Below are 57,295 nucleotides of genomic sequence, written 5' to 3'. Positions count from 1 at the left end.
CAGCCTGCTGGGACTCAGCCAGCCCGCCAGTCAGCTGCGCGGTCAGTCGATTGACAGCGTGATTTCCCCGCAGCCCTTTTTCGCCAGCGGCGACATGCTTGAGCGCGACACCCACGATGAGCTGTGCCGCTTCAACCAGTTGACCGTGCTCGCCAGTCGGGTACGCATTATGCTGGAGAATACCCTGCAGGGCTGGGTGATCACATTCCGTGACCGCAATGAAATCAATGCCCTCACCGCCCAGCTGAGCCAGGTGAAGCGCTATGTCGACAATCTGCGCATCATGCGCCACGAGCAGCTCAACCGGATGACTACCCTCTCCGGCCTGCTGCATATGGGCCATTATGACGAAGCGATCCGCTATATTCAGGCCCAGTCGGAACATGCTCAGGAGCTATTGGACTTTATCTCCTCGCACTTCCACTCGCCGACGCTGTGCGGTCTGCTGCTCGGCAAAGCCACCCGCGCCCGCGAAAAAGGCGTGGCGCTGAGCTTCGACCCGGCCTGCCGCATCGACCGTCCCCTGCCGTCGCTGATGGAATCCGAGCTGATCTCCATCATCGGCAACCTGCTGGATAACGCCATCGAAGCCACGCAGCGCGCCGAGCTTCCGCATGAGCCGGTGGAAGTCCTGATCCAGCTCAACGCCCGGGAGCTGATTATCGAAGTGGCCGACCGCGGCGTCGGCATCCGCCCCGATATCCGCGAGCGCATTTTTGAACGCGGCGTCACCACCAAAACCCGTGGCGATCACGGCATTGGTCTGTATCTTATTGAACATTATGTCACTCAGGCGGGCGGCACCATCGAAGTCGCCGATAATGCGCCGCGGGGAACGATCTTCACCCTGTTTATCCCGGCCGACGCACCTGCCCGTCCGCACCCGGAGGCCCACGATGCATCATGACCTGGTCGATGTGCTAATCATTGAAGATGAGAGCGAGCTGGCGCGCCTGCACGCCGAGCTTGTGCAGAAACACCCGCGTCTGCGGCTGGCGGGCATGGCGGCCTCCCTCGCCCAGGCCCGCCAGTTGCTCCACGCCACCCCGCCGCAGCTGGTACTGCTGGATAACTATTTGCCGGACGGCAAAGGGGTGACGCTGATGACCGATCCGGCGCTGGCGACCAGCCAATGCTCGGTGATCTTTATCACCGCCGCCAGCGATATGGAAACCTGCAGCCAGGCTATCCGCAACGGCGCCTTCGACTATATTCTTAAGCCGGTATCATGGAAGCGGCTGAGTCAGTCGCTGGAGCGTTTTATCCAGTTCTACGATCAGCAGCGGGAGTGGAAAATCGTCGATCAGCAGAACGTCGATTCCCTCTATCAACTGCAGGCGAAGAACTATCGCGTAGATAGTGGCAGCAAGGGGATTGAAGAGAAGACGCTGGCGCTGGTGCAGGGTCTGTTTAGCGGCCGGGAAGCGCACTGCTTTTCCGTTGATGAGGTGGTCAGCGCCGCCGGACTCAGCAAAACCACCGCCCGCCGCTATCTTGAACACGGCGTTGAGACCGGGTTTCTGGAGGTGGAGATGCTGTATGGAAAAATCGGCCATCCGCGGCGGCTGTATCGCCGCGCACAGGCCAAACGCTAACCCCTCTCGCCGGGCGAGGGGCTGAAAAACTCAGAAGCCGCGCTGTTCTTTGATCAGCTCCCAGGCCTTCTGGATCTCCTGGGCTTTCTGTTTGGCCATCTCCATCATCTCCGGCGGCAGCCCTTTCGCCACCAGCTTGTCCGGATGGTGCTCGTTCATCAGCTTACGATAGGCGCGCTTCACCGTCGCCGCGTCGTCAGTCGGTTTCACCCCCAGCACGTTGCAGGCGTCCTCCAGCGTTGGCCCGCGCTGCGCCTGCTGCCAGCCGGCGTTGCCGCCGTGCTGACCATAAGATTGCTGCTGCGAACCGCCGCCAAACTGGGCGCCGCCCTGCATCATTCGCAGGAATTGATCGAACTGGGCGCGAGAGATGCCAAGCTCATCGGCGATGACGAACAGCACTTCACGTTCGTTAGGGTGCAGTTCGCCGTCAGCGAACGCCGCCTGCAGCTGAATTTCCAGAAACATCCGAATCAGATCGAAGCGGCCAAAGCAGACGCTGCGCAGCTGGCGCATCTTCTCGCGCAGCGGATAATTGTCGGCTTTGCCGTCGCGAAACGCCTGCTGCGCCGCGGTACGCGAAGCGCCGTGCAGATTCATGCGATCCATCAGCACATTGGCGACGTGAATATCCGCCTCGGTAACGCGACCCTTGGATTTGGTCAGATGCCCCATCACTTCAAAGGTGGTGGAAAAGAAGAGCGACTGACGCTCCTGCTGATTGGCGAAGAGATTCAACCGGCGGCTGCGCGCCCGGTCAAACATATGGCCGACCAGGAAGCCGAGCACCACGCCCCAGAACCCACCGCCCATCAGCAAAGCTACTGCCACGCCAATCACTTTACCCAAATACTGCATAGACTCCCCAACTGTTTGTCGCCGTTAAGCACGAATATGACCGCACGTTACCCGGCACTCGCGCCTCGGTCAATTGTGGGACATAGCCTATAATTTGCTTTATCATACTCGTCATTCAACAGGGTGCCTAACGCTCGGGCTCGAAACGGGCAGGATTAACACTAGCGTGATAAAGTTGAGTAAGTTAGGCTCTGACCGTTTGCAAGCCGCTGCCACAAGATGATGGAACAATAAATACAACGTATGAAAAAACGTATTCCCAGCCTCCTGGCTACGATGATTGCCAGCGCCTTGTATAGCCAACAAGGCCTCGCTGCCGATCTCGCAACGCAATGTATGCTTGGCGTGCCAAGCTTTGATCGTCCGCTCGTGGAAGGGCGGCCTGGCGATCTGCCGGTGACGATTAACGCCGATCATGCGAAGGGCAATTACCCGGACAACGCCGTCTTTACCGGCAACGTCGATATCAACCAGGGGAATAGCCGCCTCCGCGCCGACGAAGTTCAGCTGCATCAGCAGCAGGCCGCGGGCCAGGCGCAGCCGGTGCGCACAGTGGACGCGCTGGGCAACGTGCATTACGACGATAACCAGGTGATCCTCAAAGGACCAAAAGCCTGGTCGAATCTGAATACCAAAGATACCAACGTCTGGCAGGGCGATTATCAGATGGTCGGACGCCAGGGACGCGGTACTGCTGACCTGATGAAACAGCGCGGTGAAAACCGCTATACCATTCTGGAAAACGGCAGCTTTACCTCCTGTCTGCCGGGCTCCGACACCTGGAGCGTCGTGGGCAGCGAAGTTATCCACGATCGCGAAGAGCAAGTCGCCGAGATCTGGAACGCCCGCTTCAAGCTTGGCTCCGTGCCGATTTTCTACAGCCCCTACCTGCAGCTGCCGGTGGGCGATAAGCGTCGTTCAGGCTTCCTGATCCCGAACGCGAAATACAGCACCAAAAACGGCGTGGAATTCTCCCTGCCGTACTACTGGAACATCGCGCCAAACTTCGATGCCACCATCACCCCGCACTATATGAACAAGCGCGGCGGCGTGATGTGGGAAAACGAATTCCGCTACCTGACCCAGCTCGGCAGCGGCTTAACGGAGTTCGACTACCTGCCGTCGGATAAAGTCTACGAAGATGACCACTCCAGCGACAGCAACAGCCGCCGCTGGCTGTTCTACTGGAACCACTCCGGGGTTATCGATCAGGTGTGGCGTCTGAACGCTGACTACACCAAGGTCAGCGATCCTGACTACTTCAACGATTTCAGCTCGAAGTATGGTTCCAGTACCGACGGCTATGCGACGCAGAAATTCAGCGCCGGGTATGTCAATCAGAACTTTGACGCCACGGTCTCAACCAAGCAGTTCCAGGTCTTCGATCGGGAGTCGAGCAACTCCTACTCGGCTGAGCCGCAGCTCGACATTAACTACTACCAGAACGATGTCGGTCCGTTCGATACCCATCTGTACGGCCAGGTCGCCCATTTTGTTAACTCGAATAACAACATGCCGGAAGCGACCCGCGTTCACTTCGAACCGACGATCAACCTGCCGCTGTCGAACGGCTGGGGCAGTCTGAATACCGAAGCCAAGCTGCTGGCGACCCACTACCAGCAGAGCAACCTCGATAAGTACAACGCCGCCAACGGCACGGACTACAAAGAGTCCGTTAGCCGCGTGATGCCGCAGTTTAAAGTCGACGGCAAAATGGTCTTCGAGCGCGACCTGCAGGAGGGATTCACCCAAACGCTGGAACCACGCATGCAGTATCTGTATGTGCCGTACCGCGATCAGAGTGAAATCGGCAGCTACGACTCCACGCTGTTGCAGTCGGACTACACCGGCCTGTTCCGCGACCGTACCTATAGCGGTCTCGACCGCATCGCGTCGGCCAATCAGGTCACTACCGGTATCACCTCGCGCGTGTATGACGCCGCCGCGGTGGAACGTTTTAACATTTCCGTTGGTCAAATCTACTATTTCACCGAGTCACGCACCGGTGATGACAACATCAACTGGGAGAACAACGACACCACGGGTTCACTGGTATGGGCCGGCGACACCTACTGGCGCATTGCCGATAACTGGGGTCTGCGCGGCGGGATCCAGTACGATACGCGTCTGGATAACGTCGCAACCGGTAACGGCACCATTGAATACCGTCGCGATGAAAACCGCTTAGTCCAGCTTAACTATCGTTACGCCAGCCCGGAATATATTCAGGCCACACTGCCGTCATATTCCACCGCGGCGCAATATAAAGAGGGTATCTCGCAGGTGGGGATGACCGCCAGCTGGCCGATCGTCGATCACTGGTCCGTGGTCGGTGCCTACTACTACGATACCAATACCCGAAAAGCAGCAAACCAGATGTTGGGTGTCCAGTATAACTCCTGCTGCTACGCCATCCGTCTTGGCTACGAACGTAAAGTCAACGGCTGGGATAGCAACAACAACGGCGGCGAGAGCAAATACGACAACACCTTCGGAATCAATATCGAATTGCGCGGTCTGAGCTCTAACTACGGCCTCGGCACCCAGCAGATGCTGCGTTCGAACATTTTACCGTACCAGAGCTCCCTGTGATGCGGCTGGTTTACAACATCATCCGCATTTGCGGTTAATCGAAATGGAAAAAGTATGAAGAACTGGAAAACGCTGCTTCTCGGTATCGCCATGATCGCGAATACCAGTTTCGCTGCCCCCCAGGTGGTCGATAAAGTAGCGGCCGTCGTCAATAATGGCGTCGTGCTGGAAAGCGACGTCGATGGTTTGATGCAATCGGTTAAGCTCAATGCTGGTCAGGCTGGCCAACAGCTGCCGGATGACGCGACCCTGCGCCATCAGATCCTCGAAAGACTGATCATGGACCAGATCGTGTTACAGATGGGGCAGAAGATGGGCGTGAAGGTCTCTGACGACCAGCTCGATCAGGCCATCGCCAACATCGCTAAACAAAACAACATGACCATGGATCAGATGCGCAGCCGTCTGGCCTATGAAGGCATCAACTACAACACCTACCGTAACCAGATCCGTAAAGAGATGCTGATTTCGGAAGTGCGTAACAATGAAGTGCGTCGTCGCATCACCGTGCTGCCGCAGGAAGTGGAAGCGCTGGCCAAACAGATCGGCGACCAGAACGACGCCAGCACCGAGCTCAACCTGAGCCACATCCTGATCCCGCTGCCGGAGAACCCGACCTCCGATCAAGTCGCCGCGGCCCAGGAGCAAGCGAATGCTATCGTTGAGCAAGCGCGCAACGGCGCCAACTTCGGTAAACTGGCGATCACCTACTCCGCCGACCAGCAGGCGCTGAAGGGCGGCCAGATGGGCTGGGGTCGTATCCAGGAGCTGCCGGGCATTTTCGCCCAGGCGTTAAGCACCGCGAAGAAAGGGGATATCGTCGGTCCGATCCGTTCCGGCGTCGGCTTCCACATTCTGAAAGTGAACGATCTGCGCGGCGGGACCCAGAACATCTCCGTCACTGAAGTGCATGCCCGTCATATTCTGCTGAAGCCATCGCCAATCATGAACGATGCGCAGGCTCAGGCGAAGCTGGAGCAAATTGCCGCCGACATTAAGAGCGGGAAAACCACCTTCGCTAAAGCGGCGAAAGCGTATTCTGAAGATCCGGGCTCGGCGAACCAGGGCGGTGATTTAGGCTGGGCCACGCCGGATATCTTCGACCCTGCGTTCCGCGATGCGCTGATGCGTCTGAACAAAGGGCAGACCAGCGGACCGGTGCACTCCTCCTTCGGCTGGCACCTGATCGAACTGCTGGATAGCCGTCAGGTCGACAGAACCGACGCCGCGCAGAAAGATCGTGCTTACCGTATGCTGATGAACCGCAAATTCTCTGAAGAAGCGGCAACCTGGATGCAGGAACAGCGCGCCAGTGCGTATGTTAAAATTCTGAGCAACTAATATCGATGCCTGAAACCCATAAAGTTGTTATCACTCCCGGCGAACCAGCCGGGATTGGCCCTGACCTGGTCGTGCAGCTTGCCCAGCGCGACTGGCCAGTTGAGCTGGTGATCTGCGCCGACGGCGCCCTGTTAACTGACCGAGCCCAAAGGCTCGGTCTTCCTTTATCTCTCCTGCCATACGATCCTGCGCAACCGCCCGTTCCGCAGCGTGCCGGTACGTTGACGCTGCTTAACGTCCCGCTGAGCGTCCCGGCGGAGCCCGGCGTGCTGAACGTACAGAACGGCGCCTACGTGGTCGAGACGCTGGCGCGCGCCTGCGACGGCTGCCTGAGCGGCGAATTCGCGGCGTTAGTGACCGGCCCGGTGCACAAAGGCAACATCAACGACGCCGGCATCGCCTTCACCGGTCATACCGAGTTCTTCGAAGAGCGCGCGCAGGCCAGCAAAGTGGTGATGATGCTGGCGACCGAGGAGCTGCGGGTGGCGCTGGTGACGACCCATCTGCCGTTGAAAGCCATCAGCGAGGCGATAACGCCCGACCTGCTGCGCGAGATCATCACGATTCTCGATCACGACCTGCGCACGAAATTTGGTATTGCCCAGCCGCACGTGCTGGTTTGCGGGCTTAACCCGCATGCTGGCGAAGGCGGTCATATGGGAACGGAAGAGATAGACACCATCATTCCGGTGCTGGAAGAGATGCGCGGGAAGGGGATGAACCTCAGCGGTCCGCTGCCAGCTGACACCCTTTTCCAGCCCAAATACCTTGACCATGCCGATGCGGTACTCGCGATGTACCACGATCAGGGCCTGCCCGTGCTAAAATACCAGGGCTTTGGCCGCGGCGTGAACATTACGCTCGGTTTACCTTTTATTCGTACCTCCGTCGACCACGGCACCGCACTGGAATTAGCGGGCCAGGGAACAGCGGACGTCGGCAGTTTTATCACGGCGCTTAATCTCGCCATCAAAATGATTGTTAATACCCAATGAATAATCGAGTCCATCAGGGCCATTTAGCCCGTAAACGCTTCGGGCAGAACTTCCTCAACGATCAGTTTGTGATCGACAGCATCGTCTCGGCGATTAATCCGCAGAAAGGCCAGGCGATGGTTGAAATCGGCCCCGGTCTCGCCGCGCTGACCGAGCCGGTCGGCGAACGCCTTGACCAGTTGACCGTCATTGAGCTGGACCGCGATCTGGCGGCACGCCTGCAGACGCATCCGTTCCTCGGGCCGAAGCTGACCATCTATCAGCAGGATGCGATGACCATGAACTTCGGCGAACTGGCGGAGAAAATGGGTCAGCCGCTGCGCGTCTTCGGCAACCTGCCGTACAATATTTCGACCCCGCTGATGTTCCATCTGTTCAGCTATACTGATGCCATTGCCGATATGCACTTTATGCTGCAGAAGGAAGTGGTGAATCGTCTGGTTGCCGGACCGAACAGTAAGGCGTATGGTCGGTTAAGCGTGATGGCGCAATATTATTGCCAGGTGATCCCGGTACTCGAAGTGCCGCCGAGCGCGTTCACCCCGCCGCCTAAGGTCGATTCCGCGGTGGTCCGTCTGGTGCCGCACAGCACGATGCCGTATCCGGTCAAAGAGATCCGGGTACTGAGCCGCATCACCACCGAAGCGTTCAACCAGCGCCGCAAGACCATCCGCAACAGTCTCGGCAACCTGTTTAGTGTGGAAGTGCTGACCGAGCTGGGCATTGACCCGGCCATGCGTGCAGAAAATATTTCCGTGGCGCAGTACTGCCAGATGGCCAACTGGCTGTCTGACAATCTGCCATCGAAGGAGAGCTAACCATGATCAATTCGCCTCGTGTTTGCGTCCAGGTGCAAAGCGTCTATATCGAATCGCAATCTTCTCCGGAAGAAGAGCGCTACGTCTTCGCTTATACCGTCACCATTCGCAATCTGGGGCGGAGTCAGGTTCAGCTGCTTGGCCGCTACTGGCTCATCACTAACGGCCACGGTCGTGAGACTGAAGTTCAGGGTGAAGGGGTGGTCGGCGAGCAACCGCATATTCCCGCCGGCGGTGAATATCAATATACCAGCGGCGCGGTCATTGAAACGCCGCTGGGAACCATGCAGGGTCATTATGAGATGATCGATATCGACGGCGCGCCGTTCCGTATCGAGATCCCTGTTTTCCGTCTCGCAGTTCCAACGCTCATTCATTAAAACAATGTCAACATACCTTATTGGCGACGTTCACGGTTGCTACGATGAACTGATCGCATTATTAGCGCAGGTTGAATTCGACCCGCGGAGCGATACGCTGTGGCTGACCGGCGATCTGGTAGCCCGTGGCCCGGGGTCGCTGGAGGTTCTGCGCTATGTCAAATCTCTGGGCGACAGCGTGCGACTGGTGCTGGGCAATCACGATTTACACTTGCTGGCGGTCTTCGCCGGCATCAGCCGCAACAAGCCGAAGGATCGTCTGAAATCACTGCTGGAAGCGCCGGATGCCGATGAGCTGCTTAACTGGCTGCGTCGTCAGCCGCTGCTCCAGGTGGACGAAGAGAAAAAGCTGGTGATGGCCCATGCCGGCATCACGCCGCAGTGGGATCTGGAGACCGCCCAGCAGTGCGCGCGCGATGTTGAAGCGGTGCTCTCCAGCGACTCCTACCCTTTCTTCCTTGATGCCATGTACGGCGACATGCCGAATCACTGGAGCAACGAGCTGAGCGGCCTGGCGCGCCTGCGCTTTATCTCTAACGCTTTTACCCGCATGCGCTACTGCTTCCCGAACGGCCAGCTGGATATGTACTCGAAAGAAGCGCCCGAGGACGCCCCGGCGCCGCTGAAGCCGTGGTTTGCCATTCCTGGTCCGGTCAGCAGTGCCTACAGCATTGCCTTTGGCCACTGGGCGTCGCTGGAGGGACGCGGTACGCCGGAGGGCATTTACGCGCTGGATACCGGCTGCTGCTGGGGCGGTGAACTCACCTGCCTGCGCTGGGAGGATAAGCAGTACTTTACCCAGCCGTCGAACCGGCAGAAAAGCCTCGACGAAGGCGAAGCCGTCGCGTCCTGAGTCTTCCCGGATGGCGGCGCGTTGCGCCTTATCCGGGCTACATTTCCTTGCGATTTGTCGCCCTAGCAGCGCTCCCGAAAGACGAAGCCCGCGACGGGTAACATGGCGCAAAAAAGTAGTGGCAGCGTCATCGGCGCTGAATTCACGCCAAAGAAAACCCCGGTCACGCCAGACGCGACCGGGGTTTTTCATTGCTATCCTTCCCGCTTAACGGCGTTCGAGGATCTCAAAGCAGTAGCTGTGGGAGTTCTGCGCGTCGGCGTCATGAAACTCGCTGAACACCGATTCCCACTGGTCCGGATCGTAATCCGGGAAATGGGTATCGCCTTCCACTTCCGCATCGATATGGGTCAGATAGAGCTTCTGCGCCTTTGGCAGGAACTGCTCATACACCCGACCGCCGCCAATCACCATGATCTCTTCCACATCGCCGCAGGCGGCAATCGCTTCGTCAACGGAGGAGACCCACTGCACGCGATCGTCGCTGCCTGGCTTGCTGCTGATCACGATATTTTTACGCCCCGGCAACGGGCGCCCAATGGATTCCCAGGTCAGACGCCCCATCACTACCGGCTTATTTAATGTGTTGCGTTTGAACCAGGCGAGATCGGCAGGCAGGTTCCATGGCATGGCGTTTTCCATACCAATGACGCGATCTACCGCTAACGCCGCAATCAGACTGATCATTCATTCATTCCTGAGTACAAAAAATTGTCGCCACTATACGGAAAGCGTACAACTTCGTCGACTGGCCGGAGGGTAAAGAATAAGAAAATTTTCTGATTTGCTGGCAAGCCCACGTTCACACCGTGGGCCGCCAGAACAGGATCCAAACGAAAACAGAATGTTACTGATTAGCGTCAGGCGGAGGGCTTATTTCCCGGCTCATCGGCGATATCGCCGGTATGCCTGCCCTCTTCCGTCCCCTGCCAACCGTGCCGCTGCACCAGCGACAGATGATGACGATCTTCGTTGATGATGCCGGTCAGCATATCGCTGGTCCGCTTGAAGACCGCCACCCGCGACGCCGCGTCGTTTTCCGCCATCGCCACCATCTCTTCGACCATCTGCAGGTTGAAACGACGGAACAGATCGGCCCGCTCGCGCGCTTCATACGCGCCGAGCCCCAGCGCCTCCAGGGTCATTCGGCCGGATTTCAGTGCCGCCTCGAAGGTTTCACGCTCCGGGGCATCAACGCCAGCCTGACGCAGCTGGATATAGTGATCGACATCGCGGGCGCGGGAGATAATCTGCAGATGCGGAAAATGCTCTTTTACCCTCGCCACCAGCTCCAGGCTGACGTGCGGATCGTCAATGGCATTGATCAGTACCTCCGCCTTTTCGGCGCCGGCCGACTCCAGCAGATCGACCCGGGTGGCGTCGCCGTAGAACACCTTCATATCAAATTTGCGCAGAGTATCGACATGGTCCGGGTCATGATCGAGGATCACCATCTTCACCCCGCTGGAGAGCAGTAGTCGCCCGGCGATCTGCCCGAAGCGGCCAAAGCCGGCGACAATCACCCGCGGCTGCTCTTCATCAATCTCGTCCGCATCCCGCGCCTGGCCGCTGGACGATTTCTCCAGACGGGTCAACAGCACCAGCAGAATGGGGGTTGCCGCCATCGACAGCGCCACCGCCAGGGTCAGCGCCTTTGCCCATTCGCCGTCCAGCACCTCCGCCATCCGCGCGGCGCCAAAGACCACAAACGCGAACTCACTCCCCTGCCCCAGCAGCACCGCAAACCAGCGGCGCTGAGCGCGAGGCACGCCAAGCGGCCTGGCGATAAGCCACAGCATCAGCATTTTTATCGCCAGGAAACCCACCAGCAAAATCACGATACGCAGCGGATGGGTGACCAGGGTGCCGAAATCAATCGACATCCCGACGCCGATAAAAAACAGCCCCAGCAGCAGGCCTTTAAACGGCTCAATATCGCTTTCCAGCGCATGGCGATACTCGGAGCTGGCCAGCAGCACCCCGGCGAGAAACGCCCCCATCGCCATCGACAGCCCCACCTCCTCCAGCAACAGCCCAAAGCCGAAGACCAGGAACAGGGCCACGGCGCTGAATACTTCGCGCAGACCGGAACGGGCGACAAAACGCAGCAACGGACGGGTCAGATAGCGCCCCAGCACCACCACCAGCGCCAGCGCCGCGGCCACCTTCAGCGCGGAAAGTGCAAAAGCCATCAGCGAAGTGGCGCCGCCGCTGGCCGCCAGCAGCGGGATCATCGCCACCAGCGGGATCGCCGCGATATCCTGGAATAGCAGCACCGCGAAGGCGCTGCGCCCCATCTGCGATACCGTCAGATTGCGCTCATTCATCGCCTGCATGGCGATCGCGGTTGAGGAGAGCGCCAGGGTCATACCGATCAGCTCGGCCACCTGCCAACGCAACCCCAGCAGCATGCAGAAGAGGCCGATCAATACCCCACAGGCCACCATCTGCAGCGCACCGCCGCCAAACACCGAAGCGCGCAGCTTCCACAGACGCTGCGGATCCAGTTCCAGACCAATGACGAACAGCATCAGCACCACGCCAATCTCGGCAAAGTGCAGAATCGCCTCGGCGTCGGTCACCAGCCGCAGCCCCCACGGCCCAATAATACAGCCGGCGATGAGATAGCCCAGCACCGACCCCAGCCCAAGGCGGACGGCGATGGGCACAATCAGCGCCGCGGCGCCCAGGTAAATCAGCGCCTGTATCAGCGTATGGCTATCCATTTTGATGTGCCTCCTGCCAGTCGATTAAGCGTTGACGATAATGGCGGGCCTGCGCCTGCAGCGTTTCGTCATCGCAGATAAAGGTGCAGTGCATGGCGAACGGCGGCAGCCATTTCATCCCGCAGTAGAGCGCCGTGGCCTGCAGCGGCTGCGCCAGCACCGGGAAACCGGGAAACGAACCGATATCAAAGTGGCTTTCACCGCCGCCGGTGGTCACCGCCCACATCAGCGATTTACCGCGCAGCGCAATACCGTTATGGCCATAGGCCCAGCCGTGCGACAGCACTTTGTCCATCCACAGCTTCAGCAGCGGCGGCACGCTATACCACTGCATCGGGTGCTGCCAGATAACCAGATCGGCACGGGCGAGCGCCGCCTGCTCGGCGGCGACATCGATATTAAAGTCGGGATAGAGTTGATAGAGGGAGCGTATCTCTACGCCTTCAAGCGTCCCTGCTTGTTCAAGCATTCGCTTATTCGCATGCGAATGCTGCGGATAAGGATGCGCATAAATTATCAGAATCATTGATTGGCCTGCGTTAGCTCTTGTCGTAATCAGCAAGAGTGTAGACAGTTAAATGAACCGCTTACAATGATAACTGTGATTTATGTCGCGGTGGTGGACACAACGCGCGCCTGAATGGCAAACGTCAGGCCTTAATTATCCAGCTCATCCATAGATTTCACCTGATCGCGGTTAATCTGCTCCACGCGTCCGGTTTCGGCATTTTTGTAAGAGACCAGACCGGTATCATCATCCACCTGCGGTTTACCGCTGGTGACAATGGTCTTGCCGTCGGTGGTTTTGATCGACTGATTCGATGAGCAGCCGGCCACGAACATGATTGCCGTCGCTGCCAGTGCGGATGCCACCAGAATATTGTTCCGCATTGTATCCTCCTGTCTTTTCATCAATAGGTATCGTTATGGTGCTAACTATAGTTAGCCTGACCCGACAGGGGGTTAAAAGCAGAACTCTCTGAAGATGGCCGCGGCCAAAAAAAATGGGCTGACGAAGTCGTCAGCCCAGGTGTGTTGCTATCCGGCCAGGCCGGAGCGCTTATTTGGTGATTTGCGCGTGCATTTCCTGAACCGAAATCACCTTGTCGGTGGCGTCAGCGTTCAGCGCCATCGCGGTGGCAAAGCCGCCGTTCAGGGTGGTGTCATAGTGCACCTTGTACTGCAGCGCGCTGCGGCGAATCAGCTTGGAGTCTTCAATCGCCTGACGACCTGCGGTGGTGTTGATGATGTAGGTATATTCGCCATTCTTGATGCGGTCCTGAATGTGCGGACGACCTTCATGCACCTTGTTCACCAGACGCGGGTTGATGCCCGCTTCGCCCAGCACAATCGCCGTGCCGTGAGTCGCATCCAGCTCGAAGCCAAACTTCAGCAGCTTCGCTGCCAGGTCGACCACACGCTCTTTGTCGCCTTCGCGGACGGAGAGCAGCGCGCGACCCTGTTTCTTCATGGTCGAGTTGCTGCCCAGCTGCGCTTTGGCGAACGCTTCGGCAAAGGTACGGCCAACGCCCATCACTTCCCCGGTGGAACGCATTTCTGGCCCTAACAGCGGGTCAACGCCCGGGAATTTGTTGAACGGCAGGACCACCTCTTTCACCGAGTAGTACGGCGGGATGATCTCTTTGGTCACGCCCTGCTGCGCCAGCGTCTTACCGGCCATCACGCGCGCCGCCACTTTCGCCAGCGGTACGCCGGTGGCTTTGGAGACGAACGGCACGGTGCGCGCCGCACGCGGGTTGACTTCAATCAGATAGACTTCGTTATCTTTCACCGCGAACTGGACGTTCATCAGACCGCGAACCTGCAGCTCGAAGGCCAGCTTCTGCACCTGCTCGCGCATCACATCCTGAATCTCTTTGCTCAGGGTATAGGCTGGCAGGGAACAGGCGGAGTCGCCGGAGTGGACGCCTGCCTGTTCGATATGCTCCATGATGCCGCCAATCAGCACCATTTCGCCATCGCAGATGGCATCGACATCCACTTCAATCGCGTCGTCGAGGAAGCGGTCCAGCAGCACTGGCGCGTCGTTGGAGACGCTGACCGCAGTCTGGAAGTAGCGGCGCAGATCCTGCTCGTCATAGACGATCTCCATCGCCCGACCGCCGAGCACGTAAGACGGACGCACCACCAGCGGGTAGCCAATCTCTTTCGCTTTCTCTACCGCCTGCTCAATGGCGGTGACGGTGGCGTTCGCCGGCTGCTTCAGCTTCAGACGGTCAACCGCGTGCTGGAAGCGCTCACGGTCTTCCGCCCGGTCGATAGCGTCCGGGCTGGTACCAATAACCGGTACGCCTGCGGCTTCCAGGGCGCGCGCCAGCTTCAGCGGAGTCTGCCCGCCGTACTGCACGATAACGCCTTTTGGCTTCTCGATGCGCACGATTTCCAGCACGTCTTCCAGGGTGACCGGCTCGAAGTACAGACGGTCGGAAGTGTCGTAGTCGGTAGAGACGGTTTCCGGGTTACAGTTGACCATGATGGTCTCGTAACCGTCTTCGCGCAGCGCCAGCGAGGCGTGTACGCAGCAGTAGTCAAATTCGATACCCTGACCGATACGGTTCGGGCCGCCGCCGAGGACCATGATTTTATCGCGGTCAACGGACGGGTTGGACTCGCACTCTTCTTCATAGGTGGAGTACATGTAGGCGGTATCGGTGGCGAATTCCGCGGCGCAGGTGTCCACGCGCTTGTAGACCGGGTGCAGGTCATACTGGTCGCGCAGTTTACGGATTTCCGCTTCCCGCACGCCCGCCAGCTTCGCCAGACGCGCATCGGCAAAGCCTTTACGTTTCAGGGTGCGCAGGAAGTCAGCGTCGAGGCCGTTGATGCCCACTTCCGCCACTTTCTCTTCCAGACGGACCAGCTCTTCAATCTGCACCAGGAACCAGCGGTCGATGTTGGTCAGGTTGAAGACGCCGTCAACCGAGAGGCCCGCGCGGAACGCGTCGGCGATGTACCAGATACGCTCAGCGCCGGCGTCTTTCAGCTCGCGGCGGATTTTGGTCAGCGCTTCCGGATCGTCGAGGCTCACTTTCGGATCGAAGCCGGTGGCGCCCACTTCCAGACCGCGCAGCGCTTTCTGCAAGGATTCCTGCTGGGTACGGCCAATCGCCATCACTTCGCCGACGGACTTCATCTGGGTGGTCAGACGGTCATTTGCGCCGGCGAATTTTTCGAAGTTAAAGCGTGGAATTTTAGTGACCACGTAGTCGATGGACGGCTCGAAGGAAGCCGGGGTACGGCCGCCGGTGATGTCGTTCATCAGCTCGTCGAGGGTGTAACCTACCGCCAGCTTGGCTGCCACTTTGGCAATCGGGAAACCGGTGGCTTTGGAGGCCAGCGCCGAGGAGCGGGAAACGCGCGGGTTCATTTCAATAACGATCAGGCGACCGTTTTTCGGGTTGACCGCGAACTGAACGTTAGAGCCGCCGGTTTCGACGCCGATTTCACGCAGCACCGCCATCGAGGCGTTACGCATGATTTGGTATTCTTTGTCGGTCAGGGTCTGCGCCGGCGCAACGGTGATGGAGTCACCGGTGTGGATCCCCATGGCGTCGAAGTTTTCGATAGAGCAGACGATGATGCAGTTGTCGTTCTTATCGCGCACCACTTCCATCTCATACTCTTTCCAGCCGATCAGCGATTCATCAATCAGCAGCTCGTTGGTAGGAGAGAGATCCAGGCCGCGGGTACAAATCTCTTCAAACTCTTCGCGGTTATAGGCGATGCCGCCGCCGGTGCCCCCCATGGTGAACGACGGACGGATGATGCACGGATAGCCGACGTCAGCCGCTACCGCCAGCGCCTCTTCCATCGTATGGGCGATACCTGAACGCGCGGTGTCGAGACCGATTTTTTTCATCGCGATATCGAATCGGCGACGGTCTTCGGCCTTGTCAATCGCATCGGCGGTGGCGCCAATCATGGTCACGCCGAATTCAGCCAGCACCCCCTGACGCTCCAGCTCCAGCGCGCAGTTCAGCGCCGTCTGGCCGCCCATGGTCGGCAGCACCGCGTCCGGGCGCTCTTTTTCGATGATTTTGCGCACCACTTCCCAGTGAATCGGCTCGATGTAGGTGGCATCGGCCATTTCCGGGTCGGTCATGATGGTCGCTGGGTTAGAGTTCACCAGGATAACGCGGTAGCCCTCTTCGCGCAGGGCTTTACAGGCCTGGGCGCCGGAGTAGTCAAACTCGCACGCCTGACCGATAACAATCGGGCCCGCGCCCAGAATCAGGATACTTTTTATGTCTGTACGTTTTGGCATGGCTCTTTTACTCCTGATTATTTCGCGGACTGACGGTATTGCTCAATTAACTCGATAAAGTGGTCGAACAGCGGCGCGGCATCGTGCGGCCCCGGGCTCGCTTCAGGGTGCCCCTGGAAGCTGAACGCCGGCTTGTCGGTGCGATGGATCCCCTGCAGGGTGCCGTCGAACAGCGACTTGTGGGTCACGCGCAGGTTGGCCGGCAGCGTCGCCTCATCCACGGCGAAGCCGTGGTTCTGGGCGGTGATCATCACCACGTTGTTATCAATATCTTTCACCGGGTGGTTGCCGCCGTGGTGGCCGAACTTCATCTTAATGGTCTTGGCGCCGCTCGCCAGCGCCAGCAGCTGATGGCCGAGACAGATGCCAAACACCGGAATATCGGTCTCGAGGAATTTTTCAATCGCCTCGATAGCGTAATCACACGGCGCCGGGTCGCCTGGGCCGTTGGAGAGGAAAATACCGTCCGGATTCAGCGCCAGCACATCCGCCGCCGAAGTCTTCGCCGGCACCACCGTCAGGCGGCAGCCGCGGTCAACCAGCATGCGCAGGATGTTGCGTTTCGCGCCGAAGTCATACGCCACGACGTGGAACGGCAGCTCGCTTTCCGCTTTCGCTTCCGGCAGGTCGCCCGCCAGGGTCCAGCTGCCTTGCGTCCAGCTGTAGGTTTCTGCGGTGGTCACTTCCTTCGCCAGGTCCATGCCGTTCAGGCCCGGGAACGCTTTCGCTTTTTCCAGCGCCAGCTGGGCATCCGGGCTGTCGCCCGCGATGATGCAGCCATTCTGCGCCCCTTTCTCACGCAGCAGACGCGTCAGCTTGCGGGTATCGATATCGGCAATCGCCACGATGTTATGGCGCTTCAGATAGGAAGAGAGGTCTTCGGTACTGCGGAAGTTGCTGGCAATCAGCGGCAGGTCGCGAATAACCAGACCCTGAGCATGTACCTGAGAAGATTCTTCATCGGCGGCGTTGGTGCCGACATTACCAATATGAGGATAAGTAAGAGTGACGATTTGGCGGGAATAGGAAGGATCAGTGAGGATTTCTTGATAACCGGTCATTGAAGTATTGAAAACGACTTCCCCAACCGCCGTGCCGGTTGCCCCGATGGCCCGACCGTGAAACTGGGTTCCGTCTTCCAGAACCAATAGCGCTGACTTAATCAAAACATCCTCCAGAGAATATCCACTCACTTTATTTGCATATTAATTCATAAACACGATCTGAATCAATGCAAATCTGTTGCCCGCAGATTTTTGGCAAACGGCGGCATTCTGGAGAGATGTCGGATAAAAGTCAACTTAAAGCGGAGATTTTTAATGTCATTTTACGCCACTGGCGCATAACATGTGATTTTAACGCCAAAAAGATCAACAAACCTGGCTGAGAAAACGCTTGCGGACGGCGAAGAGTGTAAAATCTGGCGCTGGACGGCAAAAAAGTGGACCAGATGGTCAAAACTTACATTTCATTCACTTAAAAAGCGAACAACATCCTAACTTATAGCCAATTCAGAAAAATAACAAGCTAAAGAGGCCAAAAATAAAAAAGGGCAACAAAATATTGCCCCTTGCATCAATAACTTATTGATAGCAATAACCACATCACGATGGGTAATAATCGTTATAAACTATTCAGATCCAGCACATCACGCATATCAAAGAGTCCGGTTTTCTTGCCTTTCAGCCACAATGCAGAGCGAACCGCGCCATTAGCAAAGGTCATTCGACTGGAGGCTTTATGGGTGATCTCGATACGTTCGCCAATATCAGCAAACATCGCCGTATGCTCCCCGACGATATCCCCCGCGCGGACGGTGGCGAAGCCAATGGTGCCCGGTACGCGTTCGCCAGTGTGGCCTTCACGGCTGTAGACCGCGCAGTCCTTGAGATCTTTGTTCAATGCTCCGGCGATCGCTTCGCCCATCGCCAGCGCGGTGCCTGACGGCGCATCCACTTTATGCCGATGGTGCGCTTCGATAATTTCGATGTCGGTGTAGTCGCCCATCACCTTCGCCGCCTTCTCCAGCAGCTTTAACAGGACATTGACGCCGACGCTAAAGTTAGCGGCGAAGACAATGGCAATCTCCTGCGCAGCATCGCGAATCGCCTGCTTGCCGGCGTCGTCAAAACCGGTGGTGCCGATGACCATCCCTTTGCCGTGGTCGCGGCAAAACGCCAGATGGTTCAGCGTGCCTTCCGGGCGGGTAAAATCGATCAACACGTCGAAATCATCTTTTACCGCCGTCAGGCTGCTCTGCACCGTGACGCCCGCTTTGCCGGCACCTGCCAGCTCGCCGGCGTCGCTGCCCACCAGGCTGGACCCTTCACGCTCCAGCGCCGCGCCCAGCGCCACTCCATCCATCTGCAGCGCAGCCTGAATTAACTGGCGTCCCATCCGGCCGCCCGCGCCGGCGATGGCCACGCGGATTTGTGCATCATGCATAGCTATTCTCTTTTGTTAACATTACGTAAATTGTTTTCAGAGTAACCAGCCCGTCAGCGGGCCGCTACTCAAAAACGCCGATAATTAGAAATTTATGACAAACGGCGGACGATATCAGTAAAAACTATACGATTGTGCTGAAATGCGTGCTTTGCGGGTGCAGGCGCTCTCTCTGAGGCAATATATCGACGTTTTCGTCATCTGTCGGTATTAAGAAATAAGATGCACTAAAGCTGGCATACTCGACCGACCAGCATTGAAATGCTATGGAAACATTATACTTCTGGTAGAGCAGAAAGCCTTACGCCAGGGTGTAGCTGACCACCAGCTGCCCCTTCTTCATCTTAATCTGACTAATGACAATGTCGCCCAGCTCCGCCAGACGGGCGACGTGGGTGCCACCGCAGGGATAGGCGGGCAGCTCGCCGAATCCCACTTTGCGCATGCCGTCAGCGTACGTCACCTGACGCGGTAAGTCCTGCGCCTGCCATGCCTTTACTAGCGCCAGTAGCGCACTGGCGTCCGGCAGCGCGGCGCTATTCCTGCTGGCAAAGGTTATCCGCCCTTCGCCGGGCCAGTGGTGCGCTTTCACCGGTTGCCAGCCAAGCTGTTCGCCCGCCATGCCAAGCAGGTGGCCGGCAGAATGCAGACGAGCATGCAGCTGTCTCGCGGAGGCATCAATTTTCATTTCCACTTCACCGAGGGGAAGCTGTTGCGACAGAATATGCAGCACCCTGTCGCCGCGCACAACCACCGTCTCAACGGCCTGTCCGGCAATCCAGCCGCAATCCGCCGGTTGACCGCCCCCTTGCGGGTGAAACAGCGTCCGATCCAGTTCGATGGCGTAACGGCCATCCGCTTCTGCAGTGCAGGCGATGATCTGGGCGCGCCCGTCGGTAGCATCGCTGGTGTAATAAACCCGTTCAGTCATAGTGATTCTCCTCTCTGTTCGCCCAGTATATTATTAATACCGACAGCGATAATCCCATCATCCGCCAATGCACTCTTGCTCCAGGGGCACAAATGAATCTGAACCTCCTGCCCGACCTTGCCCTCTTCGTACAGATTGTCGACCAGGGCAGCTTCTCCGCCGTCGCCCGCCAGAGCGGCATTACCCCTTCCGCGGTTAGCCGTAGCGTGTCGCGGCTGGAGCGAGAGATGGGCTGCAAACTGCTGCAGCGTACCACTCGCAAGCTGCGTCTGAGCGATGCCGGGGAAACGGTTTACCAGCATGCCCAGCAGATGCTGGAAGCGGCGCGACAGGCGATGGATTCCGCCGGCAGTCGCCAAACGGTCGCCCAGGGAAAGCTGACGCTCAGCGTACCGAAAGCTATCGGCCGCTTTGTGATCCATCCGCTGATGATGGCGTTTTTTCACCGTTACCCGCAGGTTGACGTCTGCCTGCGGCTGGAAGATCGCCCTCTGGATTTTATCGATGACGGTATCGATCTGGCGCTACGCATCACCGATACCCCCTCGCCCGGCCTGCATGGCAAACCGCTGATGCCGGTCACGCACGTTATCTGCGCCACTGAAGCCTATTTACAGCGCCACGGTATGCCGCACACGCCGCAGGAACTGCGGGCGCACAGTTGCATCAGTCTTGGCGAAACGCCTGCCGACGCGCGCTGGAAGTTCCGTCGGGAAGGGAAAACCGAAACGGTGCAAACATACGGGCGGTACGCCGCCAACCATACCGCCGTGCGCCTCGACGCGGTTAAGCAGCATCTGGGGATCGGCAGCCTGCCGCTGTTCACCGCCCGCGAGGCGCTGGCGAATGGCGACATTGTGCAGGTGCTGCCCGAGTGGGAATTTATCAGCAGCTACTCCGGCGATCTGTGGCTGCTGTGGGCGGGAGATAAGCATATGCCCGCCAGAATGCGGGCGATGATTGATTATCTCAGCGAGACGGTGCCGGCGCTGAACGCAGGCAGCACAGAGCCAGCGAAATAACCGCAAACCACGGAATGATAACCCCCAGCACGAACCAGATCCCGGAGCGGCCGATGTCATGCATCCGCCGGCAGCCAACTGCCAGCAGGGGGATCGCCATCAATAGCAGCCACAGCGCCGCAAAGGGTATGACCACAAAGCTGAGGATGCCGTAGCGAGGGTCTAGGCGGGTTGCCAGACACCAGACGGCCAGCGGCGCGCTGGCGATCAGTAGATTGATAAGAAAAAACGTCCAGAACTGCTGTCGGCTGGCCCGGCCGCTAAAATTAAAGGTCTCTTTCCAGCCGCTCAAATACGCCTGTCCATAGGTCATTGCTTCTCTCCTTGAAGATTGGGTGGGTATTACGGCGCCAGAGCAATCACCTCCGCCGCCCAGCGCTGAAACCCTTCCACGTCGATATCCAGCGCCACCTGGGCGTTCGCCGGCTGACCCAGTCGTCCTTCAATATCCACCACCGTGGTGCCGGCGGTCCAGGTGCCCTGCGTCTCCACCGCCACAAAACATGGCTGCAGAGTGAACAGTTCCGGGCGGGCCAGCCATGCGATAGCGCAGAGATCGTGCATTCGCAGACCACTGCTCATGCTGCCGCTGCGATAGTGGCTAAACAGCGCATGGAGCATTTTACCGGTCTGGTTCAGCGTCGGCAGGGTCGCGAGATAATCTGCCGTCAGCAGCGCCCGATTGGTGACGTCCAGCCCGCACATCACAATCTCCAGCCCGCTGTGGAAGACTTTCGCGGCGGCTTCCGGGTCGATGGCAATATTGAATTCGGCATTCGGTGTAAAGTTGCCGCGGCCCGCCGAGCCGCCCATGATCACCAGCCGGCGAATGTTGAACACGCATTCCGGATACTGGGTCAGCAGCAGCGCAATATTGGTCAGCGGGCCAATCGCCACCAGAGTGATCGGCTCGGCAGCGTGCATAAGCGCATCACGGATCGCCTGGAAGGCCGGCTTCGCCAGCGGTTGACGTTGATGCTCAACAAAGTCATACCCTTCCATACCGGATTCGCCATGCACCGAAGCGGCATCGCGCAGGGGACGCACCAGCGGCATCGAAGCGCCCTGCGCCAGCGGCACATCGGCATGCCAGAAGTGCAGCAGCTGCAGCGCGTTACGGGTCGTCTTCTCCACCGAGACATTGCCCGCCACGGTGGTCATCAGCTGCAGATCCAGCTCGGGAGCGAACAGCGCCGCAGCAATGGCGGCAGCGTCGTCGATGCCCGGGTCAGTATCAAGAATGATCGGTAAGCGCATGGTTTCTCCCTAAAAAAAATGCCAGACGTTAAGTCTGGCATCTTCTCATATTGCAGGCGGAAAGAACTTACTCTACTTCACGGACATCCACACGCAGCTCTTTCGGCACTTCAAAAACGATATTCTCTTCTCGGCCTTCCAGCGGCACCGCTTCGCCACCGCCCAGCTCCTGCAGCCGGGTGATAACGTTCTGCACCAGAATATCCGGCGCCGATGCGCCCGCCGTCACGCCAACGCAGGCCGCATCCTTGACCCAGGCTTCCTGAATATCGGAGGCATCGTCAATCAGGTAGGCTGCCTTACCCATCCGCTGCGCCAGTTCGGCGAGGCGGTTAGAGTTGGAGGAGTTTTTCGAACCGACCACCAGCACCACGTCAGCCTGCTCCGCCAGCGCGCGCACCGCTTCCTGACGGTTAGTGGTGGCATAGCAAATGTCGTCTTTGCGCGGGCCGACGATTTTCGGGAAACGCGCGCGCAGCGCGTCAATCACATCAGAGGTATCGTCCACCGAGAGGGTGGTCTGGGTCATAAACGACAGCCGGGCGTCGTTTTTGACTTCCAGCTTGAGAACATCTTCCGGCGACTCGACCAGGTACATGCCCCCTTGCGGGTTATTGTACTGCCCCATAGTGCCTTCGACTTCCGGGTGTCCGGCATGGCCGATCAGAATCGACTCTTCGCCACGGCGGCTGGCGCGGGCGACTTCCATATGCACTTTCGTCACCAGCGGACAGGTGGCGTCGAACACCGTCAGGTCGCGGCTCTTCGCTTCATTCCGTACCGCCTGCGATACGCCGTGAGCGGAGAAAATCAGGATCGCGCCGTCCGGTACTTCGCTGATCTGTTCGATAAATATGGCGCCGCGCTTGCGCAGGCTATCCACCACATAGCGGTTATGCACCACTTCATGACGAACATAGATCGGCGCGCCGTACAGCGTCAGCGCGTTTTCTACAATGCTGATAGCGCGGTCAACGCCAGCGCAAAAGCCGCGCGGGTTAGCCAACAGGATCTGCATGTTACTCCTCCAGCGCCGGATCGATCTCCAGCACTTCAATATCAAAATGAACGGTGCGCCCGGCCAGCGGATGGTTGAAGTCGACGGTGATGGAATCGCCGTTCACTTCGCGGATCACGCCAGGCATTTCGCTGCCATCCATTGCGGTAAAGAGCATAATCGCGCCGATCTCCGGCTCGCCGGCGTCGATAAACTCGCGGCGAGAGAAATACTGAATCAGGTCCGGGCTCGGGACGCCAAAAGCGGCGTCAGGCTCCAGCGAAAAGGCCTTTTTCTCGCCCTCTTTCAGACCAAGAAGCTGTTGCTCCAGCCCTTCAGACAGGGAGGTGTCGCCGAGGCGAAACAGCGCCGGTTTGCCATTGTTACGGGTGGACTCGGCGGTGGATCCATCGTCCAGCTTCAGCGTGAAGTGAACGAGAACCGCGCTGTTGCTCTGTACGGATTTAGACATGCAAATTGCTCGCTTGTTTTAGGTCACCTGTTGCCCGGAGGCGCTACGCTTACCGGGCGACGGGAGACCACACATTCTGTAGGCCGGGCAGGCGTGGCGCCACCCGGCATTAACATTTACACCTGCTCTTTTGCGGTCGGTTTCGGCAAGAAGCCTTCCAGCACAATCATCGCCGCGCCGATGCAGATAGCGCTATCGGCGAGGTTGAAAGTAGCGAAGTGCCAGTCGCCGACGTAGAAGTCGATCATATCGACCACAAAGCCGTGCCACAGGCGATCGAACAAGTTGCCCAGCGCGCCGCCGATAATCAGGGCGTAGGCAATATTGTTCAGCTTTTGCGACGCCTTCGAACGGTACATCAGCACCGTCAGCACCACGCAAATGCCGATCGCGATCCCGGAAAAGAACCAGCGCTGCCAGCCGCCGCTGTCGGCGAGGAAGCTAAAGGCCGCGCCATAGTTGCGGGCATAATGCAGATTAAGCGACGGGAACAGCGGAACCGTCTCCCCCAGAGCGAAGTTCTGGAGGATCAGGAATTTGCTGCCCAGATCGATAATCAGCACGGCTACGACCACCCACAGCCAGCGTAGCCCCGTTGAACAGATCGATTTACTCATCAGGCGAATTTACGTTGCTCGCCGTCACCGGCGACGTTGCTCACACAGCGTCCGCAGATTTCCGCGTGTTCCGCCACCTTGCCGATATCGGTGGTGTAATGCCAGCAGCGCGGGCATTTCTCACCTTCAGCTTTACTCAATGCGACTTTCAGCCCTTTGAGCAGTTCGCTCTGCTGCGCATCAGCAGATGCGCTCGCATAGTCTGCGACGTTCGCCCCGGAGGTCAACAGGACAAATCGCAATTCATCCCCCAGTGCGTTGAGCTTAGCGGCCAGGTCGGCATCAGCATACAGCGTCACCGCAGCTTCCAGCGAACCACCGACTTTCTTATCCGCACGCGCCTGCTCGATCACTTTGTTGACTTCGCCACGGACTTTCAGCAGCTCATCCCAGAAGCCGTCATTCATCGCTTCGTCGTCGGCCAGGCCGAAGAGACCCTGATACCATTCGCCGGTAAAGACGTATTTCTCACGCTCGCCCGGCAGGTAACCCCAGATTTCGTCCGCAGTGAAGGACATGATCGGCGCCATCCAGCGCACCAGCGCTTCCACGATGTGGAACAGCGCGGTCTGGCAGCTGCGACGCGCCACACTGTCCGCCTTAGCGGTGTACTGGCGGTCTTTGATGATGTCGAGGTAGAACGAGCCCATCTCAATGGAGCAGAAGCGCATCAGGCGCTGCACCACTTCGTGGAAGTCGTAGGACTCGTAGGCTTTCAGGATATCTTCCTGTGCCGCCTGCGCGCAGCCGACCGCCCAGCGATCCAGCACCACCATCTCTTCCGGTTTGACCATGTCTTTTGCCGGATCGAAACCGTTCAGGTTCGCCAGCAGGAAGCGCGCGGTGTTACGGATACGACGATAGCTGTCCGCGGCGCGTTTGAGGATCTCGTCAGAGACCGCCATTTCGCCGGTGTAGTCGGTGGAAGCCACCCACAGTCGCAGGATGTCGGCGCCCAACTTGTTCATCACGTCCTGCGGGCTAACGGTGTTGCCGATAGACTTGGACATTTTGCGCCCCTGACCATCGACGGTGAAGCCGTGGGTCAGTACCTGACGATATGGCGCTTTGCCTTTCATCGCCGTGGAAATCATCAGCGAGGACATGAACCAGCCACGATGCTGGTCGGAGCCTTCCAGATACATATCGGCGGCGTGACCGGCGAATTCCGGACGCACGTCAACCACGGAAGAGTGGGTCGATCCGGAGTCAAACCAGACGTCGAGGGTATCCGGCACTTTCTCGTAGCTGTCAGCGTCATCGCCAAGGATGTCGCGGGAATCGAGATCCCACCACGCCTGGATGCCGTCGACTTCAACACGCTTCGCGACTTCTTCCATCAACTCAAGGGTACGCGGGTGCAGTTCGTGGGTTTCTTTATGCACGAACAGCGACATCGGCACGCCCCAGGTACGCTGACGGGAGATACACCAGTCAGGACGGTTGGCGACCATCGATTCGATACGCGCCTGGCCCCAGTCCGGGATCCACTGCACGCCTTTGATCTCTTTCAGCGACTGCGCGCGCAGACCTTTCTGATCCATGCTCACGAACCACTGCGGGGTGGCGCGGAAGATGATCGGCGACTTGTGGCGCCAGCAGCACGGATAGCTGTGCTGCATTTTTTCCACATGCAGCAGCGCGCCGCGCTCACGCAGCATCTCAACGATGATATCGTTGGCTTTGAAGACGTTGATACCGTCCAGGGACGGATAGGTGCCTGGCAGATAAGCTCCGTCCGGGCCAACCGGGTTAGCGATTTCCAGACCGTATTTCTGGCTGATCGTGTAGTCGTCCGGACCGTGGCCGCCGGCGGTATGCACCGCGCCGGTACCGGCATCCAGCGTCACGTGGTCGCCAAGGATCGCCGGCACGTCGAAATCCAGGAACGGATGCTGGAAACGCATCAGTTCAAGCTCGGCGCCGTTCACCGCCGCCAGGATGGTGTAATCGGCCGCGCCAACGCGCTTCATCACGCTCTCGACCAGGTCTTTCGCCAGGATCAGCGCCTGACCGTCAACCTGCACCAGCGCATAGTCGAACTCCGGCGACAGGGAGATAGCGCGGTTAGCCGGCAGGGTCCACGGAGTGGTGGTCCAGATAACCAGCGACACCGGGCCGTTGACGTCGGCGACGCCGAATTTCGCCAGCACCGCGGCTTTATCTACCGCGTGGAACGCCACGTCGATGGATGGGGAAGTCTTGTCGTAATACTCCACTTCCGCTTCCGCCAGCGCGGAACGGCAGTCTACGCACCAGTGCACCGGCTTGGCGCCTTTATGCAGATGGCCGTTGCCGATGATTTTGCCCAGCGCGCGAATGATATTGGCTTCGGTTTTGAAGTCCATGGTCAGGTACGGATGCGACCAGTCGCCCAGCACGCCGAGGCGAATAAAGTCTTTACGCTGGCCGTCGATCTGCTCGGCGGCATATTCGCGGCACTTGGCGCGGAATTCTGCTGCGGTGAACTTCTCGCCCGGCTTGCCGTATTCCTGCTCTACTTTCAGCTCGATCGGCAGACCGTGGCAGTCCCAGCCCGGAACGTAAGGCGAGTCATAGCCCGTCAGTCCTTTGGACTTAACGATAATGTCTTTCAGAATCTTGTTTACCGAGTGACCAATATGAATGCTGCCATTCGCATAAGGAGGGCCATCATGCAGAATGAAGGTTTTTTTGCCTTTTTTGGCTGCACGAATGATGCCGTACAGGTCATCATCGGTCCAACGCGCCAGCATTCCCGGTTCGCGTTTGGCGAGGTCGCCACGCATAGGGAACCCTGTTTCCGGCAAATTCAGGGTCGATTTATAGTCACTCATCAGATTCTCGGTTCCGTATTTCGGTTTGATAAACACCAGTGGCTCAGGCCTGGCTGGTCAGCCCAAATAATTCGCGGGCCGTTAACTCATCACGTGCGATTTGCGCCTTCAGCTCGTCCAGCGACGCAAACCGCTGCTCATTACGTATCTTTTTACGCAGTACTACATTGATATGGCGACCGTAGAGGTCCATTACAACGTCCAACAGATGCACTTCGAGCTGCTGACGCACGCCCGCTACCGTTGGACGGGTGCCAATATTGGCGACACCGGCGATCGGTTTGTCGCCCAGACCTGTCACTTCTACCGCATAGACCCCTTTAACCGGGGAAACCTGACGACGCAGCGGTAAGTTCGCCGTCGGAAAACCTATGGTACGGCCCAGTTCGTCGCCATGCACGACGCGTCCGGAAATGCTAAACGGATGGCCGAGCAGCGTCTCCGCAAGAAGAAGATCGTCATCGGCCAGCGCCTGACGCACCGCCGTGCTGCTGATCCGCACCCCGCCTTCGCAGAAGGTTTGGGTGCTGGTGACGTCGAAGCCGTATTCCGCCCCCGCCTTTTGTAATAACAAGAAATCCCCCTGGCGACCAGCGCCAAAGCGGAAATCGTCACCGACGGCAAGGAACTGCACGCCCAGGCGGCGCACCAGCAGTTCACTGATAAAATCCTGCGCCGTCAGCGCGGCGAACCGGCGGTCGAAGCGAACGCACAGCACATAGTCGACCCCGCTTTCAGCCAGATAGCTCAGCTTTTCACGCAGGCGGGTCAACCGCGCCGGGGCTTTATCGGCGGCAAAAAGCTCGAGCGGCTGGGGTTCGAAAATCATCACCACCACCGGTAAACCGCGCTGGCGGCCCTCTTCGCGCAATCGCTGCAGCAGCGCCTGATGCCCACGATGCACGCCGTCAAAATTGCCAATGGTCAGCACGCACCCGTGCGGGGCCTGACTGAGATTATGTATGCCGCGTATCAGCTTCATGTCTGGCTCAAAACAGTGAAAATCGTCCGAGTATACCTTGTACAACTGTCAACGTTAACCAGCGATTGCTCCTCGGCAACGAAAGTTCTCAGGAATTCATTCACTCAGCGCGGGTAAGCGGGAAAACCGCCCGCCCCCGGCGATTTTTATGGTGGAAAAGCTGTATTCGCCTGCAACAAGCTGGTAGAATCTTGCGCCATCACTACGTAATGAAGCGCTGTGGTGTTAAACGGCGCTTATTTGCACAAATCCATTGACAAAAGAAGGCTAAACGGGCATATTCCTCGGCCTTTGAATTGTCCATATAGAACACATTTGGGAGTTGGACCTTGGCTAATATCAAATCAGCTAAGAAGCGCGCCGTTCAGTCTGAAAAGGCTCGCAAGCACAACGCTAGCCGTCGCTCTATGATGCGTACTTTCATCAAGAAAGTATACGCAGCTATCGAAGCTGGCGACAAAGCTGCTGCACAAAAAGCATTTAACGAAATGCAACCGATCGTGGACCGTCAGGCTGCTAAAGGTCTGATCCACAAAAACAAAGCTGCGCGTCATAAGGCTAACCTGACCGCTCAGATCAACAAACTGGCTTAATCGCTGCTTGTTGTCGCTTTGTGAAAAAACCCGCGAAAGCGGGTTTTTTTATGCCTGTCATCTTCCCCGCCCTGGCGCGACCTGAGCCACGCCAGCCACGCTTTCCGGCTATCTGGGTTCAGTAAACAGCGACGAATAATCGCGATTGCAGATGCGCTGTACCGCCGGATGCTGAATCATCCGTTCGGCGAAAATAGCGTGATACTCCTCCATCACGCTATCCATGCGGCCAATTTCGACAATCGATTCATCATGATAGAAATCATGCGCGTAGAGCGTCGGCGCGACAAATATCGCATTATGCGCAGCGCCAAAGGCTTTCATGAGCGCCGCGTCGTCAAACTCGCCGAGAATCTCCACCTTCAGCCCCTGCACATTAATCCAGTTCAGCAGCTTACGTCCCAGCATCGATCGTCGGCCGGGGATTAGCAGCCGTCGCTCTTCGAGACAAGCCGGGAACGGCTTCGTCGGCGCCGGGTTCATACACCAGAAGCTGACGCTACACTCGCCAATCTTCACCGAAAACAGCCCTTCCTGCTGCGTCGAGTCGATCGGGCAGTCAGAGATAATCATATCGAGCTTATGCTGGCTCAACTGCTCCAGCAGCAGCTCATGGGTGGATTCAAAACAGCGCAGATGAATCTGCTCGCTTTCGACAACGGCGGCGTCCAGCACGCCGCTGACCAGCCGCTTCGAGAGCGCATCGGCCACGCCGACGTCAAACAGCAGATTAGACTCTTTGCGATAGTTGACGATGTCGAGCATCTCCTGGCTCAGGGTAAACATCCGGTCGGCATAGCGGAAGACCAACTCCCCGAGCTCGCTCGGCTCCAGCCCTCTTCCCTTGCGCTTGAATAATTTACCCTGCAGACGCTCCTCCAGCGCTTTGATCTGCCCGGTAATGGTCTGCGGCGTCAGAAACAGCGCCTCCGCCGCGCCCACGACAGACCCTTCTTTATAGACGTGCCAGAAGTAGTACAAATGGTTGTAGTTGATATGTGACATGCTTCTCTCCCTGATAATGTCCTGGAGGGCCGGAGAGGCCCTCCGCAGAAAGGTTATACCGCGAGGCGAGTATCCGTCGCGCGCTGACGCAGTATGAGGTATCCGGTGACGGCCGATAACACTGAGCCGATCAAGATGCCAAGCTTGGCCCAGTTGATCAACGCGGGATCCACGTTGCCAAAGGCGAGACTGGCGATAAAAATCGACATCGTAAAGCCAATCCCGCACAGGATACCCACCGCCATAATCTGCCCGCAGGTGGTCCCCTCCGGCAGCGAGGCCCACTTCAGCTTCAGGGCCAGCCAGCAGAACAGGCTGATCCCCAGCGGCTTACCGATAAACAGGCCGGCCATGATGCCCAGAGGCAGCAGCGACGTCAGTCCATCAAGTGTGACCCCCTGCAACGAGACACCCGCGTTGGCAAAGGCAAACAGCGGTAGGATCATAAACGCGACCCACGGGTGCAGGACATGCTCAAGCGCTTTGGCCGGGGATTTACCCTGCTTTTCCTGTAACGGAATCATAAAGCCGACGATGACTCCGGCAAGCGTCGCGTGAACGCCGGACTTCAGCACCGCCGTCCACAGCACCGCGCCGACCAGAATATAGATCCCAGTGCGCCGCACGCCGCTCAGATTCAGGGCCACCAGCACCGCAATCGCCGCCGCCGCCACGCCCAGCGAGAGCATTGACAGGTCGTGGGTATAAAACAGCGCGATAATCACGATAGCCCCCAGGTCATCAATGATCGCCAGCGCCATCAGGAAAATCTTTAGCGCCGTCGGGACGCGGCTGCCTAACAGCGCCAGCACGCCGAGGGCAAAGGCAATATCCGTCGCTGCCGGGATCGCCCATCCCTCTCTGGCGACAGGATCCTGAGCGTTAAAGGCCAGATAGACCAGCGCCGGGACGATCATCCCGCCGAGCGCGGCAATCACCGGAAAGACCGCCTGACGACGACTCGCCAGCGAGCCCTGAATCAGCTCGCGTTTGACCTCCAGGCCAATCAGCAAGAAGAACACCGCCATCAGAGCATCATTGATCCAAAGCAGCATATTCTTGTTGATCTCCAGCGCCCCCACCCGCAGCTGTACAGGCGTATCAAGGAAGGAGTGATACAGACCGCTGGTCACGCTGGTATTGGCCATGACCATCGCCAGCACCGCGGCGATGATTAAGACAATGCCGCCGGAAGCATCGCTACTGAAGAATCGTTGCAGATGTTTCACTTTTACTTTCATCCTGTTGGTGAATAACTCGATAAAAGCATAATACACAAACTGATAACTCGAAAAAATCAGATTTAAGTTGAGTAAACATTCGATTTTTACGAATCAAAGAGGAGCGATAAGACAAAAAAAGCCCGGGCAGCAAAGGCCCGGGCCAGGAGTCAGCGAAAGCGGAATTAGCGGGTCAAATCGTCGAAGAACTTCTTCACACCGTCGAAGAAGCTTTTCGAACGCGGGCTGTTGTTTTCCCCGGTCGGGCCGCCGAAGCTTTCCTGCAGCTCTTTCAGCAGCTGCTTCTGCTTCTCGTTCAGCCCCACCGGCGTCTCCACCACCACCCGGCACAGCAGATCGCCCTGCGCGCCGCCGCGAACGGATTTCACGCCTTTGCCGCGCATGCGGAACAGTTTGCCGGTCTGGGTTTCGCCCGGAATCTTGAGATTGACGCGGCCGTCGAGCGTCGGGACCTCAATCTCGCCGCCCAGCGCTGCCATGGTGAAGTTGATCGGCACTTCGCAGTACAGGTTATTGCCTTCACGCTCAAAGATAGCGTGCTGCTTCACCTGGACCTGAACGTACAGATCGCCTGCCGGTGCGCCATGCTCGCCGGCTTCACCTTCGCCCGCCAGACGGATCCGGTCGCCGGTATCCACGCCTGCCGGGATTTTAACCGACAGGGTTTTGGTCTTCTCAACGCGGCCGTGACCATGACATTTATTGCACGGATCTTTAATCAGCGTACCGCGTCCCTGACAGTGCGGACAGGTCTGCTGTACCGCAAAGAAGCCCTGACGCATCTGGACCTGGCCTGCGCCATGACAGGTCGGACAGGTTTGCGGTTTGCTGCCAGCTTTGGCGCCGCTGCCGTGGCAGACGTCGCACTCTTCCAGCGTCGGAATACGGATCTCTTTGGTGACGCCACGTACCGCTTCTTCCAGCGTCAGCTCCATGTTGTAACGGAGATCGGCGCCGCGCGCCGCGCGCTGCCGGCCACGTCCGCCGCCAAAGATATCGCCGAAAACATCGCCAAAGATATCGCTGAAGTCCGCACCGCCGCCAAAACCGCCGCCGCCGCCCATGCCGCCCTGCTCAAAGGCCGCGTGGCCGTACTGATCGTAGGCCGCACGCTTCTGGGCATCAGTCAGGATTTCATACGCTTCTTTGATTTCTTTAAATTTGGCTTCGGCCTCTTTATCACCCTGGTTGCGGTCCGGGTGATACTTCATGGCCAGGCGCTTATAAGCCTTTTTGATTTCACGCTCTTCCGCTGTTTTGGAGACGCCTAAAATCTCGTAGTAATCTTGCTTTGCCATCGGTGTTTTTCAGCCCCTTAACATGCGTGCACGGGCGGAGAGGAAACCTCTTCGCCCGTGCCAGTGTTTTACCCGTTCAAAGGGCGATTATTTTTTATCTTTCACTTCTTCGAACTCAGCGTCGACAACATCGTCGTCTTTCGCGTTGCTCGCCTGAGCGTCAGCGGAACCCGCCTGCTGCTGAGCATGCTGCTGCTGGGCGATTTCCATCAGCTTCTGGGAAGCCTGCGCCAGCGCCTGCATTTTCGCTTCGATGTCCGCTTTGTCTTCACCTTTCAGCGAAGTTTCCAGCGCGGTCAGCGCAGACTCAATGGCAGTTTTGTCGTCAGCCGGCAGTTTATCGCCTGCTTCTTCAACCTGCTTGCGAGTGCTGTGCAGCAGATGGTCGCCCTGGTTGCGGGTCTGTACCAGCTCTTCGAACTTACGGTCAGATTCGGCGTTAGCTTCCGCTTCGCGAACCATTTTCTGAATTTCTTCTTCATTCAGACCGGAAGAGGCTTTGATGGTGATCTTCTGCTCTTTACCGCTGTTTTTGTCTTTCGCGGAGACGTGCAGGATACCGTCAGCATCGATGTCAAAGGTCACTTCGATCTGCGGCATGCCGCGCGGCGCCGGGTTGATACCATCCAGGTTGAACTGACCCAGAGATTTGTTATCAGACGCGCGTTTACGCTCACCCTGCAGCACATGGATGGTGACCGCAGACTGGTTGTCTTCAGCGGTAGAGAACACCTGGCTGTGCTTGGTCGGGATGGTGGTGTTTTTGCTGATCAGCGCAGTCATCACGCCGCCCATGGTTTCGATACCCAGCGACAGCGGGGTCACGTCGAGCAGCAGAACGTCTTTCACATCACCAGTCAGTACACCGCCCTGAACGGCAGCACCGATCGCCACGGCTTCATCCGGGTTAACGTCTTTACGCGGTTCTTTACCAAAGAACTCGGCCACTTTCTTCTGCACCATCGGCATACGAGTCTGACCACCAACGAGGATCACGTCGTTGATATCGGAAACGGACAGACCGGCATCCTGCAGGGCTACTTTCAGCGGCTCGATGGAACGGTTAACCAGGTCTTCTACCAGGCTTTCCAGTTTCGCGCGAGTCACTTTGATGTTCATATGTTTCGGACCGGTCGCATCTGCAGTGATGTACGGCAGGTTAACGTCGGTCTGCTGAGCAGAAGACAGTTCAATCTTCGCTTTCTCAGCGGCTTCTTTCAGACGCTGCATCGCCAGCGGGTCGTTACGCAGGTCAATGCCCTGATCTTTCTTAAATTCATCAACGAGGTAGTTGATCAGACGGGTATCGAAGTCTTCGCCGCCCAGGTGGGTATCACCGTTGGTCGCCAGTACTTCGAAGGTTTTTTCGCCATCCACTTCGTCGATTTCGATAATAGAGATATCGAAAGTACCACCACCGAGGTCGTAAACCGCGATAGTACGGTTGCCCACTTCTTTATCCAGACCGTACGCCAGCGCGGCCGCGGTCGGTTCGTTGATGATACGTTTGACTTCCAGACCGGCGATACGGCCAGCATCTTTGGTGGCCTGACGCTGCGCATCGTTGAAGTAAGCCGGTACGGTGATAACCGCTTCAGTTACCGGTTCACCCAGGTAATCTTCAGCCGTTTTCTTCATTTTTTTCAGCACTTCAGCAGAGATCTGCGGCGGTGCCGTTTTGGTGCCTTTCACATCCAGCCATGCGTCGCCATTGTCTGCGGCAACAATTTTGTATGGCATGATAGAAACGTCACGCTGAACTTCTTCGTCCTGGAAGCGGCGGCCAATCAGGCGTTTAATCGCAAACAGGGTGTTTTGCGGGTTTGTCACTGCCTGACGTTTAGCCGGCTGACCAACCAGAGTTTCACCATCCTGGGTATAGGCAATGATAGAAGGCGTGGTGCGATCGCCTTCGGCGTTCTCCAGCACGCGTGCAGTAGTGCCATCCATAATCGCTACACAAGAGTTGGTAGTACCCAGGTCGATACCAATAATTTTACCCATCTAAACGTCTCCACTAAAAATTCGATCAACATGTGGTTGTGAACCTGTAATAAGGGCGAAACCTGCGGTTTCAACTGCCCAGACATCATTTTTTTTCAGGTTCTTCACTGCGGTTGACTACAAGATGGGGTCGCCCACTCCGGCATCAAGGGGCAAGTAGAAAAATTTTTTGCCGGGGACCAGCCGACGCCCTCGCCCCCTGTCGCCGATGGCTCAGCAAAGGATATTGCCGGGCGGCAAAAAAGATGGCGAAACATCCATATAAATAACGAATAAAATAACCAAATATATTCATAATATCATTGACATAAAACGCAATACTTGTGCGCTAAAAGCCCCGTTTTCGCAGTGATAAGATCCCCGCCCTCGCACTTTACTTATTCAGGGGACAGATTAATGAAATCACTATTCCGGCTTTCAGCGGGGCTTATCCTTAGCGTGTCAGTTATCACCTCGGCGGCCGCCAACGACCATAAGATCCTCGGCGTGATAGCCATGCCGCGCAATGAGACCAACGATCTGACGCTGAAGCTTCCCGTCTGCCGGGTGGTCAAACGTATTCAGCTCAGCGCCGAACGCGGCGATATTCAGCTCTCCGGAGCAACGGTCTACTTTAAGGCCAGCCACGGCGCCAGCCACACCCTGAACGTGCCCGCCGGGATCAAAGAGGGCCACACCACCGGCTGGATCTCCCTCAACAGCGATAACGACAACAAGCGCTGTGTGAAAAAAATCGCCTTCTCCGGCCACACGGTCAACTCCTCAGATATGGCCTCACTGAAAATTGTCGGCGACGACTAACGTCGTCCCCTGCCCGAGAGAAAACGTTATGCATATTAACTATCTGGATGATGACGATCTCGCCTTTCTGCCTGAGTGCAGCGAGGCGCATCTGGAAGCGTTTACCCGTATTCTGACCCACGGGGAAAATGGCAAACCCCGTCTCTCCAGTACGCTGCTGCGCAACGAGACCTTTCTGTCTATGGAGGGCCACCCGGAGCGCTATCGCCGCAACTGGCAGTTGATCGCCGGCGAGCTACAGCATTTCGGCGGCGACAGCATCGCCAATACGCTGCGCCGCCATGGCAAATTTTATCGCGCCATCATGCTGGATGTGTGTAAAAGGCTAAAGGCGAAGGTCGATAAACAGATGACGACGCCGCAGATCGAGCAACAGTTGTTGACGCATTTTCTGCAGCACAGCTGGAATAAGCTGGATGAGGAACAAAAAACGCAGTTTCTCGCCGCGGTGGAGTGCCGGAGTCATGAGCTGGAAAGCCTGCTGCCCTATCTGTTGAGGCGCCGCAAGCTGAGTGAAGGCGTTGCCCTGCTACTGGATGAGCGGTTAACCGCCATCCTGCGCACGCACGCCGCCGTGAGCGTCATCGGCCATGGCCTGGTACGCGGCGCCGGGCTGGGGGGACCGCTTGGCGCCGCGCTGAACAGCGTGAAAGCGGTAAGCGGCAGCGCTTATCGGGTCACCATCCCCGCGGTCCTGCAAATTGCCTGTTTACGACAAATGCTCCACTCGTCGCCGGGCGCAACTGAAATTGGTGAAAAATACCCCGCCAGATCATAGACAGCCTTTACGCGCCTCATTATTATGCCGCGCCCCGCCGCCAAGTCGCGGGGTAATGCTTCCCTTTTAATGATAATTTTGAGGAATTATGGGCAACACTAAGTTGGCTAATCCGGCACCGCTGGGCCTTATGGGCTTCGGCATGACCACTATTCTGCTTAACCTGGCGAATAGCGGCCTCTTCGCATTCGATGTAGCTATCCTGGCGATGGGCATTTTTTACGGTGGCATTGCGCAAATTTTTGCCGGCCTGCTGGAATACAAAAAAGGCAACACCTTTGGCTTGACCGCTTTTACCTCCTACGGCAGCTTCTGGCTGACGCTGGTTGCTATCCTTCTGCTGCCGAAAATGGGCCTGGCTGATGCGCCGAACGCGCACTTCCTCGGCATGTATCTCGGCCTGTGGGGTATTTTTACGTTGTTCATGTTCTTCGGCACGCTGAAAGCCGCACGTATGCTGCAGTTCGTGTTCCTGAGCCTGACGGTGCTGTTCGCGCTGCTGGCGATTGGGCATCTGGTAGATAACGAAGGCATCGTGAAAGTAGCCGGCTGGATCGGCCTGATCTGCGGCGCCAGCGCCATTTACCTGGCGATGGGCGAAGTGCTGAACGAGCAGTTCGGCCGCACCGTGTTGCCGATCGGCGAACCGCGTTAATCTTCCGCCGCCGCCCTGTGACAGGGCGGCGGCTGGTCATCATCGGTAAACCCTGCTTAGCGCTGCAGCTCCCCTTCCGGCAACCTCGCCGCCGTCAGCCCCTGACGCAGCCAGATACCTAATCCCAAGCCCATCAGCGACAAGGCCAGCACATACCAGGCCGGGGCCATCGGCGACACCCCCATCAGCATCGTGACGGCAATCGGCGTCAGGCCGCCAAAAATCGCGTACGACAGATTGTAGGAAAAGGAAATGCCGGTGAAGCGCACTTCCGCCGGGAAGGCCCGCACCATGACATAAGGCACCGCCCCCACCACGCCCACGCAGAGTCCCACCGTACCGTACAGCAGAAACAGCCGCTGCGGGCTGGCGCCGGACAGGTGATAAAATGCCCAGCTGGCAACCGCCAGCAGCAGGCTGCCGACGATAAAGGTGCGGCTGGCGCCGAAGCGGTCCGCCGCCAGCCCGGCGAGCAGACAGCCGATGCACAACATAATCGTGGCAATGCTGTTGGCCTGCAGGGTCATCGCCGGGGCGAAGCCATAGTGTTTCTGCAGCCAGACCGGCGACATCAGGATCACCACCACCACGCCTGCCGACAGCAGCCAGGTCAGCAGCATAGAGACCGCCACCGCCTTCTGGTGCTTGAGGACGACCGCCTTTACCGGCAGTTCCTGCGCCAGCGCTTTGCGCTGCTGCATCTCAAGAAAAATCGGCGTCTCCTGCAGCCAGCGGCGCAGATACATCGCCACCAGGCCAAATACGCCCCCCAGCAGGAAGGGGATCCGCCAGCCGCCGTCGTGGATCCCCTGCGGCGTCAGGCTGGTGTTGATAAGCGTCGCCACCACCGATCCCAGCAGGATGCCTACGGTCAGGCCGGCCGTCAGCGTGCCGCAGGCGATACCAATGCGTTTTTCCGGAACATGCTCGGCGACAAACACCCAGGCGCCAGGCACCTCGCCGCCGATCGCCGCCCCCTGCAGAATACGCATCAGCAGCAACAGCAGCGGCGCGACGATACCCACCGAGCTGTAGGTCGGCAGCAGACCAATCGCCAGGGTCGGCACCGCCATCAGCAGAATGCTGAGGGTAAACATTTTTTTACGCCCTACCAGATCGCCAAAGTGGGCCATGATGATCCCCCCCAGCGGACGCGCCAGGTAACCGGCGGCGAAAATGCCAAAGGTCTGTACCTGGCGCAGCCATTCCGGAATATCCGCGGGGAAGAAGAGCTCGCCGACGACGGCGGCGAAGAAAACGAAGATGATAAAGTCATAAAACTCCAGCGCGCCGCCAAGGGCGGCCAGCGTTAGCGTTTTATAATCCTGGCGGTTGAGCGGTCGGTTTGCATATGACATAACGCGATTTCATCCTGAGGTGTGCAGCGTATTTTATAGTGTGTAAAGTAAACAGCACTATATCGTAAATAAAACGGCACACCATCAGCGATGCAGGTTATGTCACAAATGCATCAAATTCAGGATAAAGTTTCGCGTCTGGCGCTTTTTGGACGAAATGCTTCTACCACACGGCCATCGGTTTCCACATAAGGCCCCTCCAGCAACTGTACACAATAAGGTACACTTGCGAAAATACCGTGCACCAGCACGTTGCCGTCAGCATCTTTCACCCCTTCCAGGGTCTCCTGAATCGCTTTCGGTTGTCCGGGTAGATTGAGGATCAGCGCCTGCTTGCGGATCACCCCGACCTGCCGGGAAAGGATCGCCGTCGGCACAAAGTGTAGGCTAACCTGGCGCATTTGCTCGCCGAAGCCCGGCATCTCGCGATCGGCAATCGCCAGCGTGGCGTCGGGCGTCACATCGCGACGCGCAGGGCCGGTTCCGCCGGTGGTCAGCACCAGGTGGCACCCCATCTCGTCAACCAGTTCGCACAGCGTTTGCTCAATAATGACCTGCTCATCCGGAATCAGGCGAGTCTGCAGTTCAAAAGGGGTAGTGAGGGCACGCGCCAGCCACTCTTCCAGTGCCGGGATGCCTTTGTCCTGATAGACGCCGCTGGAGGCGCGATCGGAAATGGAAACTAAGCCGATTCGTAAGGTATTCATGGTTATTCCGTTCAAACTGTAGCGTTAAACGAAATGATACACTGCTGCTGGCGGGACAGACAGTGTAATGTGGCCGACGGGCGTCGGCCACCTGCGGGATTACAGCAGTTCGCCGATCATTTTTTCCAGTTTTTCCTGGTCGATCGCAAACTTACGGATACCTTCCGCCAGTTTGTCTACCGCCATCGGATCCTGGTTATGCTGCCACAGGAACTCAGATTCGGTAATACGCTCCGGACGTGCTTTCACTTCACCGGTGTACACCAGTTTACGCTCAACGGCCCCTTCGCTCTCGGACAGCTCTTTCAGCAGCGCTGGCGCGATGGTCAGGCGGTCACAGCCAGCCAGTTCGAGAATTTCACCAACGTTACGGAAGCTGGCGCCCATCACTACGGTTTCATAACCGTGCTGCTTGTAGTACTCGTAGATTTCGCTGACGGAAACCACGCCCGGATCTTCTGCCGGCGCGTACTCTTTCTTGTCGGTGTTGGCTTTGTACCAGTCGAGGATACGACCAACGAACGGCGAAATCAGGAAGACGCCCGCTTCGGCGCAAGCACGAGCCTGAGCGAAGGAGAACAGCAGGGTCAGGTTGCAGTTGATGCCTTCTTTTTCCAGCTGCTCAGCTGCGCGAATGCCCTGCCAGGTGGAAGCCAGCTTGATCAGAATACGATCGTTACTGATGCCCGCGTCGTTATACAGCTTGATGATGCGCTTAGCTTTGGCGATAGACGCTTCGGTGTCGTAGGAGAGACGTGCATCCACTTCGGTGGAGATACGGCCCGGGATCAGTTTCAGAATTTCGAGACCGATGTTCACCGCCAGCTTATCGGAAGCATCAAGGATCTGCTGTGCGCGATCGCTGCTCTGGCTACGAGCCCAGGCCACAGCGTCGTCAATCAGCTTACGGTACTCAGGGATCTGAGCCGCGCCGAGGATCAGGGAAGGGTTGGTGGTGGCATCCTGAGGCTGATACAGCTTCATTGCCGCAATATCTCCGGTGTCAGCGACGACAGTGGTGTACTGACGCAGAGAAGTTAATTTATCCGTCATGATATATTTCTCTTAAACAGCAGTTAAGGGGATGTAACCGGTCTGCCCAGATGATAACACGCTGCCGGGTCAGCGCAACCGCCGACGAGAGAAGAGCGCAGAGTGTGATAAACTATGCAGATTAATTTGCTGAAAGCGCAAGGATTGTCACTTAATTGGTAACGCTTACACTGGCGTGCCGGCATGGACAAGAGGATGTTTAATGCCTGATTTTCTCTCATTTATCAATGAAATACTCTGGGGCTCAGTGATGATTTATCTGCTACTGGGCGCAGGGATCTGGTTTAGCTGGCAAACCCGGGGTATTCAGTTCCGTTACGTGCGCAAATTTAGCCGCAGTCTGAAAAAAAGCCTGCACCCGCAGCCGGGCGGTTTAACCTCTTTTCAGGCGTTATGTACCAGTCTTGCCGCCAGGGTTGGCAGCGGTAATCTTGCCGGCGTCACGCTGGCCATCGCCGCCGGCGGACCCGGAGCGGTATTCTGGATGTGGGTCTCCGCCCTGCTCGGCATGGCCAGCAGCTTCGCCGAATGTTCCCTTGCCCAGTTGTATAAAGAACGCGATAGCCGCGGTCAGTTCCGCGGCGGCCCGGCCTGGTATATGGCGCGCGGGCTCGGCATGCGCTGGATGGGCGTTCTGTTTTCGATCCTCCTGCTGCTGGCCTATGGCTTTATCTTCAATACCGTGCAGGCCAACTCCGTGGCTCATGCCCTGCGCTATGCGTTCGATCTACCGGCGGCGGTCAGCGGCGGCGTGCTGGCGGTTGTCGTTCTGCTGGCCATCCTCCGCGGTTTACGCGGCGTGGCGCGCCTGATGCAGTGGATAGTGCCCATCATGGCGCTGCTATGGATCGCCACCAGCCTGCTTATCGGCCTGTGGCATATCACCGCCCTGCCGACGATTTTCGCCACCATCTTTCGCTGCGCCTTCGGCTGGCAGGAAGCCGCCGCCGGCGCGGTGGGCTACACCATCAGCCAGGCGCTGACCAGCGGCTTTCAGCGCGGCATGTTCTCCAATGAAGCAGGGATGGGCTCTTCGCCTAACGCCGCCGCAGCCGCCGCCTCATGGCCGCCGCACCCGGCGGCGCAGGGTATCGTGCAGATGATAGGCGTGTTTATCGATACCATCGTGATCTGTACCGCCAGCGCGATTATCGTCATGCTGGCGCCGCGGCCCGACAATGAATATACGCTCAATGGTATTCAGGACTTGCAACACGCGATGAGCGTGCTGGTCGGCGGCTGGGGAGCGGATTTTATCGCCCTCATCGTGCTGCTGTTCGCTTTTAGCTCTATCGTGGCCAACTACGTGTATGCGGAAAATAATCTGATCTTTCTGCATCTGGATAAGCCGCGCTATATCTGGGGGCTGAGAATACTCACCGTCCTGATGGTGCTGCTGGGGACCCTGGTTAGCCTGCCGGTCGTCTGGCAGAGCGCGGATATCATTATGGCGCTGATGGCGATGACCAACCTGACGGCCATCCTGCTGCTCTCCCCGACGGTGCGAATTATCGCCAGTGATTATCTGCGTCAGCGCCAGTTAGGCATCCAGCCCACTTTTGATGCGTCGCGCTATCCCGAGATTCACCAGCAGCTGGCCCCGGGCGCGTGGAATGAACTGCCGCGCGAATAGCGCGGCAATCGCAGCTATCGATCCCACCATGCACTTTTTTTGTTAAAATTCGTCGAAATTACCTGCAAGGACTGGATATGCTGATTCTGATTTCACCTGCTAAAACGCTCGATTATCAAAGCCCGCTGGCAACGACTCGCTATACCCAGCCCGAACTCCTCGAGTATTCTCAAGAGCTTATCAGCATCGCCCGTCAGCTGACCGCGCCGCAAATCGGCAAGCTGATGAGCATCAGCGACAAGCTGGCGGATCTGAACGCCACCCGTTTCCACGACTGGCACCCTGACTTTACGCCGCAAAATGCCCGCCAGGCGATCCTCGCCTTTAAGGGCGATGTCTACACCGGCCTGCAGGCAGAGACGCTCACTGAGGACGACTTTGACTTCGCCCAGCGACACCTGCGCATGCTCTCCGGCCTGTATGGCGTGCTGCGCCCGCTGGACCTGATGCAGCCCTACCGCCTGGAGATGGGGATCCGTCTGGAAAACCCGCGCGGTAAAGATCTGTACCAGTTCTGGGGCGATACCATTACCGAGAAGCTGAATCAGGCGCTGCAGGCTCAGGGCGACGATATCGTCATCAACCTGGCTTCCGATGAGTATTTTAAATCGGTGAAAACGCAAAAATTGCAGGGCCAGCTGATCAAGCCGGTCTTCCTCGATGAGAAGAACGGCAAATTCAAAGTGATCAGCTTCTATGCCAAGAAAGCCCGTGGCCTGATGAGCCGCTACATTATTGAAAATCGCTTAACCCAGCCGGAGCAGCTGAAATCCTTTAATAGCGAAGGCTATTTCTTTGATGCGGAGGCTTCGGAGAAAGGCGAACTGGTGTTTAAACGCCACGAGCAGTAAGTAAGCGTCCCCCTGCGGCGTTCGACGCGACAGGGGGACGGTAAGGATTTAGCCCATCATCAGCTTACGCAGCGCGGCGAAATCCGCCGGCAGGTTGTGAGACAGCAGCGGCAGGTCGGCGCGGTCGGCCAGCTCTTTCGGCAGCGGCAGGGTCTCCTGCAAGATCTCCTCCACGCTCTCTTTGAACTTCGCCGGATGCGCAGTACCGAGGAACAGACCGTACTCTCCCGGCTGCAGCTGATCGCGCAGCGCGCGCCAGGCAATCGCCGCGTGCGGCTCAGAGATGTAGCCGATGGCCTTCAGCTCACGCATTGCCGCTTTGGTGGTCTCATCATCGACCGCGGCATAGCCCAGCTCGCTGAGACGCCAGATTTTACGGCGGAACAGCTCTTCGACACGCGGCCAGTTGTTCGGCTGGCTGACGTCCATGGCGTTGGACAGCGTCGCCTGGGTGGCTTTTGGCGCCCACTCGCCGCCCTGCAGATAGCGCGGAACAGTGTCGTTGGCGTTGGTGGCAGCGATAAAGCGTTTGATCGGCAGACCCAGCGACTTCGCCAGCAGACCGGCGGTCAGATCGCCGAAGTTGCCGCTCGGCACAGAAATCACCAGCTGATTGCGGGCTTCCTGCGGCAGCTGCGCCGCCGCTTCGAAGTAGTAGCAGATCTGCGCCAGCAGGCGGCTGATGTTAATGGAGTTAGCCGAGTTCAGCCCCAGCGTCGCCTTCAGTTCTTCATCGTCAAACGCCTGCTTCACCAGCGCCTGGCAGGCGTCGAAGTCGCCGTCAATCGCCACGGTTTCAATGTTGCCGCCGAGAGTACAGAACAGCTTCTCCTGCAGCGGGCTGATCTTGCCGCGCGGATAGAGGATCACCACCTTAACGTTCGGCAGACCATAGAAAGCATGCGCCACCGCCGCCCCGGTATCGCCAGAGGTCGCCGTGAGGATGGTGACCGGCTTGTCGCCCGCAATGTGGGTCAGCATCTGCGCCATAAAGCGGCCGCCGAAATCCTTGAACGCCAGCGTGGGGCCATGGAACAGTTCCAGACAGCCGACATCCTCCTGAACCTTGCTCACCGGCGCCGGAAACGCAAACGCCGCGCGGACCCGCTGTTGCAGGACATCCTGCGGGATCTCATCGCCGATAAAGGCGGATAAAATTTTGGCGCTGCGGGTGACAAAGTCCTGCGCCAGCATATCGTCGATTTCAGTCAGGCTGAATTCCGGCAGATCGTGCGGAAAGAACAGGCCCTGATGCTTGCCAAGTCCCTGGGTAACGGCCTGCGCAAAGCTGACCTGCTCATTGTGATCTTTTAAGTTATACAGTTTCATTGGTTATCCCACTACGCGTGCGCCCGCCGTATCCAGCCGGCAAATATGAACAAAGCCTTCCTGATTCTGTAGATAGTGCGCGCCAAGCCAGTCGGCGACGCGCTGTGCGGTGTCCGGCTTATCGCACAACGCGAATAGCGTTGGGCCAGAGCCGGAGATGCCGCAAGCCTGGGCGCCCATCTCCATGGCCGCCTGACGCGCTTCGCTAAAGCCCGGCAGCAGTTTGGTTCGGTACGGTTCGGCAATCACATCTTTCATCAATTTTGCCGCCAGCTGCGGCTGGCGGGTGTAGCAGGCATGAATAAAGCCCGCGAGGTGGCGACCATGGGCGATACAATCCTGACGGCGGTACTGCGCCGGCAGAATCGCCCGCGCTTCGGCGGTGGAGACTTTAATCCCCGGATAGGCCAGCACCCACAGCCACTCATCAAACCCGGGCACCTGCTGGCTGATAATCCCGTTCTCTTCGATCATCAACTGCATGCCGCCAAGATAGCACGGCGCCACGTTGTCGTAGTGAATGCTGCCGGAGATACGCCCTTCCATCTCCCCCATCAGCGCCAGCATGCGCGTCTCGTTCAGCGGCTTACCGCAAAACTCGTTCATCGCCACCAGCGCGGCGACCACCGAGCAGGCGCTGGAACCCAGCCCGGAACCAATCGGCATGTTTTTTTCCAGCGTCATCGCCACCGGCACCGTCTTACCGATCTCCCGGCAAAAGCTTTCCCAGCACTGGTAAACAATGTTCTCCTGCGGCGCCGTCGGCAGTTTGCTGGCGAAGCGTCCCAGATTCTGCAGGCTGAATTGCTCCGCCGCTTCGACAGTGACATTGTCGCCAAGCAGCGTGCCATCGACCGGCGTGACCGCCGCGCCCAACACATCAAACCCGACGCTCATATTGGCACTGGAAGCCGGGGCATATACTTTGACCATCTTAAACTCCTAACTTCCAGGAAAGGGTGCGCAGCAGGTCGGCGAATACGCCGGCCGCCGTGACGTCGTTCCCGGCACCATAGCCGCGCAGCACCAGCGGCAATGGCTGATAATAGTGGCTGTAAAAGGCCAGCGCGTTCTCGCCATTTTTGACTTTGTACAGCGGATCGTTACCGTCAACGGCGGCAATTTTCACCCGGCAGGTACCATCCTCTTCGATGTTACCGACATAGCGCAAGACTTTACCTTCATCGCGCGCCTTAGCAATCCGCGAGGCGAACTCATCATCCAGCGACGGCAGGCGAGCCATAAAGGTCTCGACATCACCGCTGGCGTCGAAGTCCGCCGGCAGCGCCGACTCGACGATAATGTCCGACAGCTCCAGTTCACGTCCGGTCTCACGGGCCAGAATCAGCAGCTTACGCGCGACGTCCACCCCGGATAAATCGTCGCGCGGATCCGGCTCGGTATACCCCATCTCACGGGCCATTGCCGTCGCCGCCGAGAAACTCACCCCCTCATCCAGCTTGCCGAAGATAAACGACAGCGAACCGGAAAGGATCCCGGAGAAATGGCGCAGTTCATCGCCGGCGTTGAGCAGGTTCTGCAGGTTCTCAATCACCGGCAGGCCAGCGCCAACGTTCGTGTCATAGAGGAACTTGCGGCGCGAGCTGCTCGCCGCGTGGCGCAGCTGATGATAGTAATCCAGTGAAGAGGTATTGGCCTTTTTATTCGGCGTGACCACATGGAAACCTTCGCGCAGGAAGTCGGCGTACTGATCGGCGACCGCCTGGCTGGAGGTACAGTCGACGATCACCGGATTCAGCAGGTGGTACTCTTTTACCAGGCGGATCAGGCGGCCAAGATTAAAGGGTTCTTTCGCCTCCGCCAGCGCTTCACTCCAGTTTTCCAGATTCAGACCATGCACGCTGGTCAGCAGCGCCTGAGAGTTGGCCACGCCGCAAACGCGCAGATCGATATGTTTGCTCTTCAGCCAACCCTGCTGGCGTTTGATCTGCTCCAGCAGCGCGCCGCCGACGCCGCCGACGCCGATGACGAACACTTCGATCACCTGGTCGGTGTTGAACAGCATCTGATGGGTCACGCGCACGCCGGTGGTAGCGTCGTCATTGCTGACCACCACCGAAATGGAGCGTTCGGAAGAACCCTGAGCAATCGCCACGATATTGATATTGGCGCGGGCCAGCGCGGCAAAAAATTTCGCCGAGATACCGCGCAGGGTGCGCATCCCGTCACCCACCACCGAGATAATAGCCAGACGCTCCATAATGGCCAGCGGCTCCAGCAGCCCCTCTTTCAGCTCGAGGTAAAACTCATCTTCCATCGCCCGTTTGGCTCGCGCGCAGTCGCTCTGCGGCACGCAGAAACTGATGCTGTACTCGGAGGAGGATTGGGTGATCAGCACTACCGAGATGCCGGCGCGGGACATGGTGGCGAAGACGCGGGCGGCCATGCCGACCATGCCTTTCATCCCCGGCCCGGAAACGTTGAACATCGCCATGTTGTTGAGGTTAGAGATGCCTTTAACCGGCAGATCGTCCTCGTCGCGGCTGGCGCCGATGAGCGTTCCCGGCGCCTGCGGGTTGCCAGTATTTTTAATCAGACATGGGATTTGGAATTGGGCGATAGGGGCGATGGTGCGCGGGTGCAGCACTTTCGCGCCAAAATAGGAGAGCTCCATCGCCTCCTGATAAGACATCGATTTCAGCAGACGCGCATCCGGCACCTGGCGCGGGTCGCAAGTGTACACTCCGTCGACATCGGTCCAGATTTCGCAGCAATCGGCGCGCAGGCAGGCGGCCAGCACCGCAGCCGAATAGTCGGAGCCGTTGCGCCCCAGCACCACCAGCTCCCCCTTCTCATTGCCAGCGGTAAACCCAGCCATCAGGATCATATGGTCTGCCGGGATCTGGCTGGCGGCGATGCGGCGGGTGGATTCGGCGATATCGACCGTGGACTCCATGTAGTGACCAACGGCAAGCAGTTTTTCCACCGGGTTAATGACACTGACTTTATGACCACGGGCTTCCAGCAGACCCGCCATGATGGCGATGGAGAGCTTTTCGCCTCGGCAGATCAGCGCGGCATTGACGCTATCCGGGCACTGACCCAGCAGGCTAATACCGTGCAGGACATGCTTAATCTGAGCAAACTCCTGCTCAACAAAGGCTTTCAACTGGGCGAGCGGGAAAGCGGGCTGGGCGTCGGCAAGGCCCTGAAGAAGTTCGGCAAAAATGCGTTCAGCGTCGGCAATATTGGGGAGGGCATCCTGGCCGCCAATGGTCTTTTCAATCATCGCTACCAGATGGTTAGTGATCTTCGCCGGGGCAGACAGGACGGTCGCTACCTGCCCCTGCCTGGCATTACTCTCCAGAATATCGGCAACCCGCAGAAACCGTTCCGCATTTGCCACTGATGTACCGCCGAACTTCAACACTCGCATGGTTCTTACCCCTTGATCTCTTGTCAAAAAAAAAGCCCGCACTGTTCAGGTGCGGGCTTTTTTCTGTGTTTCCTGTACGCGTCAGCCCGCACCGTTACCTGTGGTAATGGTGGTGGTGATAATGGTGGTAATCATGCCGATGCGATTCATGGATGTTGTGTACTCTGTATTTTTATCTGTCTGTGTGTCCTGCCTATATTGGTTAAAGTATCTGCCGTCTTAAGTCAATGAATTTCTCAATTAACCCCATTTCAGCCGGCTTACGTATTGCGCCACCTCGACAAGAAAAAACACCCAGATTGGCGGAACACCTCCCGCAAAAACAGTACATGCAACCATAAATAAAAAATATGACAGAACTTTATTCTGGTAGGTTTTTTTCAATATCATGCAGCAAACGATGCAACATTGCCGTGTCTCGCTGCTGCAGCAGCCCCAATCGTTGCGACAGCCAGTCGGCCAGTTTGGCATCGTCCTCCACGCCCAGACGCGAAAGCAAGGCCATGGTGCGGAGGCGCAACGCCTGCAGCTGATGATGGTCTGCCGCGGCAGCGGCGGGAGCCGATTGTTGCATAAGCGATGCTAATTGATAGCAGTAAACCATCACCGACTGACCGAGGTTCAGCGACGGATAATCCGCGACCATCGGCACGCCGGTCAGCACATCGGCCAGGGCCAGCTCCTCATTGGTCAATCCGGCGTCTTCACGGCCAAATACCAGCGCGGTATGGGTCATCCAGTTCGCCTTCTCCTCCAGCAGCGGCAACAACTGCTGCGGCGTGGCGTAATAGTGAAACCGCACGCGACTGCGGGCGGTGGTGGCGACGGTAAAATCGACGTCGTGCAGCGCCTCAGCAAGGGTGGAATAGGTGGTGATGCCATCGAGGATGTCGCCTGAGCCGTGCGCCACCCAGCGTGCCGCCGGCGCCAGATGGGCTTCACTGTCCACGATCCGCAGATCGCGAAATCCCATGGTTTTCATCGCCCTGGCGGCGGCACCGACGTTCTCGGCCCGGGCAGGACCGACCAAAATAATCGTTAAACGCATTGCGGTTTCATTCTCTCTCTCAGGCGTTGTCTGAGGCGCGGAGCCCCCCATTTTACGCGGTGAAAATTTACAAATTTGCAACAAAAATCACTAAAATTGCGTTTTCTTACCCATAAAAAAATCTAAACTGTTCTCAGGAGGCCATGACAAGGAGTATGTTAACAGAACCCATTTATCCATATGATGGGCAATGAAATTTCATCTGACGCATCGTTCCAGACATTGGATTCACTGTATTTATTAATTTATCCACGCAACTAGTTGAGCCGGGTAAAGATTGTGACTATAAAGAGCATGGCGATGCAATGATTTCACAAGACTGTTAACGTGCTACAATTGAACTTGATATATGTCAACGAAGCGTAGTTTTATTGGGTGTTCGGCCTCTCTTAGCCTGTTATGTTGCTGTTAAAATGGTTAGGATGTCAGCCGTTTTTGACACCGTCGGGTCCAGAGGGAAAGTACCCACGACCAAGCTAATGATGTTGTTGACGTTGATGGAAAGTGCATCAAGAACGCAATTACGTACTTTAGTCATGTTACGCCGCGCATGTTAATTTGCGACATGCACCAGGCAGGTCAGGGACTTTGGTACTTCCTGTTTCGATTTAGTTGGCAATTTAGGTAGCAAACATGCAGACCCCGCACATTCTTATCGTTGAAGACGAGTTGGTAACACGCAACACGTTAAAAAGTATTTTCGAAGCAGAAGGTTACGATGTATTCGAAGCGACCGATGGCGCGGAAATGCATCAGATCCTGTCTGAAAATGATATCAACCTGGTGATCATGGATATCAACCTGCCGGGTAAAAATGGTCTTCTGCTGGCGCGCGAGCTGCGCGAGCAGGCCGACGTCGCGCTGATGTTCTTAACCGGCCGCGACAACGAAGTGGATAAGATCCTTGGCCTCGAAATCGGCGCTGACGACTATATCACTAAACCGTTTAACCCGCGTGAACTGACTATCCGCGCGCGCAACCTGCTCTCCCGTACCATGAACCTCGGTACCGTGAGCGAAGAGCGTCGCAGCGTGGAAAGCTACAAGTTCAACGGCTGGGAACTCGATATCAACAGCCGTTCCCTGGTTAGCCCGAACGGCGAACAGTACAAGCTGCCGCGCAGTGAATTCCGCGCGATGCTGCACTTCTGCGAAAACCCGGGCAAAATTCAGTCTCGTGCCGAGCTGCTGAAGAAAATGACCGGTCGCGAGCTGAAGCCGCATGACCGTACCGTTGACGTGACCATTCGTCGGATTCGTAAACACTTCGAATCCACTCCGGATACTCCGGAAATCATCGCTACCATTCACGGTGAAGGTTACCGTTTCTGTGGCGATCTGCAGGAATAATGCGAGTTATTCGGCAGCTATGATGTGAAAACGGCGCCCCGAGGGCGCCGTTTTTTTTATGCCGTCACTCTTTCCACAGGCGCAGTTTGTCGTCATCGGCAGATGGCGGCGGAGGCGCACTGCCTTTCGGTAACGATAACGCATACCAGTCCACTCGCCGGGTCAAAAACATCAGAATGCTCAGCGCCAGCGCCAGCACACCGGTCCCCAACAGCAGCGCGCTGTCCTCGGAGTGCAGCAGAAACCACATCACCCCATCCAGCAGCAGCAGCGCGGCGACAAACAGCAGGCTGTTGCGCCATCCCCTGAGCACCGCCTGGAGGTAGATCCCATTCATCACCGCGCCGCACAGACTGGCGGCCAGCCAGGCGGCGGTAAAGCCAATGTGCTCCGAAAGCGCCAGCAGCACCAGGTAAAACAGCACCAGCGATAAGCCCACCAGCAAATATTGCATCGGATGCAGGGGCCGATGGGTCAGGCTCTCGAAAGCGAAAAAGGCCATAAACGTCAGCCCGATTAACAGGATGGCATATTTTGTCGCCCGATCGGTTAGCTGGTACTGGTCGGCAAGCGACATGACATCGGCACTGAACGCCGGTAAGCGCGACCACGGGATCTCCATATCATCCTTGAAATAGCTGCCCATATCATTGGCGAACCAGCTGCTTTGCCAGTGGGCGCGATAGCCGGCAGCATTCACTTCGCGTTTCGTTGGCAGGAAGCTGCCGAGAAAGCCGGGATGCGGCCAGTTACTGGTCAGCTGCAGCTCGCTGTTGCGCCCGAGCGGCGCTAGTGAAAATGCGCCCGTTCCGTTCAGATCGAGCGAAAAAGCAATCTCAAGCGGCTTGTTGTCCTCCGCCAGCGCAGGCATCGGCATATGGATGCCCGCCCCATCGCCGCTGATCCCCAGCCCCGGCTCCACGCTTAATACGTTACCATTGACCTCCGGGGCATGGATGGCGCCAATGCCGCGGGCATCGCCAACGCTCACCACCAGCCGCGGCAGGCCCAGGGTGATATGCGTTTTTCGCAGCGACGCCAGACGCAGCGGATCGAAGGTGGCCTTAATCTGCAGGGCGTTATGCCATACCTGCCCGCTGTAGATGCCCACCCTTCTCGACTCCACGGTCTGTTTGCCGGTGACCGCCAGCGACTCCGGCAGCCAGTAGTACACCCAGCTACGCTGATAGGCGACCTCTTTTTGGTTCTCCCTGCGGGTCAGCGTCTCGGTTACCGGAATAGCGATCAGCGGCCCGGCGAGTTTTTGCGAACCGCTGGTGCTCTGCTCAATGGCGTCCACTACCTCGCTGCGATAATCAGCCCGCTCATTGATGAGCTCCCTGACCATCATTAAAGGTAAAGATAACAGCACAATACAGCCGATTAGCGTGGTGATTTTCCAGAATAACGGTGATTTCAACATAGCTTTCTCCCTATCGTGATGGCCTCACCATAGGGCGGCTGTGTGGGGAGAATTTGAAGCTATGTGAAGGGACGGTGAAGTCTCAGCGTAGCGACCACGCCGCCTTCAGGGCGATTGTGCAGACGGATATCGCCATGATGCAGGCGCGCCACTTCACGAACGAAGGCCAGCCCAAGGCCGCTGCTCTTGTGGCCGTCTTCACGCGGCAGCGAGTAGAACCGATCAAAGATCCGCGTCAGGGCATACTCCGGAATACCGCATCCGTTATCCGTTACGCTCAGTCGCACCTCTGCATTCCGTTTCTCTACCCCCAGGGCGATCTCGCCGCCCTGGGGGGTAAAATCAATCGCGTTGTCGAGCAGATTACCCAGCGCCTGGGCCAGCAGTTCGCCATCGCCATTGACCAGCATCCCACTCGCCTGCCAGCGCAGAGTAATGGCTTTCGCCGCCAGGGCGATGTCGCGCTCCTCCGCCAGGCGTTGGTATAGCGCATCTATCGACACCGGCTGTAGCTTTATCTCCAGCCGGCTTTCCAGTCGCGCCTGCTGGAGTAACCGCTCCACCAGCAGCTGCATGCGGGTGTTCTGCGCAAGGATATTCTCAGTAAACCGCGCCGCCACCGCAGGCGGCGGCCCTTCGCGCAGAATTTCCGCCGCACCGCGAATAGCCGCCAGCGGACTTTTCAGCTCGTGCGTCAGGTCATAGACATAGTTTTCGATGGCGTTTTTGCCTTCGAGCTTCACCCGCATGCTCTCCAGCGCCTGGGCCAGCTTACGCAGTTCGCTGCTGCCGACCTCCGGCAACGGCAGCGGGCGGTCAGCGGTCACGGAGTCCGCATAGCGCACCAGCTTACCGATAGAGAAATTGATCCACCAGACGACGCCGCAGCCGATCAACAGCGCAATGCCCAGCAGGGCGCCGCCGGCCCAGAGGATCCGCCGCTCGCTGCGCTTAATGACCGGCGTCATCGCCAGGTTGGGTTTACCGACGCTCAGCACGCCGATAATCCGCCCCTTATCCATCACCGGCGCGGCGATATACATCACCGAGCTGGCTTCATCATGCGGATCGCTGCGCGAACTGCGCGCGCCATACTGCCCGCGCAGGGTGAGCCAGACGTCGTTCCAGCGTGAATAGTCCTGCCCTGTCGCCTCTCCACTGGAGTCAAACACGACCTTGCCCCGGGCATCGGTCAGATAGACGCGGTACTCATTACGCACCTTTTTAATTCCGCCAATGTTGGCGTTTAGCCGCTGCTGGTTGAGCTGTTGAAAGGCCTGCGCCAGCCTGCCCTGCTGCGGGTTTGCCACCAGCAGGTCCTCACGCGCCAGCGCCGCCAGCAGGGTGGCGGTATCGTTGAGGGTCCCCTCCGTCGCCCGGCGCACGCCCGGCTTCACTTCCTGGACAAAGATCGACAGTACAAACCACGCGGCGATCGCGACGATAAGGAAATAGCCCAGCAGCAGGCGCATGCCGATGCGCATCAGCTGCGCCCCAGGCTGTAGCCCATCCCGCGATGGGTATTGATTGGCGACAAATCAGGATTCACGGCCCGCAGTTTAGCGCGCAGGGTTTTGATGTGGGTGTCGACGGTGCGGTCGAGGCTTTCCCAGGCATCGCTCCATACCCGCTCCATCAGCTGCTGACGGGAGAAAACGCGACCGGGCGCGTGAAGCAAAGTTTTCAACAGCAGAAATTCATAGCGCGTCAGGTTCAGGGGCTGGCCGAACCAGCTTATCGACGCCGCCTGCTCGTCAAGCACAAACTCGCCGACGCGAACTACCGACGAAGGCGCGGCAAATTTTTGCAGCCGTCGCAGCACGCTGCGCACCCGCGCGCAAACTTCGCGCGGCGAAAACGGCTTGGCGATGTAATCGTCAGCGCCGATTTCCAGCCCCAGCAGCTTATCGACCTCATCGCTCCGCGCCGTGAGAAACAGCACCGGCAGCGCCGGAAAGCGCGTCAGCAGGCGCCGACAGAGCTCGAAGCCGCTGATATCCGGCAAGCCAACGTCGAGGATGGCGACATCGGGCGCCTGATGCGCCGCCGCCTCCAGCGCGGGCAACCCGCGGTCGAAGACGGTGACCTGGAAGCCCTCCTGCTGGAGCATATAAACCAGGGTATCGGCGATACTCTGTTCATCCTCAACTAACCAAATCCATGGCTGCTGCATGCGCGCTCCCGTTTATTTATTCCAGGGCATAATCGGCACGGCGCTGATGGCGTTCTTCGGCGAACCATCAACTACTTTATCCGAATAGGTCAGGTAGACCAGCGCATTGCGCTTCGCATCATAGAAGCGAACGACCTGTAGCTTTTTAAATACTAACGAGGTGCGCTTCTGGAACACCACGTCGCCCTGGCTTTTGCCATTTTTGATTTTGTCCGTCAGCTCAATCGGCCCGACCTGCTGGCAGGAGATGGCCGCGTCGGAGGTATCCTCCGCCAGCCCCAGGCCGCCTTTGATCCCGCCGGTTTTCGCCCGGCTGATATAGCAGGTCACGTTCTGTACATCCGGATCGTCAAAGGCTTCGACGACAATTTTGTGATCCGGTCCTAACCATTTGAAGACCGTATCCACGGAACCAATCTGCTCCGCCTGAGCAACCTGACAGCCGGCCAGCAACAGCAGGCCCATCGCAAACTTCTTGTATTTCATATTGTTACCATTATTAAAAAATATAGCTAAGTGATTATCACGGACCTAGCAGAAAAGGTTTATAGATCACAGCTTTACAAAATTATCGTTCAGATCCACTGACCTACCGCATTTAAAAGCAAAAAAAACACTGAATGCTAAAACATCAAAAAATGCTATTATCCGCTACTTTAATATCAGGCACCTGTGTTTAAGGATGGGGACATTTTATGGATCAAGCAGGGATTATTCGCGATCTCCTTAGCTGGCTGGAAGGTCACCTGGATCAGCCGCTTTCTCTGGACAATGTGGCGGCGAAGGCAGGTTATTCCAAGTGGCATCTGCAGCGAATGTTTAAGGATGTCACCGGCCACGCTATCGGTGCCTATATTCGCGCGCGCCGGTTGTCGAAATCAGCTGTCGCATTACGCCTTACCGCCCGTCCAATCCTTGATATTGCGCTGCAGTACCGTTTCGACTCCCAGCAGACCTTCACCCGTGCGTTCAAGAAGCAATTCTCGCTGACGCCGGCTCTCTACCGCCGCTCGCCGGACTGGAGCTCGTTCGGTATGCGTCCGCCGCTACGTCTTGGCGAGTTTACCCTGCCGAAACATGAATTTGTCGCCCTACCCACGACTCAACTGCTCGGTGTGACTCAGAGCTATACCTGTAAGCTGGAGGAAATCTCCGACTTCCGCAACCAGATGCGGGTCCAGTTCTGGCGAGATTTCCTCGGCAACTCGCCGTCGATCCCCCCGGTGCTCTACGGGCTGCATGAACCGCGTCCGAGCCTGGAGAAAGACGATGAGCAGGAAGTGTTCTATACCACCGCGCTGACGCCGGAGATGGCTAACGGCCACCTGCAGAACGCCCATCCGGTGACGCTGGAGGGCGGCGAGTATGTCATGTTTACGTATGAAGGGCTGGGTACCGGCCTGCAGGAATTCATCCTGACGGTCTACGGCACCTGCATGCCGATGCTGAACCTGACGCGTCGCAAGGGGCTGGATATTGAACGCTTCTATCCTGAAGATGAAAGCCGGGATCAGGCCACGCCGATTCAGTTGCGCTGCGAGTATCTGATCCCGATCCGCCGTTAACGCTGCAGCTCGTCCATCGCGGGGGCGTCAAGATGCGAGACGTCGCCCGCCGTTTCCACCACCCAGCCGGAAGCCAGCCACGGGCTTTGCTGATAATCGACGCGCGAGATCGAGCAGTTGCGCAGGCGCAGACGACGCTCTGCGTATGCCGGCAGCCCTAAAATCGTACTCACCAGGCAGCCCAGCGCGATACCATGACTCACCAGCAGCGGTCGACTACCGGCCGGTAATTCCAGACAGGCGGCCAGCGCCGCATGCATACGTTCGCTAAGCTCCTGCATCGATTCGCCCTGCGGAATGCGACCATCCGGCGTGCCGTTGACCAACTGGCGGCGCCAGCCCTCTTCTTCTTCGCTGAGCGAGTCAATATGGCGCTTCTCCAGCACTCCCATATCCAGCTCGCGCAGGCGCGCATCAGCGATCACGCTGCAGCCGCAGGCTTCGGCGATAATCTCTGCTGTGCGACGGGTTCGCCCCAGATCGCTGGTAATGATATGGGTGATCCCCAGCGTTCTGGCGCGCTCGCCAACCTGCCAGGCCTGGCGCTCACCGTGTGCGGTCAGCGGGCTGTCGGACTGACCCTGAATACGTCGCTCGGCGTTCCACTGCGTTTCACCGTGGCGAACAAGGTATACCTGTAACATGCTTTTTTTCCGTTCTGAACTCGTTATCGACCGCTTGCAGGCATTACCGACTGCCCTGGGGGTGATTTAGAGTATACTGCGATGACGTTAGTTTATTCTGAGTTGTTTTGATTATGCACCATGTTGTCTCAGCGACCACTAATCCCGCCAAAATTCAGGCAATTCTGCAGGCTTTTGACGAGATTTTCGGCGAAGGATCCTGCCACATTGAGTCCGTCTCCGTCGAGAGCGGCGTGCCGGAACAGCCCTTCGGCAGCGAGGAAACGCGCGCTGGCGCACGAAATCGCGTCGCCAATGCGCGCCTCGCCCAGCCCCATGCCGATTTCTGGGTCGCCATCGAAGCCGGAATTGACGATGACAGTACCTTTAGCTGGGTGGTCATCGAAAGCGCCAGCCAGCGCGGAGAAGCGCGCTCAGCCACGCTGCCGTTGCCTGACGTTATTCTTGAGCAGGTTCGCGCTGGCGAAGCCCTCGGGCCGGTCATGTCGCAGTATACCGGCATCGATCAGATTGGTCGTAAAGAGGGAGCGATTGGGGTTTTCACCGGCGGCAAATTAACCCGCAGCAGCGTTTACCATCAGGCGGTCGTGCTGGCGTTAAGCCCGTTCCACAACGCTATTTATCGCTAGCCAACAGCGTCTGCTCCAGCCACTGGCGCAGCTCAACCGGCGCCGACTTCAGGCTGTTGGACCCGCGGGTAATGGTCGCAATGCCGGCACCGAGCTCATTTTTCAGCTCGCGCTGGCTCATCTCACCGCGCAGCAGCTCTTCGATAATGCGCACCCGAGTCCCCAGCGCTTCACGCTCATCAGGGGTCAGCATGAGCTGCAGCAACGGTAGATGCAGATCCTGCGCATAGGCCTGCTGTAGCAGCGCCACAAAGCGCAGCCACTCCTGATGACGTTGTTCGGCAACGGCCGCGGAATAGGGAGATTGTTGGGTCATATCGCGCCACCATATTGAGACGGGCAGCTTACGCTGCCCGTCGAATGTACTCATCAACGAGTACAAAGCATAACATACTTCCCGGCGATCAGTAACGCTGCCGCCACTCCGCATCGCTGAAGAGCTTATCCTGCTGTCCCATAAAGTAGCGATAGTAGGCGTCATAGGAGAGGACATTCTTCACGTAGCCGCGTGTTTCCGAGAACGGAATACTCTCGACAAACGCCACGGCGTCGATCCGTCCGGCGCTGTTCCCCTGCCAGGTGCGTACCCGACCCGGCCCGGCGTTATAGGCCGCCGAGGCGTAGATGCGGTTATTACCGAACTGCTGGTAAACGTACTGCAGATAGCTGGTGCCGATGTTGATGTTGGTTTCCGGATCCAACAGCTGCGACGGGCCGCTGTAGCCGGGAATGCTGAACATGCTGACGGTATGCGTCGCGGTGCCCGGCATAATCTGCATCAGCCCGCTGGCGCCGACCGGCGAGCGCACTTTCGGGTTCCAGGCGCTCTCCTGGCGGGCAATCGCCATCGCGTAGCTCTGCGGAATATCTTTACCGCTGATATAGCGGGCAAACAGATCGTTATAGGCCAGCGGGAAGCGCTCCTCCAGCTGATCCCACAGTTTTCCGGCGATCGTCGCCTGCACGCTCAGATCCCACCAGTGTTGATCAAAAGCGTAACGCGCGAGCTGCGCCTGCTGGGATTTACTACGGCTGGTGACCAGGTTCGCCCATTCAGTGCGCGCGGTGTTATCCATATTCCAGTACATCAGCTCGCGCACCCGGGCCATCTCCGGACCGGAGGCCAGCGCCGGATCGAGCGTGCCAATCGCTTTATCAATGCGGAAGGTATACTCCTCGCCGAGACGCTGCGCAGCGACCATCGGGTAGAAACCCCGCTGCTGCATCAACGACCGGAGGATCGCCTGCGCCTCCTCGTCCCTGCCGCGCTCCAGCAACAGATCCGCCTGCCAGTAGCGCCATTCGTCTTTCTCTTTCGCCTCCATCGGCAGGCGCGCCAGCCAGGTATTCAGACCATGGCGATCGCCCGTCCCCAGCGCCATCCGTACCCGCCGCTCCACCAGCGGCGTGGACTGCGAGCGCATAATCGCATCGTCGCGCCAGATGGCCTGATCTTCGGTCACATCGTTCCCCATCAGGCGCCAGGCGACAATATCGCGTAGCTCCTGGGTCTGATCCTCATTGAGCTGCTGGGCCTGCACCAGCGAAGGGATCATCAAACGGGCATTTTCCACATCCTGACGGGCGACGCTGGCGAAAGCGACGGCGGCCATCTGGCGGGTAAAGTCCGTCGCCCCGGTGGTGCGGGCAAAGGTCAGAACGCTGTTAGGATCGTTAGCCAGGGCGACCACGGCGCTGGCGATGCTCTGGTAGTTGGCAGGCATCTGCTGGGCCAGCGATTTCACCAACCCAATATTGCCGGCCTTCATCGCCAGGCG

The 57,295-nt window shown here is 57.8% G+C and carries 54 protein-coding genes, 1 pseudogene and 1 other annotated feature (2 of these 56 cut by a window edge); of the genes and pseudogenes, 18 read left to right on the top strand and 37 right to left on the bottom strand.

The window, feature by feature from the left end; all coding sequences use genetic code 11:
• Positions 1–907 carry the 3' portion of a sensor histidine kinase gene (locus tag MKS11_RS16470; RefSeq protein WP_017901206.1) on the top strand. It extends 719 nt beyond the left edge of the window, so the window shows 907 of its 1,626 coding nt (coding positions 720–1,626); its start codon lies off the left edge, out of view; it ends in the stop codon at positions 905–907.
• Entirely contained in the window at positions 897–1,595 is a 699-nt protein-coding gene (locus tag MKS11_RS16465; RefSeq protein ID WP_004204282.1) for a response regulator, read from the top strand. Before MKS11_RS16470 ends, MKS11_RS16465 begins: the two co-directional genes overlap by 11 nt.
• 30 nt (positions 1,596–1,625) lie before the next feature.
• Here MKS11_RS16465 and djlA read toward each other — a convergent pair whose 3' ends face one another.
• Positions 1,626–2,453: a co-chaperone DjlA gene (gene djlA, locus MKS11_RS16460; RefSeq protein WP_008807470.1), complete on the bottom strand. Its 828-nt coding sequence runs from the start codon at positions 2,451–2,453 to the stop codon at positions 1,626–1,628.
• A 243-nt stretch (positions 2,454–2,696) separates the two neighbouring features.
• On the opposite strand from djlA, the gene lptD reads away from it, so the two are divergent.
• Genes lptD through apaH form a run of 6 tightly spaced genes read left to right on the top strand, consistent with a single transcriptional unit; the run spans position 2,697 to position 9,432 of the window.
• Complete coding sequence (gene lptD / locus MKS11_RS16455; protein ID WP_284109628.1) at positions 2,697–5,045, top strand: LPS assembly protein LptD; 2,349 nt, start codon at positions 2,697–2,699, stop codon at positions 5,043–5,045.
• A 54-nt stretch (positions 5,046–5,099) separates the two neighbouring features.
• On the top strand, positions 5,100–6,386 hold the full coding sequence (surA, locus tag MKS11_RS16450; protein ID WP_004204278.1) for a peptidylprolyl isomerase SurA: 1,287 nt from the start codon (positions 5,100–5,102) through the stop codon (positions 6,384–6,386).
• Between the two features lie 5 nt (positions 6,387–6,391).
• Positions 6,392–7,381 (top strand): 4-hydroxythreonine-4-phosphate dehydrogenase PdxA, encoded by a 990-nt coding sequence (gene pdxA / locus MKS11_RS16445; protein WP_048294146.1) that lies wholly within the window; start codon positions 6,392–6,394, stop codon positions 7,379–7,381.
• A complete protein-coding gene (rsmA, locus tag MKS11_RS16440) occupies positions 7,378–8,199 on the top strand; it encodes a 16S rRNA (adenine(1518)-N(6)/adenine(1519)-N(6))-dimethyltransferase RsmA (protein ID WP_004204275.1) in 822 nt (273 codons plus the stop codon). The genes pdxA and rsmA overlap by 4 nt, the downstream gene beginning before the upstream one ends.
• Before the next feature lie 2 nt (positions 8,200–8,201).
• Positions 8,202–8,579 carry a Co2+/Mg2+ efflux protein ApaG gene (apaG, locus tag MKS11_RS16435; protein WP_004204274.1) on the top strand — a complete coding sequence of 126 codons (378 nt, stop codon included), beginning with the start codon at positions 8,202–8,204 and terminating at the stop codon, positions 8,577–8,579.
• A gap of 4 nt (positions 8,580–8,583) precedes the next feature.
• On the top strand, positions 8,584–9,432 hold the full coding sequence (gene apaH, locus MKS11_RS16430; protein ID WP_004204272.1) for a bis(5'-nucleosyl)-tetraphosphatase (symmetrical) ApaH: 849 nt from the start codon (positions 8,584–8,586) through the stop codon (positions 9,430–9,432).
• Between the two features lie 207 nt (positions 9,433–9,639).
• On the opposite strand, the gene folA is transcribed toward apaH, so the two are convergent.
• The 8 genes from folA to MKS11_RS16390 all read right to left on the bottom strand — a co-directional run bounded on the left by folA (position 9,640) and on the right by MKS11_RS16390 (position 19,819).
• Positions 9,640–10,119 (bottom strand): type 3 dihydrofolate reductase, encoded by a 480-nt coding sequence (gene folA / locus MKS11_RS16425; RefSeq protein ID WP_004204271.1) that lies wholly within the window; start codon positions 10,117–10,119, stop codon positions 9,640–9,642.
• A 173-nt stretch (positions 10,120–10,292) separates the two neighbouring features.
• On the bottom strand, positions 10,293–12,158 hold the full coding sequence (gene kefC / locus MKS11_RS16420; RefSeq protein ID WP_032455542.1) for a glutathione-regulated potassium-efflux system protein KefC: 1,866 nt from the start codon (positions 12,156–12,158) through the stop codon (positions 10,293–10,295).
• Complete coding sequence (kefF, locus tag MKS11_RS16415) at positions 12,151–12,684, bottom strand: glutathione-regulated potassium-efflux system oxidoreductase KefF (protein WP_004204269.1); 534 nt, start codon at positions 12,682–12,684, stop codon at positions 12,151–12,153. Before kefF ends, kefC begins: the two co-directional genes overlap by 8 nt.
• A 131-nt stretch (positions 12,685–12,815) precedes the next feature.
• A complete protein-coding gene (locus MKS11_RS16410) occupies positions 12,816–13,049 on the bottom strand; it encodes a YgdI/YgdR family lipoprotein (protein WP_002888059.1) in 234 nt (77 codons plus the stop codon).
• Between the two features lie 169 nt (positions 13,050–13,218).
• Positions 13,219–16,443 carry a carbamoyl-phosphate synthase large subunit gene (gene carB / locus MKS11_RS16405; RefSeq protein ID WP_004204267.1) on the bottom strand — a complete coding sequence of 1,075 codons (3,225 nt, stop codon included), beginning with the start codon at positions 16,441–16,443 and terminating at the stop codon, positions 13,219–13,221.
• Between the two features lie 17 nt (positions 16,444–16,460).
• A complete protein-coding gene (carA, locus tag MKS11_RS16400) occupies positions 16,461–17,609 on the bottom strand; it encodes a glutamine-hydrolyzing carbamoyl-phosphate synthase small subunit (RefSeq protein WP_004212571.1) in 1,149 nt (382 codons plus the stop codon).
• Between the two features lie 457 nt (positions 17,610–18,066).
• On the bottom strand, positions 18,067–18,888 hold the full coding sequence (gene dapB, locus MKS11_RS16395; RefSeq protein ID WP_087771768.1) for a 4-hydroxy-tetrahydrodipicolinate reductase: 822 nt from the start codon (positions 18,886–18,888) through the stop codon (positions 18,067–18,069).
• 301 nt (positions 18,889–19,189) lie between these two features.
• Positions 19,190–19,819 (bottom strand): hypothetical protein, encoded by a 630-nt coding sequence (locus tag MKS11_RS16390; RefSeq protein WP_087771769.1) that lies wholly within the window; start codon positions 19,817–19,819, stop codon positions 19,190–19,192.
• 92 nt (positions 19,820–19,911) lie between these two features.
• Between MKS11_RS16390 and MKS11_RS16385 the strand changes: the two genes are divergently transcribed.
• A complete protein-coding gene (locus tag MKS11_RS16385; protein ID WP_004204245.1) occupies positions 19,912–20,841 on the top strand; it encodes a LysR family transcriptional regulator in 930 nt (309 codons plus the stop codon).
• On the opposite strand, the gene MKS11_RS16380 is transcribed toward MKS11_RS16385, so the two are convergent.
• The 8 genes and pseudogenes from MKS11_RS16380 to MKS11_RS27695 form a co-directional block, all read right to left on the bottom strand.
• Positions 20,789–21,154 (bottom strand): DUF805 domain-containing protein, encoded by a 366-nt coding sequence (locus MKS11_RS16380; protein ID WP_023319704.1) that lies wholly within the window; start codon positions 21,152–21,154, stop codon positions 20,789–20,791. The two genes, MKS11_RS16385 and MKS11_RS16380, sit on opposite strands and share 53 nt — an antisense overlap.
• Positions 21,155–21,183: 29 nt before the next feature.
• On the bottom strand, positions 21,184–22,098 hold the full coding sequence (gene rihC / locus MKS11_RS16375; RefSeq protein ID WP_004204242.1) for a ribonucleoside hydrolase RihC: 915 nt from the start codon (positions 22,096–22,098) through the stop codon (positions 21,184–21,186).
• A 67-nt stretch (positions 22,099–22,165) separates the two neighbouring features.
• Positions 22,166–23,116 carry a 4-hydroxy-3-methylbut-2-enyl diphosphate reductase gene (gene ispH / locus MKS11_RS16370; RefSeq protein ID WP_002887979.1) on the bottom strand — a complete coding sequence of 317 codons (951 nt, stop codon included), beginning with the start codon at positions 23,114–23,116 and terminating at the stop codon, positions 22,166–22,168.
• 1 nt (position 23,117) lies between these two features.
• Positions 23,118–23,567: an FKBP-type peptidyl-prolyl cis-trans isomerase gene (gene fkpB / locus MKS11_RS16365; RefSeq protein WP_004204241.1), complete on the bottom strand. Its 450-nt coding sequence runs from the start codon at positions 23,565–23,567 to the stop codon at positions 23,118–23,120.
• A gap of 116 nt (positions 23,568–23,683) precedes the next feature.
• Positions 23,684–24,184 (bottom strand): signal peptidase II, encoded by a 501-nt coding sequence (gene lspA, locus MKS11_RS16360; RefSeq protein ID WP_004204239.1) that lies wholly within the window; start codon positions 24,182–24,184, stop codon positions 23,684–23,686.
• Positions 24,184–27,000 (bottom strand): isoleucine--tRNA ligase, encoded by a 2,817-nt coding sequence (gene ileS, locus MKS11_RS16355; RefSeq protein ID WP_004204238.1) that lies wholly within the window; start codon positions 26,998–27,000, stop codon positions 24,184–24,186. The genes lspA and ileS overlap by 1 nt, the downstream gene beginning before the upstream one ends.
• A 43-nt stretch (positions 27,001–27,043) precedes the next feature.
• A complete protein-coding gene (ribF, locus tag MKS11_RS16350) occupies positions 27,044–27,982 on the bottom strand; it encodes a bifunctional riboflavin kinase/FAD synthetase (RefSeq protein ID WP_004204236.1) in 939 nt (312 codons plus the stop codon).
• A gap of 7 nt (positions 27,983–27,989) precedes the next feature.
• Positions 27,990–28,195 (bottom strand): annotated as a pseudogene (locus tag MKS11_RS27695) (DUF2575 domain-containing protein); the annotation flags it as partial.
• Between the two features lie 116 nt (positions 28,196–28,311).
• Here MKS11_RS27695 and rpsT point away from each other — a divergent pair.
• The gene (gene rpsT, locus MKS11_RS16345) at positions 28,312–28,575 is read left to right on the top strand and encodes a 30S ribosomal protein S20 (RefSeq protein ID WP_002887965.1); all 264 of its coding nucleotides are present in this window, start codon (positions 28,312–28,314) and stop codon (positions 28,573–28,575) included.
• A gap of 108 nt (positions 28,576–28,683) precedes the next feature.
• Here rpsT and nhaR read toward each other — a convergent pair whose 3' ends face one another.
• The 4 genes from nhaR to dnaK form a co-directional block, all read right to left on the bottom strand.
• Positions 28,684–29,580, bottom strand: a complete 897-nt coding sequence (gene nhaR, locus MKS11_RS16340) for a transcriptional activator NhaR (protein WP_002887961.1) — start codon at positions 29,578–29,580, stop codon at positions 28,684–28,686.
• A gap of 53 nt (positions 29,581–29,633) precedes the next feature.
• Positions 29,634–30,809, bottom strand: coding sequence for a Na+/H+ antiporter NhaA (nhaA, locus tag MKS11_RS16335; protein ID WP_017901221.1), 1,176 nt, complete (start codon positions 30,807–30,809; stop codon positions 29,634–29,636).
• A gap of 176 nt (positions 30,810–30,985) precedes the next feature.
• Positions 30,986–32,119 (bottom strand): molecular chaperone DnaJ, encoded by a 1,134-nt coding sequence (gene dnaJ / locus MKS11_RS16330; RefSeq protein WP_002887955.1) that lies wholly within the window; start codon positions 32,117–32,119, stop codon positions 30,986–30,988.
• A gap of 87 nt (positions 32,120–32,206) precedes the next feature.
• Positions 32,207–34,123, bottom strand: a complete 1,917-nt coding sequence (gene dnaK, locus MKS11_RS16325) for a molecular chaperone DnaK (RefSeq protein WP_004204234.1) — start codon at positions 34,121–34,123, stop codon at positions 32,207–32,209.
• A 396-nt stretch (positions 34,124–34,519) separates the two neighbouring features.
• On the opposite strand from dnaK, the gene MKS11_RS16320 reads away from it, so the two are divergent.
• The 3 genes from MKS11_RS16320 to satP all read left to right on the top strand — a co-directional run bounded on the left by MKS11_RS16320 (position 34,520) and on the right by satP (position 36,357).
• Entirely contained in the window at positions 34,520–34,924 is a 405-nt protein-coding gene (locus MKS11_RS16320) for a DUF2541 family protein (protein ID WP_048294143.1), read from the top strand.
• 28 nt (positions 34,925–34,952) lie between these two features.
• A complete protein-coding gene (gene msyB, locus MKS11_RS16315; protein WP_087771770.1) occupies positions 34,953–35,702 on the top strand; it encodes an acidic protein MsyB in 750 nt (249 codons plus the stop codon).
• A gap of 88 nt (positions 35,703–35,790) precedes the next feature.
• Positions 35,791–36,357, top strand: a complete 567-nt coding sequence (satP, locus tag MKS11_RS16310; protein ID WP_049093220.1) for an acetate uptake transporter — start codon at positions 35,791–35,793, stop codon at positions 36,355–36,357.
• A gap of 56 nt (positions 36,358–36,413) precedes the next feature.
• Here the strand turns inward: satP and MKS11_RS16305 are convergent, their stop codons facing one another.
• From MKS11_RS16305 to tal, 3 genes are all read right to left on the bottom strand, one after another.
• Entirely contained in the window at positions 36,414–37,715 is a 1,302-nt protein-coding gene (locus tag MKS11_RS16305; RefSeq protein WP_004204230.1) for an MFS transporter, read from the bottom strand.
• A gap of 119 nt (positions 37,716–37,834) precedes the next feature.
• Positions 37,835–38,422 (bottom strand): molybdopterin adenylyltransferase, encoded by a 588-nt coding sequence (mog, locus tag MKS11_RS16300; RefSeq protein WP_004204229.1) that lies wholly within the window; start codon positions 38,420–38,422, stop codon positions 37,835–37,837.
• Between the two features lie 99 nt (positions 38,423–38,521).
• On the bottom strand, positions 38,522–39,475 hold the full coding sequence (gene tal / locus MKS11_RS16295) for a transaldolase (RefSeq protein ID WP_004204228.1): 954 nt from the start codon (positions 39,473–39,475) through the stop codon (positions 38,522–38,524).
• A gap of 202 nt (positions 39,476–39,677) precedes the next feature.
• Between tal and MKS11_RS16290 the strand changes: the two genes are divergently transcribed.
• On the top strand, positions 39,678–41,108 hold the full coding sequence (locus MKS11_RS16290) for a sodium:alanine symporter family protein (protein ID WP_004204227.1): 1,431 nt from the start codon (positions 39,678–39,680) through the stop codon (positions 41,106–41,108).
• A gap of 77 nt (positions 41,109–41,185) precedes the next feature.
• The gene (yaaA, locus tag MKS11_RS16285; protein WP_009309177.1) at positions 41,186–41,959 is read left to right on the top strand and encodes a peroxide stress protein YaaA; all 774 of its coding nucleotides are present in this window, start codon (positions 41,186–41,188) and stop codon (positions 41,957–41,959) included.
• A gap of 48 nt (positions 41,960–42,007) precedes the next feature.
• Here the strand turns inward: yaaA and thrC are convergent, their stop codons facing one another.
• The 6 genes from thrC to yjjY form a co-directional block, all read right to left on the bottom strand.
• Positions 42,008–43,288, bottom strand: coding sequence for a threonine synthase (gene thrC / locus MKS11_RS16280; RefSeq protein ID WP_002887863.1), 1,281 nt, complete (start codon positions 43,286–43,288; stop codon positions 42,008–42,010).
• Positions 43,289–43,291: 3 nt separating this feature from the next.
• Complete coding sequence (gene thrB / locus MKS11_RS16275; protein ID WP_002887853.1) at positions 43,292–44,221, bottom strand: homoserine kinase; 930 nt, start codon at positions 44,219–44,221, stop codon at positions 43,292–43,294.
• 1 nt (position 44,222) lies between these two features.
• Positions 44,223–46,685: a bifunctional aspartate kinase/homoserine dehydrogenase I gene (gene thrA / locus MKS11_RS16270; RefSeq protein ID WP_009309175.1), complete on the bottom strand. Its 2,463-nt coding sequence runs from the start codon at positions 46,683–46,685 to the stop codon at positions 44,223–44,225.
• Between the two features lie 25 nt (positions 46,686–46,710).
• Positions 46,711–46,828, bottom strand: a sequence feature (Thr leader region).
• Positions 46,767–46,835, bottom strand: coding sequence for a thr operon leader peptide (gene thrL, locus MKS11_RS16265; RefSeq protein ID WP_004222578.1), 69 nt, complete (start codon positions 46,833–46,835; stop codon positions 46,767–46,769). It overlaps the preceding feature by 62 nt.
• Positions 46,836–47,046: 211 nt before the next feature.
• The gene (locus tag MKS11_RS16260) at positions 47,047–47,733 is read right to left on the bottom strand and encodes a tRNA/rRNA methyltransferase (RefSeq protein ID WP_284109627.1); all 687 of its coding nucleotides are present in this window, start codon (positions 47,731–47,733) and stop codon (positions 47,047–47,049) included.
• A 397-nt stretch (positions 47,734–48,130) separates the two neighbouring features.
• On the bottom strand, positions 48,131–48,271 hold the full coding sequence (gene yjjY / locus MKS11_RS16255; protein ID WP_004146984.1) for a protein YjjY: 141 nt from the start codon (positions 48,269–48,271) through the stop codon (positions 48,131–48,133).
• Positions 48,272–48,366: 95 nt separating this feature from the next.
• On the opposite strand from yjjY, the gene arcA reads away from it, so the two are divergent.
• Entirely contained in the window at positions 48,367–49,083 is a 717-nt protein-coding gene (gene arcA / locus MKS11_RS16250) for a two-component system response regulator ArcA (protein ID WP_002887843.1), read from the top strand.
• A 64-nt stretch (positions 49,084–49,147) separates the two neighbouring features.
• On the opposite strand, the gene creD is transcribed toward arcA, so the two are convergent.
• From creD to creA, 4 genes are read right to left on the bottom strand one after another with little or no spacing between them, the layout of a single operon-like run.
• Positions 49,148–50,506 carry a cell envelope integrity protein CreD gene (creD, locus tag MKS11_RS16245; RefSeq protein WP_069135399.1) on the bottom strand — a complete coding sequence of 453 codons (1,359 nt, stop codon included), beginning with the start codon at positions 50,504–50,506 and terminating at the stop codon, positions 49,148–49,150.
• A 59-nt stretch (positions 50,507–50,565) separates the two neighbouring features.
• Positions 50,566–51,990 carry a two-component system sensor histidine kinase CreC gene (gene creC / locus MKS11_RS16240; protein WP_087771771.1) on the bottom strand — a complete coding sequence of 475 codons (1,425 nt, stop codon included), beginning with the start codon at positions 51,988–51,990 and terminating at the stop codon, positions 50,566–50,568.
• Positions 51,990–52,679 (bottom strand): two-component system response regulator CreB, encoded by a 690-nt coding sequence (creB, locus tag MKS11_RS16235; RefSeq protein WP_009309171.1) that lies wholly within the window; start codon positions 52,677–52,679, stop codon positions 51,990–51,992. The genes creC and creB overlap by 1 nt, the downstream gene beginning before the upstream one ends.
• Positions 52,680–52,691: 12 nt before the next feature.
• On the bottom strand, positions 52,692–53,165 hold the full coding sequence (gene creA, locus MKS11_RS16230; protein ID WP_009309170.1) for a protein CreA: 474 nt from the start codon (positions 53,163–53,165) through the stop codon (positions 52,692–52,694).
• Between the two features lie 209 nt (positions 53,166–53,374).
• Here creA and robA point away from each other — a divergent pair, with 209 nt between their 5' ends.
• On the top strand, positions 53,375–54,244 hold the full coding sequence (gene robA / locus MKS11_RS16225) for an MDR efflux pump AcrAB transcriptional activator RobA (protein ID WP_004204217.1): 870 nt from the start codon (positions 53,375–53,377) through the stop codon (positions 54,242–54,244).
• Here robA and gpmB read toward each other — a convergent pair.
• Positions 54,241–54,888, bottom strand: a complete 648-nt coding sequence (gene gpmB, locus MKS11_RS16220; protein WP_004204216.1) for a 2,3-diphosphoglycerate-dependent phosphoglycerate mutase GpmB — start codon at positions 54,886–54,888, stop codon at positions 54,241–54,243. The two genes, robA and gpmB, sit on opposite strands and share 4 nt — an antisense overlap.
• Positions 54,889–55,001: 113 nt before the next feature.
• Between gpmB and yjjX the strand changes: the two genes are divergently transcribed.
• On the top strand, positions 55,002–55,517 hold the full coding sequence (yjjX, locus tag MKS11_RS16215) for an inosine/xanthosine triphosphatase (protein ID WP_004204215.1): 516 nt from the start codon (positions 55,002–55,004) through the stop codon (positions 55,515–55,517).
• On the opposite strand, the gene trpR is transcribed toward yjjX, so the two are convergent.
• Entirely contained in the window at positions 55,504–55,833 is a 330-nt protein-coding gene (gene trpR / locus MKS11_RS16210) for a trp operon repressor (RefSeq protein ID WP_004204213.1), read from the bottom strand. The two genes, yjjX and trpR, sit on opposite strands and share 14 nt — an antisense overlap.
• 88 nt (positions 55,834–55,921) lie before the next feature.
• Positions 55,922–57,295, bottom strand: partial view of a murein transglycosylase gene (gene sltY, locus MKS11_RS16205; RefSeq protein ID WP_032451406.1) — the 3' portion only. It continues 564 nt past the right edge of the window; 1,374 of the gene's 1,938 nt are visible here — the last part of the coding sequence; the start codon falls outside the window, past its right edge; the stop codon is at positions 55,922–55,924.

Source organism: Klebsiella sp. K5-45 (assembly GCF_030128605.1).
In the GTDB taxonomy this organism is placed as follows: domain Bacteria; phylum Pseudomonadota; class Gammaproteobacteria; order Enterobacterales; family Enterobacteriaceae; genus Klebsiella; species Klebsiella quasipneumoniae.
Note: the sequence above shows the minus strand (reverse complement) of the source record. Positions and strands in the feature narration are given on the sequence as shown.

Bases quoted from the DNA above. Each gene is read 5' to 3' on its own strand.
- dnaK (WP_004204234.1), bottom strand. From the start codon at position 34,123: ATGGGTAAAATTATTGGTATCGACCTGGGTACTACCAACTCTTGTGTA.
- ribF (WP_004204236.1), bottom strand. From the start codon at position 27,982: ATGAAGCTGATACGCGGCATACATAATCTCAGTCAGGCCCCGCACGGG.
- lptD (WP_284109628.1), top strand. From the start codon at position 2,697: ATGAAAAAACGTATTCCCAGCCTCCTGGCTACGATGATTGCCAGCGCC.
- ileS (WP_004204238.1), bottom strand. From the start codon at position 27,000: ATGAGTGACTATAAATCGACCCTGAATTTGCCGGAAACAGGGTTCCCT.
- thrB (WP_002887853.1), bottom strand. From the start codon at position 44,221: ATGGTCAAAGTATATGCCCCGGCTTCCAGTGCCAATATGAGCGTCGGG.
- nhaR (WP_002887961.1), bottom strand. From the start codon at position 29,580: ATGTCACATATCAACTACAACCATTTGTACTACTTCTGGCACGTCTAT.
- carB (WP_004204267.1), bottom strand. From the start codon at position 16,443: ATGCCAAAACGTACAGACATAAAAAGTATCCTGATTCTGGGCGCGGGC.
- dapB (WP_087771768.1), bottom strand. From the start codon at position 18,888: ATGCATGATGCACAAATCCGCGTGGCCATCGCCGGCGCGGGCGGCCGG.
- gpmB (WP_004204216.1), bottom strand. From the start codon at position 54,888: ATGTTACAGGTATACCTTGTTCGCCACGGTGAAACGCAGTGGAACGCC.
- MKS11_RS16260 (WP_284109627.1), bottom strand. From the start codon at position 47,733: ATGCGTTTAACGATTATTTTGGTCGGTCCTGCCCGGGCCGAGAACGTC.
- apaG (WP_004204274.1), top strand. From the start codon at position 8,202: ATGATCAATTCGCCTCGTGTTTGCGTCCAGGTGCAAAGCGTCTATATC.
- arcA (WP_002887843.1), top strand. From the start codon at position 48,367: ATGCAGACCCCGCACATTCTTATCGTTGAAGACGAGTTGGTAACACGC.
- robA (WP_004204217.1), top strand. From the start codon at position 53,375: ATGGATCAAGCAGGGATTATTCGCGATCTCCTTAGCTGGCTGGAAGGT.
- MKS11_RS16290 (WP_004204227.1), top strand. From the start codon at position 39,678: ATGCCTGATTTTCTCTCATTTATCAATGAAATACTCTGGGGCTCAGTG.
- lspA (WP_004204239.1), bottom strand. From the start codon at position 24,184: ATGAGTAAATCGATCTGTTCAACGGGGCTACGCTGGCTGTGGGTGGTC.
- thrA (WP_009309175.1), bottom strand. From the start codon at position 46,685: ATGCGAGTGTTGAAGTTCGGCGGTACATCAGTGGCAAATGCGGAACGG.
- msyB (WP_087771770.1), top strand. From the start codon at position 34,953: ATGCATATTAACTATCTGGATGATGACGATCTCGCCTTTCTGCCTGAG.
- ispH (WP_002887979.1), bottom strand. From the start codon at position 23,116: ATGCAGATCCTGTTGGCTAACCCGCGCGGCTTTTGCGCTGGCGTTGAC.
- satP (WP_049093220.1), top strand. From the start codon at position 35,791: ATGGGCAACACTAAGTTGGCTAATCCGGCACCGCTGGGCCTTATGGGC.
- MKS11_RS16320 (WP_048294143.1), top strand. From the start codon at position 34,520: ATGAAATCACTATTCCGGCTTTCAGCGGGGCTTATCCTTAGCGTGTCA.
- tal (WP_004204228.1), bottom strand. From the start codon at position 39,475: ATGACGGATAAATTAACTTCTCTGCGTCAGTACACCACTGTCGTCGCT.
- thrC (WP_002887863.1), bottom strand. From the start codon at position 43,288: ATGAAACTGTATAACTTAAAAGATCACAATGAGCAGGTCAGCTTTGCG.
- creD (WP_069135399.1), bottom strand. From the start codon at position 50,506: ATGTTGAAATCACCGTTATTCTGGAAAATCACCACGCTAATCGGCTGT.
- apaH (WP_004204272.1), top strand. From the start codon at position 8,584: ATGTCAACATACCTTATTGGCGACGTTCACGGTTGCTACGATGAACTG.
- MKS11_RS16390 (WP_087771769.1), bottom strand. From the start codon at position 19,819: ATGACTGAACGGGTTTATTACACCAGCGATGCTACCGACGGGCGCGCC.
- djlA (WP_008807470.1), bottom strand. From the start codon at position 2,453: ATGCAGTATTTGGGTAAAGTGATTGGCGTGGCAGTAGCTTTGCTGATG.
- rsmA (WP_004204275.1), top strand. From the start codon at position 7,378: ATGAATAATCGAGTCCATCAGGGCCATTTAGCCCGTAAACGCTTCGGG.
- MKS11_RS16385 (WP_004204245.1), top strand. From the start codon at position 19,912: ATGAATCTGAACCTCCTGCCCGACCTTGCCCTCTTCGTACAGATTGTC.
- kefF (WP_004204269.1), bottom strand. From the start codon at position 12,684: ATGATTCTGATAATTTATGCGCATCCTTATCCGCAGCATTCGCATGCG.
- MKS11_RS16465 (WP_004204282.1), top strand. From the start codon at position 897: ATGCATCATGACCTGGTCGATGTGCTAATCATTGAAGATGAGAGCGAG.
- MKS11_RS16305 (WP_004204230.1), bottom strand. From the start codon at position 37,715: ATGTCATATGCAAACCGACCGCTCAACCGCCAGGATTATAAAACGCTA.
- yjjX (WP_004204215.1), top strand. From the start codon at position 55,002: ATGCACCATGTTGTCTCAGCGACCACTAATCCCGCCAAAATTCAGGCA.
- creA (WP_009309170.1), bottom strand. From the start codon at position 53,165: ATGAAATACAAGAAGTTTGCGATGGGCCTGCTGTTGCTGGCCGGCTGT.
- dnaJ (WP_002887955.1), bottom strand. From the start codon at position 32,119: ATGGCAAAGCAAGATTACTACGAGATTTTAGGCGTCTCCAAAACAGCG.
- yaaA (WP_009309177.1), top strand. From the start codon at position 41,186: ATGCTGATTCTGATTTCACCTGCTAAAACGCTCGATTATCAAAGCCCG.
- folA (WP_004204271.1), bottom strand. From the start codon at position 10,119: ATGATCAGTCTGATTGCGGCGTTAGCGGTAGATCGCGTCATTGGTATG.
- rihC (WP_004204242.1), bottom strand. From the start codon at position 22,098: ATGCGCTTACCGATCATTCTTGATACTGACCCGGGCATCGACGACGCT.
- fkpB (WP_004204241.1), bottom strand. From the start codon at position 23,567: ATGTCTAAATCCGTACAGAGCAACAGCGCGGTTCTCGTTCACTTCACG.
- creC (WP_087771771.1), bottom strand. From the start codon at position 51,990: ATGCGCATCGGCATGCGCCTGCTGCTGGGCTATTTCCTTATCGTCGCG.
- kefC (WP_032455542.1), bottom strand. From the start codon at position 12,158: ATGGATAGCCATACGCTGATACAGGCGCTGATTTACCTGGGCGCCGCG.
- MKS11_RS16410 (WP_002888059.1), bottom strand. From the start codon at position 13,049: ATGCGGAACAATATTCTGGTGGCATCCGCACTGGCAGCGACGGCAATC.
- pdxA (WP_048294146.1), top strand. From the start codon at position 6,392: ATGCCTGAAACCCATAAAGTTGTTATCACTCCCGGCGAACCAGCCGGG.
- creB (WP_009309171.1), bottom strand. From the start codon at position 52,679: ATGCAGCAGCCATGGATTTGGTTAGTTGAGGATGAACAGAGTATCGCC.
- surA (WP_004204278.1), top strand. From the start codon at position 5,100: ATGAAGAACTGGAAAACGCTGCTTCTCGGTATCGCCATGATCGCGAAT.
- mog (WP_004204229.1), bottom strand. From the start codon at position 38,422: ATGAATACCTTACGAATCGGCTTAGTTTCCATTTCCGATCGCGCCTCC.
- yjjY (WP_004146984.1), bottom strand. From the start codon at position 48,271: ATGACTAAAGTACGTAATTGCGTTCTTGATGCACTTTCCATCAACGTC.
- trpR (WP_004204213.1), bottom strand. From the start codon at position 55,833: ATGACCCAACAATCTCCCTATTCCGCGGCCGTTGCCGAACAACGTCAT.
- MKS11_RS16380 (WP_023319704.1), bottom strand. From the start codon at position 21,154: ATGACCTATGGACAGGCGTATTTGAGCGGCTGGAAAGAGACCTTTAAT.